The sequence below is a fragment of the Akkermansiaceae bacterium genome, from assembly GCA_019634595.1.
GTDB lineage: Bacteria > Verrucomicrobiota > Verrucomicrobiia > Verrucomicrobiales > Akkermansiaceae > Luteolibacter.
This window is the reverse complement of the sequence record JAHCBC010000001.1, coordinates 1,149,365-1,207,035: the sequence shown is the minus strand read 5'-3', so window position 1 is coordinate 1,207,035 and position 57,671 is coordinate 1,149,365. Positions and strand designations below refer to the sequence as shown.

General features: G+C 62.2%; 52 protein-coding genes and 1 tRNA gene (2 of these 53 running past the window's edge). 37 read left to right on the top strand and 16 right to left on the bottom strand.

What is annotated here, in order from left to right; translation table 11 throughout:
• Nucleotides 1-436 carry the start of a DUF1553 domain-containing protein gene (locus KF712_05195; protein MBX3740364.1) on the bottom strand. Its footprint begins 3,338 nt before the window's first position, so the window shows 436 of its 3,774 coding nt (coding positions 1-436); the start codon lies at nt 434-436; its stop codon lies off the left edge, out of view.
• Between the two features lie 219 nt (nt 437-655).
• Between KF712_05195 and KF712_05190 the strand changes: the two genes are divergently transcribed.
• Nucleotides 656-1,912, top strand: a complete 1,257-nt coding sequence (locus KF712_05190) for an acetylxylan esterase (GenBank protein MBX3740363.1) — start codon at nt 656-658, stop codon at nt 1,910-1,912.
• 185 nt (nt 1,913-2,097) lie between these two features.
• Here the strand turns inward: KF712_05190 and KF712_05185 are convergent, their stop codons facing one another.
• The 4 genes from KF712_05185 to KF712_05170 form a co-directional block, all read right to left on the bottom strand.
• Nucleotides 2,098-2,730: a response regulator transcription factor gene (locus KF712_05185; protein MBX3740362.1), complete on the bottom strand. Its 633-nt coding sequence runs from the start codon at nt 2,728-2,730 to the stop codon at nt 2,098-2,100.
• A 13-nt stretch (nt 2,731-2,743) separates the two neighbouring features.
• Entirely contained in the window at nt 2,744-4,792 is a 2,049-nt protein-coding gene (locus KF712_05180; protein MBX3740361.1) for a sensor histidine kinase, read from the bottom strand.
• Between the two features lie 210 nt (nt 4,793-5,002).
• Entirely contained in the window at nt 5,003-5,686 is a 684-nt protein-coding gene (locus KF712_05175) for a hypothetical protein (GenBank protein ID MBX3740360.1), read from the bottom strand.
• Between the two features lie 95 nt (nt 5,687-5,781).
• Complete coding sequence (locus tag KF712_05170) at nt 5,782-6,639, bottom strand: carbon-nitrogen hydrolase (GenBank protein MBX3740359.1); 858 nt, start codon at nt 6,637-6,639, stop codon at nt 5,782-5,784.
• Nucleotides 6,640-6,865: 226 nt separating this feature from the next.
• On the opposite strand from KF712_05170, the gene KF712_05165 reads away from it, so the two are divergent.
• The 17 genes from KF712_05165 to recG all read left to right on the top strand — a co-directional run bounded on the left by KF712_05165 (nt 6,866) and on the right by recG (nt 24,073).
• A complete protein-coding gene (locus tag KF712_05165; GenBank protein ID MBX3740358.1) occupies nt 6,866-8,830 on the top strand; it encodes a metallophosphoesterase in 1,965 nt (654 codons plus the stop codon).
• Between the two features lie 185 nt (nt 8,831-9,015).
• On the top strand, nt 9,016-9,330 hold the full coding sequence (locus KF712_05160) for a hypothetical protein (protein MBX3740357.1): 315 nt from the start codon (nt 9,016-9,018) through the stop codon (nt 9,328-9,330).
• A 158-nt stretch (nt 9,331-9,488) separates the two neighbouring features.
• Entirely contained in the window at nt 9,489-10,367 is an 879-nt protein-coding gene (locus tag KF712_05155) for an ATP phosphoribosyltransferase (protein MBX3740356.1), read from the top strand.
• Between the two features lie 42 nt (nt 10,368-10,409).
• Nucleotides 10,410-10,514, top strand: coding sequence for an AURKAIP1/COX24 domain-containing protein (locus tag KF712_05150; protein ID MBX3740355.1), 105 nt, complete (start codon nt 10,410-10,412; stop codon nt 10,512-10,514).
• Between the two features lie 99 nt (nt 10,515-10,613).
• A complete protein-coding gene (locus KF712_05145; protein MBX3740354.1) occupies nt 10,614-11,411 on the top strand; it encodes an RNA pseudouridine synthase in 798 nt (265 codons plus the stop codon).
• 9 nt (nt 11,412-11,420) lie between these two features.
• Nucleotides 11,421-12,176: a Nif3-like dinuclear metal center hexameric protein gene (locus tag KF712_05140; protein ID MBX3740353.1), complete on the top strand. Its 756-nt coding sequence runs from the start codon at nt 11,421-11,423 to the stop codon at nt 12,174-12,176.
• Nucleotides 12,173-12,766, top strand: a complete 594-nt coding sequence (locus KF712_05135; GenBank protein ID MBX3740352.1) for a DNA-3-methyladenine glycosylase — start codon at nt 12,173-12,175, stop codon at nt 12,764-12,766. Before KF712_05140 ends, KF712_05135 begins: the two co-directional genes overlap by 4 nt.
• 215 nt (nt 12,767-12,981) lie before the next feature.
• Nucleotides 12,982-13,055 (top strand) — tRNA-Gly (locus KF712_05130).
• A 36-nt stretch (nt 13,056-13,091) separates the two neighbouring features.
• Nucleotides 13,092-13,745 (top strand): hypothetical protein, encoded by a 654-nt coding sequence (locus KF712_05125; GenBank protein ID MBX3740351.1) that lies wholly within the window; start codon nt 13,092-13,094, stop codon nt 13,743-13,745.
• 51 nt (nt 13,746-13,796) lie between these two features.
• Complete coding sequence (locus KF712_05120) at nt 13,797-15,026, top strand: hypothetical protein (GenBank protein MBX3740350.1); 1,230 nt, start codon at nt 13,797-13,799, stop codon at nt 15,024-15,026.
• Between the two features lie 119 nt (nt 15,027-15,145).
• Nucleotides 15,146-17,311, top strand: coding sequence for a polysaccharide biosynthesis tyrosine autokinase (locus tag KF712_05115; protein ID MBX3740349.1), 2,166 nt, complete (start codon nt 15,146-15,148; stop codon nt 17,309-17,311).
• Between the two features lie 21 nt (nt 17,312-17,332).
• Nucleotides 17,333-17,905, top strand: coding sequence for an SLBB domain-containing protein (locus tag KF712_05110; protein MBX3740348.1), 573 nt, complete (start codon nt 17,333-17,335; stop codon nt 17,903-17,905).
• A gap of 149 nt (nt 17,906-18,054) precedes the next feature.
• Nucleotides 18,055-18,639, top strand: coding sequence for a PDZ domain-containing protein (locus tag KF712_05105; protein MBX3740347.1), 585 nt, complete (start codon nt 18,055-18,057; stop codon nt 18,637-18,639).
• 79 nt (nt 18,640-18,718) lie between these two features.
• Nucleotides 18,719-20,965, top strand: a complete 2,247-nt coding sequence (locus KF712_05100) for a carboxy terminal-processing peptidase (protein ID MBX3740346.1) — start codon at nt 18,719-18,721, stop codon at nt 20,963-20,965.
• Nucleotides 20,966-20,974: 9 nt separating this feature from the next.
• The gene (locus KF712_05095) at nt 20,975-21,682 is read left to right on the top strand and encodes a YggS family pyridoxal phosphate-dependent enzyme (protein MBX3740345.1); all 708 of its coding nucleotides are present in this window, start codon (nt 20,975-20,977) and stop codon (nt 21,680-21,682) included.
• Entirely contained in the window at nt 21,679-22,008 is a 330-nt protein-coding gene (locus tag KF712_05090) for a DUF971 domain-containing protein (protein ID MBX3740344.1), read from the top strand. The genes KF712_05095 and KF712_05090 overlap by 4 nt, the downstream gene beginning before the upstream one ends.
• Nucleotides 22,009-22,021: 13 nt before the next feature.
• The gene (recG, locus tag KF712_05085) at nt 22,022-24,073 is read left to right on the top strand and encodes an ATP-dependent DNA helicase RecG (protein MBX3740343.1); all 2,052 of its coding nucleotides are present in this window, start codon (nt 22,022-22,024) and stop codon (nt 24,071-24,073) included.
• Nucleotides 24,074-24,225: 152 nt separating this feature from the next.
• Here recG and KF712_05080 read toward each other — a convergent pair whose 3' ends face one another.
• Entirely contained in the window at nt 24,226-24,702 is a 477-nt protein-coding gene (locus KF712_05080; protein ID MBX3740342.1) for a hypothetical protein, read from the bottom strand.
• 108 nt (nt 24,703-24,810) lie between these two features.
• Nucleotides 24,811-25,968 (bottom strand): PQQ-dependent sugar dehydrogenase, encoded by a 1,158-nt coding sequence (locus tag KF712_05075; protein ID MBX3740341.1) that lies wholly within the window; start codon nt 25,966-25,968, stop codon nt 24,811-24,813.
• 235 nt (nt 25,969-26,203) lie between these two features.
• On the opposite strand from KF712_05075, the gene rpsA reads away from it, so the two are divergent.
• The gene (gene rpsA, locus KF712_05070) at nt 26,204-27,910 is read left to right on the top strand and encodes a 30S ribosomal protein S1 (GenBank protein MBX3740340.1); all 1,707 of its coding nucleotides are present in this window, start codon (nt 26,204-26,206) and stop codon (nt 27,908-27,910) included.
• Nucleotides 27,911-28,435: 525 nt separating this feature from the next.
• Here rpsA and raiA read toward each other — a convergent pair.
• From raiA to KF712_05035, 7 genes are all read right to left on the bottom strand, one after another.
• Nucleotides 28,436-29,026 carry a ribosome-associated translation inhibitor RaiA gene (gene raiA, locus KF712_05065; protein ID MBX3740339.1) on the bottom strand — a complete coding sequence of 197 codons (591 nt, stop codon included), beginning with the start codon at nt 29,024-29,026 and terminating at the stop codon, nt 28,436-28,438.
• 251 nt (nt 29,027-29,277) lie between these two features.
• Nucleotides 29,278-30,807, bottom strand: coding sequence for a hypothetical protein (locus tag KF712_05060; protein ID MBX3740338.1), 1,530 nt, complete (start codon nt 30,805-30,807; stop codon nt 29,278-29,280).
• A gap of 41 nt (nt 30,808-30,848) precedes the next feature.
• The gene (locus KF712_05055; protein ID MBX3740337.1) at nt 30,849-33,251 is read right to left on the bottom strand and encodes a type II and III secretion system protein; all 2,403 of its coding nucleotides are present in this window, start codon (nt 33,249-33,251) and stop codon (nt 30,849-30,851) included.
• 248 nt (nt 33,252-33,499) lie between these two features.
• Nucleotides 33,500-34,429 carry a bifunctional riboflavin kinase/FAD synthetase gene (locus KF712_05050; GenBank protein ID MBX3740336.1) on the bottom strand — a complete coding sequence of 310 codons (930 nt, stop codon included), beginning with the start codon at nt 34,427-34,429 and terminating at the stop codon, nt 33,500-33,502.
• A gap of 7 nt (nt 34,430-34,436) precedes the next feature.
• Nucleotides 34,437-35,171, bottom strand: coding sequence for a tRNA pseudouridine(55) synthase TruB (gene truB, locus KF712_05045; GenBank protein MBX3740335.1), 735 nt, complete (start codon nt 35,169-35,171; stop codon nt 34,437-34,439).
• Nucleotides 35,172-35,206: 35 nt separating this feature from the next.
• Nucleotides 35,207-36,190: a bifunctional oligoribonuclease/PAP phosphatase NrnA gene (locus tag KF712_05040; GenBank protein ID MBX3740334.1), complete on the bottom strand. Its 984-nt coding sequence runs from the start codon at nt 36,188-36,190 to the stop codon at nt 35,207-35,209.
• 119 nt (nt 36,191-36,309) lie between these two features.
• The gene (locus tag KF712_05035; protein ID MBX3740333.1) at nt 36,310-36,675 is read right to left on the bottom strand and encodes a Dabb family protein; all 366 of its coding nucleotides are present in this window, start codon (nt 36,673-36,675) and stop codon (nt 36,310-36,312) included.
• Nucleotides 36,676-36,746: 71 nt separating this feature from the next.
• Here KF712_05035 and KF712_05030 point away from each other — a divergent pair, with 71 nt between their 5' ends.
• The 6 genes from KF712_05030 (at nt 36,747) to KF712_05005 (ending at nt 43,131) form a co-directional block, all read left to right on the top strand.
• Nucleotides 36,747-37,151 carry a DUF393 domain-containing protein gene (locus KF712_05030; protein MBX3740332.1) on the top strand — a complete coding sequence of 135 codons (405 nt, stop codon included), beginning with the start codon at nt 36,747-36,749 and terminating at the stop codon, nt 37,149-37,151.
• A gap of 141 nt (nt 37,152-37,292) precedes the next feature.
• Nucleotides 37,293-38,591 (top strand): histidine--tRNA ligase, encoded by a 1,299-nt coding sequence (gene hisS / locus KF712_05025; GenBank protein MBX3740331.1) that lies wholly within the window; start codon nt 37,293-37,295, stop codon nt 38,589-38,591.
• A gap of 25 nt (nt 38,592-38,616) precedes the next feature.
• Nucleotides 38,617-39,030, top strand: a complete 414-nt coding sequence (locus KF712_05020; protein MBX3740330.1) for a GxxExxY protein — start codon at nt 38,617-38,619, stop codon at nt 39,028-39,030.
• A gap of 65 nt (nt 39,031-39,095) precedes the next feature.
• Nucleotides 39,096-40,916 (top strand): aspartate--tRNA ligase, encoded by a 1,821-nt coding sequence (gene aspS / locus KF712_05015; GenBank protein MBX3740329.1) that lies wholly within the window; start codon nt 39,096-39,098, stop codon nt 40,914-40,916.
• Between the two features lie 403 nt (nt 40,917-41,319).
• Nucleotides 41,320-42,732, top strand: coding sequence for a hypothetical protein (locus KF712_05010; GenBank protein MBX3740328.1), 1,413 nt, complete (start codon nt 41,320-41,322; stop codon nt 42,730-42,732).
• Nucleotides 42,733-42,786: 54 nt separating this feature from the next.
• Nucleotides 42,787-43,131, top strand: coding sequence for a hypothetical protein (locus KF712_05005; protein ID MBX3740327.1), 345 nt, complete (start codon nt 42,787-42,789; stop codon nt 43,129-43,131).
• Between the two features lie 130 nt (nt 43,132-43,261).
• Here the strand turns inward: KF712_05005 and purN are convergent, their stop codons facing one another.
• Nucleotides 43,262-43,852, bottom strand: coding sequence for a phosphoribosylglycinamide formyltransferase (gene purN, locus KF712_05000; protein ID MBX3740326.1), 591 nt, complete (start codon nt 43,850-43,852; stop codon nt 43,262-43,264).
• 623 nt (nt 43,853-44,475) lie between these two features.
• On the opposite strand from purN, the gene KF712_04995 reads away from it, so the two are divergent.
• From KF712_04995 to KF712_04960, 8 genes are all read left to right on the top strand, one after another.
• Nucleotides 44,476-45,228 (top strand): succinate dehydrogenase/fumarate reductase iron-sulfur subunit, encoded by a 753-nt coding sequence (locus KF712_04995; GenBank protein ID MBX3740325.1) that lies wholly within the window; start codon nt 44,476-44,478, stop codon nt 45,226-45,228.
• A gap of 75 nt (nt 45,229-45,303) precedes the next feature.
• Nucleotides 45,304-45,855 (top strand): peptide-methionine (R)-S-oxide reductase MsrB, encoded by a 552-nt coding sequence (gene msrB, locus KF712_04990; GenBank protein ID MBX3740324.1) that lies wholly within the window; start codon nt 45,304-45,306, stop codon nt 45,853-45,855.
• Nucleotides 45,856-46,260: 405 nt separating this feature from the next.
• Nucleotides 46,261-48,120 (top strand): ABC transporter ATP-binding protein, encoded by a 1,860-nt coding sequence (locus KF712_04985; protein MBX3740323.1) that lies wholly within the window; start codon nt 46,261-46,263, stop codon nt 48,118-48,120.
• On the top strand, nt 48,117-49,982 hold the full coding sequence (locus tag KF712_04980) for an ABC transporter ATP-binding protein (GenBank protein ID MBX3740322.1): 1,866 nt from the start codon (nt 48,117-48,119) through the stop codon (nt 49,980-49,982). The genes KF712_04985 and KF712_04980 overlap by 4 nt, the downstream gene beginning before the upstream one ends.
• A 16-nt stretch (nt 49,983-49,998) precedes the next feature.
• Complete coding sequence (locus tag KF712_04975) at nt 49,999-50,562, top strand: hypothetical protein (GenBank protein MBX3740321.1); 564 nt, start codon at nt 49,999-50,001, stop codon at nt 50,560-50,562.
• A gap of 61 nt (nt 50,563-50,623) precedes the next feature.
• Nucleotides 50,624-51,304, top strand: a complete 681-nt coding sequence (locus KF712_04970; GenBank protein MBX3740320.1) for a hypothetical protein — start codon at nt 50,624-50,626, stop codon at nt 51,302-51,304.
• A gap of 222 nt (nt 51,305-51,526) precedes the next feature.
• Nucleotides 51,527-52,129 carry an NUDIX hydrolase gene (locus KF712_04965; GenBank protein MBX3740319.1) on the top strand — a complete coding sequence of 201 codons (603 nt, stop codon included), beginning with the start codon at nt 51,527-51,529 and terminating at the stop codon, nt 52,127-52,129.
• A 12-nt stretch (nt 52,130-52,141) separates the two neighbouring features.
• Complete coding sequence (locus KF712_04960) at nt 52,142-52,681, top strand: hypothetical protein (protein MBX3740318.1); 540 nt, start codon at nt 52,142-52,144, stop codon at nt 52,679-52,681.
• Nucleotides 52,682-52,771: 90 nt separating this feature from the next.
• On the opposite strand, the gene KF712_04955 is transcribed toward KF712_04960, so the two are convergent.
• Nucleotides 52,772-53,746, bottom strand: a complete 975-nt coding sequence (locus KF712_04955; GenBank protein MBX3740317.1) for an ABC transporter ATP-binding protein — start codon at nt 53,744-53,746, stop codon at nt 52,772-52,774.
• A gap of 310 nt (nt 53,747-54,056) precedes the next feature.
• Between KF712_04955 and KF712_04950 the strand changes: the two genes are divergently transcribed.
• The 4 genes from KF712_04950 to KF712_04935 all read left to right on the top strand — a co-directional run.
• Nucleotides 54,057-55,088: a galactitol-1-phosphate 5-dehydrogenase gene (locus KF712_04950; protein MBX3740316.1), complete on the top strand. Its 1,032-nt coding sequence runs from the start codon at nt 54,057-54,059 to the stop codon at nt 55,086-55,088.
• Between the two features lie 44 nt (nt 55,089-55,132).
• Complete coding sequence (locus KF712_04945) at nt 55,133-55,915, top strand: SDR family oxidoreductase (protein MBX3740315.1); 783 nt, start codon at nt 55,133-55,135, stop codon at nt 55,913-55,915.
• A 205-nt stretch (nt 55,916-56,120) separates the two neighbouring features.
• Nucleotides 56,121-57,227 (top strand): nucleoid-associated protein, encoded by a 1,107-nt coding sequence (locus KF712_04940; protein MBX3740314.1) that lies wholly within the window; start codon nt 56,121-56,123, stop codon nt 57,225-57,227.
• Nucleotides 57,228-57,406: 179 nt separating this feature from the next.
• Nucleotides 57,407-57,671: the start of an NYN domain-containing protein gene (locus tag KF712_04935; protein MBX3740313.1), read on the top strand. The gene runs 494 nt beyond the window's last position; the window shows 265 of its 759 coding nt (coding positions 1-265); the start codon lies at nt 57,407-57,409; the stop codon falls past the right edge of the window.

The following is a 57,671-nucleotide window of genomic DNA, read 5'->3' as shown; positions in this document are numbered from 1 at the left end:
TGAGGTAGATGTAGGAGCCGTTCTTCAGGTCCTCGATCCTGACCCATGACTCGATGGTGATGGTCTCACCCTGGGTGAAACGCAGGTTCACGCCGGGGACATCCGTCTCCTTCACCAGGATGGAGCCGTCCCCGCCTTCCAGCTCGAGCGCCTTGTTGCCTGCGGCGAACGAAGGATACATCGGCGCCTGCGGGCCATTGCCGGCGATCCTGGCGTTGCCGCCGAGCTTGCCGGGGAACGAGGTGTCGAAGGTCCATTTGACGAGCGGCGGGATGACCGGGATCTTCACCGAGTCGTTCTGCGCGGTTTCCTGCGGCGGAGCGTCATTGGCGGAATCCGGAGAATCCGCCTGGTCCGCGTCATTGGCTGCGAAGGCGATCGCCACCACGGAAGCCGCGGCGAGGGTGAGGTAGGTGCTGGTACGGAGCGGAGACATGGGTTGGAACTACCTACATCAAACGCGGGATCACCGTTTGATGCAATTCGGTAAAAGGGGGAGAGGCGACTCCCACTTTCGGGTGATGCCTCGGGGCCGGACGCCGGGGCCGGTGGAGGCAGGGACGCCATTGCGGCATAGCCGTTATGTCCGCTGCGCTCCCATTCCATGGCGTCAGGCGGGGGGATGGCTGCATGCCCGGGGATTCCATTTTCGGTATTGGCCTTCCTTGCCCCATTGCGAGGAAGGTGCGGGCATGTTTTTCGTATCGTGTGGCGTCCGCCTGAACTGTTTGGGTGGGATAGTTTCCCGCAGGAAACGACGTATGGGTGCGTTCCGACAATGAAACAGCTCTCGATCTTGCCTTTCTTTTTCTTTTTTTCCGCCACCCCCATCCAGGCGGAAGACGCCCACACCCCTAAGCTGCGTGTTGGAGAAGCCCAGTCGCAGGAAGCTGCCGCCGAAGAGCTTGCGAAAATGAGAAAGCATTTCATGGACAGGGAAACATGGGAGCAACGCAGGGAGACGGTCCGCAGGTCGATCCTCAGAGGCGCGGAGCTCGATCCTATTCCGGAGCGGAAATCACCGCCGCCGGCGCTGCGCCATTCGCTACGGAAGTGCGATGGCTATACGGTGGAAAACATCTCCCTCGAGGTGACCAAGGGAGTTTTCCACACAGGAAACCTCTATCTGCCTGCCGTAGCTGCAGGGAAGATGCCGGTGGTGCTTTGTTCGCACGGGCACTTCCGGGACAATACGTATGTCGAGGAGGGGCGCTACAGCCCGAGTGTCCAGTTGCTGTCCGCATCGCTCGCCCGTATGGGATGCATCGTCTTTGCCGGAGACATGGTGGGCTACGGAGACGACCGGAAGCGCGGCGGGGATCACGAGCAGACACAACACGTCCTTGCCCGCCAGCTCTGGAACAATATCCGGACGCTGGATTACACGCTTTCCCTCCCCGGAGCGGACCCGGAACGGGTGGGGGTTACCGGTGCTTCCGGCGGGGGTACACAGGCATTCCTGTTGGCGGCGGTGGATCCGCGCGTTACTCTGGCGGCACCCTGCGTCATGGTTTCCGCCCACTTTTTCGGCGGCTGTGTTTGCGAAAGTGGCATGCCCATCCACAACCATGGCGGAACCGTCACCAACAACGTGGAGATCACCGCTCTGCATGCTCCGAAGCCGTTGCTTCTGATCAGCTGCGGCAAGGACTGGACACTCCGCACTCCTGAGGTGGAATTTCCACACCTTCGTTCGCTATACAAGCTGTATGGAAAGGAGCAGGACATCGAGAACGCTCATTTCTCCGAAGAAGGACACGACTACGGCGAGTCGAAACGCAAAGCACTTTATCCATTCATCGCGAAACACTTCAAACTTGATGCGGGCAGAGCAGACGAGAGCAGGCTGACGATCTTCCCTCATGAAGAGTTGACCGTTTTCAATGAGGCACACCCCGTGCCGTCGCGGTAGAAATCACCAAGGGTCAGCCTTCCATGCTGACGGGGGGGATCTCCCTGTGAACGATGCCAACGAACCAGGGAAGCCGTCGCGGTTACTGGGTATGGAGCCACAGGGTATCCATATAAATCCCCGGTTCTGCGGTTGGAGACGCCGTTTTTCTCCAACACGCATGGCGAATCCTTGGAGGCATCGGCTCAGACCTCGATCAAACCCCGCCTCAACGCCTCCGTCACGGCTTGGGTGCGGTCCTGCGCCCCCAGCTTCGCCATCAGGTTGCTCACGTGGCGTTTCACGGTGTCCTCGCTGAGACCCAGGTCGGATGCGACCTCCTTGTTGCTGCGGCCTTTGGCGATGAGGGCCAGGACCTCCCGCTCGCGCGGACTCGGCTCCGGACGGCTGAGACGGTCCGCCAGACGCTGGGCGATCTCCCGCGGCAGGTAGCGGTTGCCCTTGGAAACCTGGCGCACCGCCTCCAGCAGATCCTCCCGTGGTGCGGCCTTCTGCAGGTAGCCCAGTGCTCCGGCGCGGATGGCGCGGTAAATATCCTCGTCACGCGCGAATGATGAAAAGACCAGGATCCTCGCCGCCGGATGGTCCTGTGAGATGCGGGAAACGGCGTCCACGCCGCTGGTTTCGCCCATCTGCAGGTCCATCAGCACGACGTCCGGATGATGGGTCTCGTAGGCGGTGACGGCTTCGTTCGCGTCAGCGGCTTCCGCGATCACGCTCATGTCATCCTCCAGGGCGAGGGATGCGGCCAGCCCGCTGCGGACCACGAAATGGTCGTCCACCAGGAGGAGACGCAACGGTTGGGAGGCATCCTGCATGGGGGGACTGTTCCTATGCCGCGGATGGGATGGCAAGCACGACTTCGATGCAGGTGCCTTCACCGGGCTTGCTGCGGATGTCCAGCTCCGCACCCAGCTTGCGCACGCGTTCCTTCATCCCCTGCAGGCCGAAGTGTCCGGATGAGTTCGATTTCCCGCTGACGTCGAAGCCCGCGCCGTCGTCCTCCACCCTCAGGTGGATGGTGCCGGGTGCGTGGGAGAGGGAAATCCGCACGCGCTTCGCGGAGGAGTATTTGATGGCGTTGTTGACGGCCTCCCGCGCGATGCGCAGCAGGTGGTGCTGCGCCAGCGCGGGCACGGGCGGCAGGTCCGGCATCGGGGAATATTCCAAAGGGATGACGGTGGTGGTCTGCAGATGGTCGATGAGGATGTCCAGCGAGGTCTCCAGCGGCTCGGAGTGCTGGGATTCGTCGCGGAGATCCCAGACGAAATCGCGGGTCTCCGTCTGCAGCCGGAACAGCAGCTTCCGCAACTGGTCGAGCAGGCCCTTCGCCTTTTCGTCGGACACGCGTGGCACGGCGGCATCCAGCCGCAGGGAAAGTCCGGCCAGCTCCTGCTCCAGTGTATCATGGAATTCCCGGGCGATGCGCTGCCGTTCCTCGATCATCGCCTCGCGCTGCGCCTTCACCTCGATGATCTTCACCTGCCGGGCGACCTGGCGTTGCAGCAACGCCGCCCAGATGAGGACCAGCAGGCCGGCCCCGGCGACGATGCCGAGCATGACCGACAGCTTGGTCGAGTTCCACCAACTGGGAGCGGAAAGGAGGGTGACGTCCTCCGCGGACCGCAGCCAGAGTTCGTGGGAGGCCGGTGCCGCACGGTAGCTGCGGCTGGTGCTGCGCACCTCCTTCACCAGCCAGATGCCGGTGAAGCGCGCCTCGCTCCCCGTTGCGACCGGGGGCAGCTTCCAGCCGTGGGAAAGCACGCGCAGGGTTTCCGTGGGCGTGCGGACGATGAGGGTGTTGTCGTTTTCAAGATGCTGGATGACGGTCCCCTCGATGGTCACCAGGTCCGCGTCGAGCGCGCCGCTGTTGATCTGCTTCAGGTCCGGCTTGATGGCGGAGGGAGGTTCCGAACCGTGCGAGGTGACGCGCAGGGCCGCGTCCGCCAACATCGCGCTGAATCCCCCCATCTCCGGAAATCCGAGCGCCTCCACCTGGTCCCCCGCCCGCAGCCCGGGCAGCGGCGTGGCCATGATGACGCGGACGCTCCGGTTGTCCTGGCGGATGAACACGCTGCCATGGATCAGCGGGCCGAGCGCGGTTCCGGAAATCTTCACCCGGTGGCTGGCGGAACCTGTGCGCGCGAAGTCGAAAAGCGATGAGAGGGGCGTGTCCTTCGTCGCGAAGGGGTCCGCCGGTGGCGGCTGGATGACCGTGACCGCGCTGCCGTCGATGGCGCGGAGATAGGGATAGACGAGCTGCCGGTGGTCGTTGATCGCTCCGGCGGCCAGTCCCCGGATGCGCACCTCCGCATCGACCAGCGAGGGTCCGTCTTCGGGGGCCTGGTCGAACTGCACCTCCAGGATGCCACCCTCCACATTCAGGCGGAGCTTGCCGGTGGTTTCGCCGGTGAGCTCGAATGAGCGGCCAACCCCAGCGACCTCCACGAATTCATAGTGGTGGTGGCCGGTTTCCAGATCCCGGAGGGTGAGGGTCCGTGGCTGTGGCGGAGGTCCGGCGGACAGGACATCCACCTTGGAAGGGGCGATGCCGCCGATGTAGAGTCCCGGAAATCTCACCCCCCGGATGGCAACGGTCTGCCCGGGCTGGTAGGTGTTTGAGCGGTTGCTCCGGAAAAACGTCGCCCCCGTTTCGTCCCGGATGAAGGTGGTGCCGTTCGGGTCGATGAACGTGATGGTGGCGGACCGCAGATCGACGGCAGGTTGCAGCAATGAAGTGTTCGGCAGGCGGGCGATCCCGCTGGCCGTTGTCAGGACCGGTGCCTTCGGGTCGATCTTCGGGGTCTGTGCGGAGAGACTCCCCGGAAAGCAGGCGGAGAGGAGGAAAAGGAGCGCGGCTTTTTTCAGGGATCGCGGCACGGTCCGTTCATGCTCCTCCGGGGTTTTCCATCCGGCGAGGATTTTCCGCAGGAGGGGCTGGGAGCGCCGGTCTTCAGACCGGCATCTTTGTGGTGGCGGGAGCCGCGGGACTTCCGGTTGGGGGGGACGTCCATGAATGACCGGAGCCGGTTTGTTCGCAGACGCCCACCCCGCCGAAGGTCTCACGACCTTCGCTGCCTCGCCTGGCGTTCAGCGCACCCGGCGGCGCAGCAGGGGGATGATCCCGGCCGCCGCGAGCAGGGCCAGCGATGGCTCCGGGATGTCGAGGAGGGCGACGTTGTCCACCCGGAAGCTGGAGCCGGAGCCAACCGGCGAGAACTGGAAGGTGATGCTCTGGCCGTTGTTCAGGGAGAGGGAGCTGACATCCACGGACTGGTCGCGGTAGTTGGCGGCTGCGGCGGCTCCGCTGCCTGTGACCGCGGTGTCGGAGACCAGGCCGGACTCGAGGACGGTGTAGGCTCCGGTGCCATCGAAGCGGTAGGCGAGTTCGATGGTGCCCGCGGTGCCGGTGTAGGTGGTGTCGAACAACAGGGTGCCGAGTTGGACGGCGGCTCCGGATGAGTTCGTGACGGTGATGGTGAGGATGCTGCCGGCGTTCACCCGGATGTAGCCGTTGCCGCCGCTCTCCCCGGTGGAAAGGCTGGGACCATAGGTGCCGTCGTTGCTGCCGCCGCTGGTCCGGAAATCAAAGCCCGGTTGGACGACCCGGCCGCTGAAGCCCGCCGCCGCCACCTGGGCGGTGATCGTCTCCGTGCTGGCGGTGGTGGCGGTTTCTTCGTCCGGGAAAGAGGTGTAGGCGATGAGGATCGCGGCCTGCGCCGGGGCCGCCATTCCGAGAATGCCGGCAATGGAGAGGATGAGGGGCTTTTTCATCTGGGTTTGTAAAGATGAGGGCATTACCAGAATCCCCGGCCGGGGGAAAGAACTCCCGGGCGCACGAAAGTGTTATGTCGGGCGTTGCCGCCCCATCAGGCGCGCCAACGCTTGGTCAGGTCACCGTATGCGTCGATGCGGCGGTCGCGGAAGAACGGCCAGATGCGGCGGAAATCCTCCACCTTCTTGTAGTCCACGTCGTGGTAGAGGATCTCTTCGTTCTCCGTGGAGGCCTTTGCGACCAGTTCGCCATACGGGTTCGCCACGAAGGACCGTCCCCAGAACTCCGTGCCATCATGGGTGCCGCTGCGGTTGATGGCCGCGAGGTAGCAGCCGTTCGCCACGGCGTGGCCGCGCTGCACCGTTTCCCATGCGCAATGCTGGGCCGCGCCGAGCTCCTCTTTCTCGGCGGGCAGCCAGCCGATGGCGGTGGGGTAGATGAGCAGCTCCGCCCCGCCCAGCGCCATCAGGCGGGCGGCCTCCGGATACCACTGGTCCCAGCAGATGAGCACGCCGATCTTGCCGAACCGCGTGTCCCACACCGGCCAGCCGGTGTCCCCGGGGGTGAAGTAGAATTTCTCCTCGAAGCCGGGATCCTGCGGGATGTGGGACTTCCGGTAGAGGCCCAGCAGGCTGCCGTCCGCATCATGGATGGCGGCGGTGTTGTGGTAGAGGCCGGGGCCGCGGTGTTCGAAGAGGGAGGAAATCAGGACGATGCCAAGTTCGCCCGCCAGCTTGCCCAGCCGGTCCGTGACTGGTCCCGGGAGCTTGTCCGCCAGGTCGAACCGCTCCGTGTCCTCCACGGTGCAGAAGTATGGGGTCAGGAAAAGCTCCTGGGTCGCCACGATCTGTGCGCCGCCCGCCGCCGCCCTGCGGATGAGTTTTTCATGGTGGTCGAACGCTTCTTCTTTGCTGGAGAAGGTGGCGGACTGGAGCAGGGCGAGGCGTGGCATGGCGGGGAATCTAGAACGGAATGTTGGAGAGACAAGGCGCAAGAGGGAGGGGGCGATGCACGGGGCGGGGCGAAGGATGGGCTTGCGAAGCTATCGTCACCTCACGGGGGTTCTCCACCCGCTCCGGGCGGAAACAATCACGGTATGTAACACCCGTGGTGTCCGGCTCCGTATGTCTCCGCTGCGGCGGCTTCCGCCATGAAACCGAAATCCTTGCTAGTTCCCCATGAGATCCTTCATCCCGGCCTTCACCTGTCTGCTCCTGCTCTCCGCCACCGATCACGCCTCCGCCCAGGTCCACACGGACCGTCCCGCCCCGCTGGCCCTGCGGCTGCCGGACAAGACGGAGTCGTTCGATTTCGTCGTCTTCGGGGACAGGACCGGTGGCACGCCGGCGGGCGTGAGGGTGCTGGAGCAGGCCGTGGTGGACACGAACCTGCTGGGGCCGGACCTGGTCATGACCATCGGCGACCTGGTGCAGGGCTACAACACGACGGACGAATGGATGGTCCAGATGCGGGAGTACCGCGGCGTCATGGAGCGGCTCCGCATGCCCTGGTACCCCGTGGCGGGAAACCATGACATCTACTGGCGTGGCGATGGCAGGCCCGTGGGTGAGCATGAGGTATCCTATGAAAAGCATTTCGGCCCGCTCTGGTATTGGTTCGAACACAAGGGCAGCGGCTTTCTCGTCCTGTTCTCCGACGAGGGGGATCTCGGGAAGCCCAAACAACGCCGCTCTTACAAAGATCCCGCCCAGCAAAAGTTCAGCGCTCCGCAGCTCGCATGGATCAAAAAGTCACTGGAGGAAATGAAGGGGCTGAAGAACGTCTTCGTCTTCATGCACCAGCCACGCTGGGATGTGGGGCGCTACACAGGCAGCAACTGGGCCACGGTCCATGAGATGCTCGTCGCCCACGGCGGGGTGAAGGCGTGTTTCGCCGGGCACATCCACCGCCTGCGGCATGACGGGGTGAAGGACGGCATCCAGTATCACACGCTGGCCACCACCGGCGGCGGCAGTCCCGGCCACTATCCGGACGCGGGCTTCCTCCACCACATCCATACCGTGTCCGTGCGCGGGGACGGTGTGCGTGTCGCCGCCCTCCCCGTGGGTTCCGTCATGGATCCCTCCATCCACACCGCGGAACGGACGGCCGACATTTCCCGCGCCCGCAGGATGCGCCCGAAGGCGGCCGCGCCCTTCGAACTGGACATCTCCGGCAATGGCTCCGCCGCCTATCCGCTGGCGGTCACCAATCCCACGAAGCAACCGCTGGAGGTCACGCTGGCCGTGAATGCGGCCAAAGGATGGACGCTTTCCCCTGAGAAGCGCACCGTCACCATCGCACCGGGCGGGAAGGAGACGGTGACGTTCGATGTCGCCAGCGACGGCGCCGGATCCGGATCCGGATCCGGATCCGGAGGAAAGTTCCGCGTGCCCGGACTGACCATGGACACCTGGTACCTCGAAGGGAAAAAGCGCTCCCAGCTCCCACCCGTCACCTTCCCTCTGGAGACCCGGCTCGGCGCGCTTCCTGAAGAGGTGTTCGCCCCGGCGGAGGTTCCGACCGGTGTCCGCATGGGCGACCGTGAGTCCGGTGTGAAGGTGGAGTCCGCCGGATACAACCTGCCGGATGGCCCGTTCACCCTGGAGTGCCGTGTGAACCCGGACACGCTGGCGGAGTCCGCGGGGATCGTCTCAAAAACACAGCACTCCGAATTCGGCCTGCTGTCGTTCGGCGGCGAAGTGCAGTTCATCGTCTACCTGGGTGGGAAATACGTGCGGGTGAAATCCGGCCCGGTGCTGAAGCCCGGCGTCTGGACCGACCTCGCCGCCGTGTTCGATGGTGCCGAAGCGAGGCTTTACGTGGACGGAAAGCAGGTCGGCTCCGCCCCCGCGGCCGGCAAGCGGACGCGCAACAAGCTGCCGCTCTACATCGGTGCGGACACCAACAAGGACGGTGGCCCTGGTCGTTCCTTCCAAGGCGTGGTGGATGAGGTGAGGCTCAGCAAGGCGGCCCTCCACAAGTCTTCCTACACCCCGCAGGAACGCCTCTCCGCGGATGCGGACACCGTCCTCCTCCTCCATCTCGACCGGGTGGTGGCGGGCCGTTTCCCCGACCGCTCCGCCTCCCGCGCCCATGCCTTCCCGTCCGGCAAGGTCGCGGTGAAGGCGGTGGGCAACTGACCCTTTCCCGTCACGTCCGCTGTCAAGGTCGTGGCGGATTGCGGAATGTCATGGAGGCGGGCGCAATATCGGTTGCGCCTCCCTTTGCGGGAAAAGGGAGGAGGATCTGCAGTGGGGGAGTGGAGGGATTTCATTTCGCGGCAACCATGATTTTCCGCCCATGAGATTGTGGATTTCAGCATGACATGGGTGATATTGCCCGGATGGACCCGATTCCGAATCATCTCGATGACCCGCGTCTGCTGCCGCACTGCGAGGTGCAGAACCTCCAGGGATGCAAGGTGCTGGACGGCCACTGCCAACTCGATGTGGACCGCAGGATCGTGAGTGTCTTTCCGACCGTCCCGCCCGGCGCGGATCTGGACGGAGAGTTGTTCGTCACCATCAACGGGGACCGTTTGAGACTTCACGGCGTCACCCGCTCGGAGCATTCCGGGGAGCACCTGCGCTACGACGGAAGGATCGGTGATGAACCGCCTGCCCCGGAGGAACCTGTCTGAGGAGGGGCCGTCCGTCGCCCTGCGGGGCGGCGGTGTGACCGGGGACGGGCATCAGGGAGAGGAGGCAAGCCGGACGCGGAACCCCACGCAGGAGGGGGAAGTTTTTCAGAAACTTGGCTTGATTACCGGGGGAGGGGGGCTTAAACCCCGGCCCCTTCATGCCGGAAAACACCCTCAAGATCGCCATTCCAAAAGGCAGCCTTGAGCAGCCCACCATCGAGCTGCTCTCGAAGGCGGGCTACGAAATTTACGTTTCATCCCGCGGCCTCCGCCCCGCTTCGAACGATTCCGAGCTGGATGTGTTCCTCATCCGCGCCCAGGAGGTCGGCCGCTACATCAGCCAGGGGTTCCTGGACTGCGGCATCACCGGCTACGACTGGGCCTGCGAATATGAGGATGACCTCGTCGATCTCGCGGAACTGCCCTATTCCCGCGCCACCGTCCGCCCCACCCGCTGGGTGCTCGTCGTGCCGGAAGACTCGCCGATCCAGAAGCCGGAGGATCTGGAGGGCAAGCGCATCGCCACGGAAGGCGTGGGCATCACCCAGCGCTACCTGAAGCAGAAGGGCATCACCGCCGAAGTCGAATTTTCCTGGGGCGCCACGGAAGTGAAGGTGCCGGATCTGGTGGATGCCATCGTGGACGTGACCGAGACCGGTTCCTCCATCAAGGCGAACCGCCTGCGCATCGTTGACACGCTCCTCACCTCCTTCCCGCACTTTTACGCCAGCAAGGCGGCGACCCTCGATCCTTGGAAAAAGGAGAAGATGGAGCGCATCGCCCTGCTCATCAAGGGAGCCCTCGCCGCACGCGGGAAAGTGGGCCTCAAGATGAACCTCCCGGCGGATAAACTGCCGGAAGTGCTCGAAAAACTGCCGTCCCTCCGCCGCCCCACCGTCTCCCAGCTTGCGGAAGAAGGTTGGGTCGCCGTGGAGACGGTGATTGACGAAGTGATCGTTCGGGACATTATCCCGGCCCTCAAGCTCCTCGGAGCGGAGGGGATCATCGAGTATCCGCTCAACAAGATCGTTCCCTGATCTTCCCTATTTCATCGCAAACCAACCCCGAACGCAACAGCCATGGGCTCCATCAAGAAACGCCGTAAGACCAAGATCAACAAGCACAAGCGCAAGAAGCGCATGAAGCAGAACCGCCACAAGAAGCGTCTCCGCTACAAGTCCTAGGACTTGGTTTGACCTTTTGATCTGATATGCCAGCGGACCGGACCTATCCGGACCCGCTGGCATTTTTGTTTCCGCGATGGATAATTTCCCTCCCCAGCCATGAGCCTCCAGGTCGTCGTTGATTTCCAGGTGATCGCCGAGTCGCCGGACTGGGTCGTGGTCAACAAGCCGGCTCCGCTCATCGTCCATCCGGCGAACCGCAAGCCGGAACCGACCTTGCTGGGGGGGATCGAGATCCTCTTTTCCTACGAGATGGAGAACGGGGCCTGCCCCGCCATCGTCACGCGGCTGGACCGTGACACCAGCGGCATCGTGCTGGTGGCCATGCACACCGCCGCAGCCCGGGAACTGGGGATGGTCTTCGAGCGGCGGGAAGCGAGGAAAGAATACCTCGCCGTTGTCCACGGCTGGCCGGAGGAAGATGCCTGGGAATGCGCCATGCCCATCCTGAGGGCGGGGGATCTCGGTCCGTCGGCCATCTGGGTCCGCCAGATCGCGCATGAGGCGGGAAAGCCCTGCTCCACCGCTTTCCGTGTGGAGCGGCGCTTCGAGCGGGCGGAGGGGAAATTCTCCCTCGTCCGCTGTTTTCCGGAAACCGGCCGCATGCACCAGATCCGCGTGCATCTCGCGCATGGCGGCCACCCGATCGTCGGGGACAAGCTCTACTCCGGGGACGGCTCCGAATACATCGGGTGGATGCGCACCGGCTGGACAGCGGAGCTGAAGGCGCGCCTGCACCTGCCCCGCCATGCGCTGCATGCCGCGGTGCTGGAGGTTCCCTGGGCCGGCGGAAAGGTGGAGTGGCGGGCGGATCTGCCGCCGGATCTCACGGATTTCGTGGAAGGGGCGGAGGTGGCGGACACGCCCGGAGTTGTCATCTGGAGCCGCCACGACTAGCGTCCGGGCATGGCTTTGCTCGACGAGGTGGTGGCGTATCTGGACATGGAACTCAATACGGCCGGGATACCGGACTACCCGGGAGCCATGAACGGCCTCCAGTTGGAGAATTCCGGTGAAGTCCCGCGCATCATCGCGGCGGTGGATGCCTCGCTGCCGGTCATCCGGAAAGCGGCCGCCGGTGGTCCCGGCCTGCTGATCGTCCACCACGGCATGTTCTGGCAGGGTGCCCGGCCGCTCACCGGTGCGTTCTACCAGAAGGTCCGGACGGCCATGGAGGCGGGGCTGGCCATCTACTCCTCCCATCTGCCGCTGGATTTCCATCCACGGTGGGGGAACAACATCCGCCTCGCGCAGGCGATCGACCTGGAGGAGATCACGCCTTTCATGGAATCGAAAGGGCAGGCGATGGGCCTGCGCGGGACGTGGCGGGGGGAGCGGTCTTCCCTTGTGTCGATTGTGGAAAAGGCGGTGGGAGGTCCGGTGCACCTCTGCCCGGGTGGGCCGGTGGAGATTTCACGGGTCGGCCTGGTCACCGGTGGGGCGGGTAGTGAGATCGCGAAGGCCGCCGCGGAGGGGATCGATACCTTCATCACGGGCGAAGGTCCGCACTGGAGCTATCCGCTGGCGGAGGAACTGGGGGTGAACCTGCTGTATGCCGGCCACTACGCGACGGAGACGTTCGGCGTGAAGGCGCTTTCCGCCATGCTGGCGGAGCGTCACGGGATCCCGTGGACTTTCATTGATCATCCTACCGGGCTTTGAAATCCCAGCCTGCCAGTCCCGCGGCCGGAGCCGACCTCACTCCGGATTTCTTCCGCCGTCCGCCCGGTGTCTGCGCGCGGGATCTCATCGGCTGTGTCTTCCGCTGGCACGGTTGTGAAGGCCGTATTGTTGAGACGGAGTCCTATGAAGAGTTCGATGACCCCGCATGCCACACCTGGAGCCGTCCGGGGGCGCGGGATTTCATCGCCACGCACGATGCCGGGGTTGCCTACGTCTATCTGAACTACGGAGTACATTGGCTATTCAATATATTGACCAAATGCCCGGAGGGGAATGGATTCGTCCTGTTCAGGGCGCTGGAACCCATGGCGGGGCTGGAGGAGATGCGGAAGAGGCGTGGCGTTTCCGATGAAGTGGCGCTCTGCTCGGGTCCGGGAAAGCTTACCAAGGCGCTGGGAATCAATGGAAAACACCATGGTTTGGATTTTCTGGGGGGAGGATCGACCGGGATTCGGAAGGGGGGCGGAGTGGAGGTGGTGACGGGGGGGAGGATCGGGATCAGCCGGGCGGCCGACCGTCCATGGAGATTCGGGTCGCCCGCTTCCACCTGCCTCAGCAGGAAATTCTGAATGCCGTGCGGTTTCCGGACGACAAAGCCGTTTGGAATGGACGGTGAAGTTTCACGGACGCCGCCGGGATTTGGTTAGAAATTCGCGTTTCGGTCAGAAAAATCGCTTGAATTGCAATGAATTGCTGCTTCCGGGAGGTGCCGAAAGAAATCCGACAAAAGTGAAAAAAAGGCTTGCCCGGTGTTCGGTGTTCGGGTCTTATTTCCAACGAAATCGCGGGCATAGCTTAGTGGTAAAGCGCTATCCTTCCAAGTTAGACATGCGGGTTCGATTCCCGCTGCCCGCTCCATAAAACTCTCAAACTCGGAATAACACCCCTAAACAAATGAAGAAGACCATCTACTTCGCCGTCATGAGCTTGGCTCTTGGCTCAATGTCCGCCTCTGCGGCTGATTGCGTCAAGCTGTCGGTTTCCGTGAAGCATGCTGTGGCTGCTGACCGTGAAAAGACCCTTGAGATCGTTTCCAAGCAGGTTGGCGCGAATTCCGGCTGCGCGTGCGAAGTGGTGAAGGCTGCGATCGAAGGTTCCCAAGCGGATCCGACTCTCGTGGCTGCCATTGTTGAGGCGGCTGCAACGGCTGCTCCTGAGCAGGCACAGCTTTCCGCCCAGTGCGCGATCGCCGTGGCTCCTGACGCTCGTGCGAAGGTTCAGGCGGTGATCGCCAGACTTGGCAGCGGTCGCTCGGGTGGGCAGACTTCCAATGTCGTCGCCGATGGCAACAACCCCCTCGACTTCCCGTCGGGTGCTGATGCCGGCGGTGCTGGCGGTGCCAGCGCTGGTAACACTGGTGGTGCCGGAGATGGTGGTGGTACGGTCGGTCCTCGTCCGGGTGATGCTCCTGGTGCCGCTGGTGGCATCGGTGGTGCGGGCGGTTCCGGTGGTGCAGGTGGACCTGGTGCCGGTATCGGTGGAAGCACTCCACCTCCTGAAATCGTTGATCCCGGAGTTACCCCTCCGGTGACCCCTGTGAATCCCTGAGCGGAAACCGGCTCGGATTGATATTTGAATTCCCCGAAAAAACTTCCTCACATGAAAAAACAACTTTCCCTCGGTCTGGCCTCCCTCCTGATGGCTGGTTACGCCAGTGCCGGCAGCGGCCTCTATTACGTTGGTGCCGAACCTGAGAAGTCCCTTCCCCTGAAGTGGATGATCGGACTCGATGCCGTGTATGACACCAACGTCAATCCGGGCTCCGCAAGCAAGGATGATGCTTTCAGTTTGAATCCCTATGTCGGACTCTCCGTGGTCAGCATCACTCCCCAGACCAGTTGGGATGTCTATGCCCGCCTCGGCCTGATCTACTATCTGGATGCTCCGAACAGTGTTGATGATGTCTACGGCCAAGCTCGCGTTGGTGCGAACATCACTCATCGCTTCAACGATCGTCTCCGTTTCTCCAGCCGTAATTTCCTCTCCTACGAGCTTGAGCCGGACTACTCCTACGGCTTCGCCACCAGCCGTCAGTTGAGCGAATACTTCTACTGGCAGACCGACAACTCCATCGGTTACCGCTGGTCCGAGCGCTTCGCCACCTATTCCGGCTTTGTTCTTTCCGGCCTCGATTATGACGATGTGCCGAACAGCGACCGCTTCTCCTGGTCTCTCTACAACCAGTTCCGTTACCAGCTTTCGCCGCAAACCGTGGCGACCCTCGACTATCGCTACACCGACACTGAAGCGGATGGCATCGCCGAGGACTCCAGCGACCACTATCTGCTTCTTGGTCTGGAACATCGCTTCAGCCCGAACTCCATCATCATCGTCCGTGGTGGTGCCCAGTTCCGGGATGTGGACGGCGGTGATACCAGCACCAACCCATTCCTGGAGGTCTCCACCTCCACCCGTGTGAATGAGCAGTTCACGGTCCGTGGCTTTGCACGCTATTCGACGGAGAGCTACGACACCGCCCAGGCTCTTGGGACCGGTATCTATGACTTCAGCGAGCGCCAGACCCTCCGGGTCGGCATCTCCGCTGAATACGCGCTCTCCCCGATGTTCACGATCTTCAGTGGTGTGGACTACATCACTTCCGACTATGACAGCGGCAAGCTCCAGCAGGTCACCGGTCTGCCATTGCCAGCCAACAGTGCCGGTGGCCAGAGTGACCAGTTGATCAATGCCTACATCGGGCTGTCCGTGAAATTCACCGACTACCTGACCGGCACCGCGACTTACAACTTCACGGATTCCGATTCGGACTTCAACCAAGGTGACTACACCCGCAGCCGCTTCAGCGTGGGCGTCCGTGCGGAATTCTGATCCATCCTTGAGTCGATCATTCTGAATATTTGACTTATTCCGAACTCCCGCAATGTTTGCCATTGCGGGAGTTCTTGTTTGCAGGCCATCCTTTTTAACGACCCCCGTTTTCCAAACGTATGCAATCTCCCTCATCCCAACAGAGTGAAGCAGCGCTTCATGCCGTCGATTACTGGCAGGTGATCAAGAATCGATACGGTGTCATCCTTCTGACCCTTCTCTTGGTGTTCATGACGGCTGCCGTCATCACCTATGTGATGCCGAAGAAGTTCGAAAGCTCGGCCGTCATCGAGGTGAAGCCGCGTGGACAGATCTTGTCCCCCTTCGGAGAGCGGGGGGCTGAAGCGAGCGGAATGGCACGGATGACGCCACGGTTCTTCGAAACCGAGTTCGAAAAGATCAAGAGCAGCAAGAGTCTTTCAAAGGTTGTTGATAACCTGGATCTTGTGAGGAGGTGGGGTAGGGACCGGGATATGATCATCGCCGATCTCAAGTATCGGATCATCACCACCCAGAACATCCGGGGAACGGACCTCATCTCGATCAAGGTCCGCCACGTCAACAAGGAGGATGCGCGGGATGTGGCGACGGAGATCGCTGAAGCTTACCGCCAATACCGCCACGGCCTTGAGGCGAAGGAATCCGAAATGGCCTTGGGGGAGCTGTCCAAGGCTGTCCGTGAGCAGGAGGACAAGGTGGAGGAGCGCCGCAAGGCCCTTTCGAACATCGTCCGCGAAAAGGAGATCATTTACCGTGGTTCCGAATCGATCTTCGGGAACTCGGGGGTGGATGAGGATGATTCCGCAAGGAATGCCGCGGATGCGTTCGCCAAGCTCGAGCAGCAGAAAATCGAATTGGAGAGCCAGATCAAGAGTCTGCTGAAGTATGACAGCGAACAGTTGATGGTTTATGCGTCGGGTCTCGATCTGCCCGAGAACATCGTGAAGACCCTTTATCCGCAGTATCTTGAGATGCGCCGCGAGCTCGAAGCCGCGAAGACCCAGGGTCTCGGCGACAACCACCCCACCGTCAAAGAACTCGGCGGGCGTGTGGCGAACATGAAGAAGGATCTGGATTCCGGTGTGGTCAACCTCCGGGATGTTCTCCGGGCGCGTCTGGAGATGGCCACGGCACAGCTCGGTCAGGTCGAGATGTTGAAAGTTGAGAAGAGGGGCGAAGCGGTCCGGAAGGGAATCGACACCCAGGACTACGTGGACGCGAAGCGCGAGTTCGAGACGGACCTCGAGCTGCTGCAGACCATGAAGCTCAAATCCCTCACCGAGAATGTTTCCGGGAAAGTGCGTGGCGAATCCATCTCCGTCCATGAGGAGCCGGTGATCGCGCAGGCTCCGGTGAGTCCCAACGTTACCCTGAACCTCGTGCTTGGCGCCGTGGTCGGGCTGATCTTCGGCGTGGGCATCGCGTTCTTCCTCGAGTATCTGGATACCTCCGTGAAAAGCCTGGAGGATGTGGAGCGCTACCTGCAGGTGCCCGTCCTGGCGGTCATCCCGAAGGATGTGGGCGTCCTTCACAAGCAGAGCGGCATGAGCCCGGATGCGGAAGCCTACCGGATTCTCCGGACCAACATCGAATTCAACCGGAAGAATCCGGAAGACAACGCCATCACGGTGGTTTCCGGTGGTGCGGGTGAGGGTAAATCGACCACTCTGGTCAACCTCGCTTACATCTGTGCCCAGGGTGGTTACACCACGCTGATGATCGACGGTGACCTCCGCCGTCCGCGCCTCCATACGTTCTTCGACATCAACAATGCCGTCGGTCTGACCAACTATCTGACCACGGAACTCGCGCTTGAGGATGTGATCCTCCAGACCCCGGTGGACAACCTTTATTTCATGCCATCCGGCATCCTTCCTTCGGATGCGGCTGGTATCCTCAACTCCCGCCGGATGTCCGAGCTGATCCAGGACGTGAAGCAGCGCTTCGACCTGGTCCTGGTGGACAGCCCTCCCATCCTCGGTGTCAGCGACGCGTCCGTCCTGGCCAGCGAGGTGGACCTCACCATGATCGTGGTGCAGCACCGGAAACTTCCCCGCAACATGCTGATCCGGGTGAAGCAGGCCGTCGAGAATGTCGGCGGACATGTCATCGGCGTGGTGCTGAACAACGTGGACGTCCGCAGTGACAGCCAGTACCAGTACTACACCAGCTACTACACCTACTATGCTCCCGCCGAAGGACAGGTCGGACCTCCGGTGAATGCCGGCCCGGCCCCCCGCCAGCAGAAATCCGGCGGAAGGGAGAATGATTCCGAGCTGTACTAACTCATACCCATCCACAGAGACATGAACTTCAGGAAAATATTGGCCGTCGTGATGACGGCGGTGGCCCTCATCACACCCGCTTTCGCCCAGAGCGAGATCAAGGTCGGCAAGGCCCTCCAGATCACCATCCAGGGTGTCCCGATCGAGGAGCAGCAGAAGATCAATGGCCAGTACATGGTCACGGATTCCGGCTTGATCAACATGCCCCATCTTTCCCCGATCCGTGCGGTGGGGATGAATCCGGGCAGTCTGGCGAGCGTGATCCAGTCCCGTTACAAGGCGGAGGGCATCTACCGGAATCCCACCATCCAGGTCTTCGCCAACATGGAGGGCGCGGGGGTTGACAAGCAGAGTGTCACGGTCGGCGGTCAGGTCCGGCGTCCGGGTCCGGTGGAATATTCACGTGAACTCACCCTGTATCAGGCCATCCAGGCCGCCGGTGGTGCGACGGAGTTCGGTTCGTTGAAACGGGTCGTCCTCTTCAGGAACGGCCAGGGCCGCCGCTATGACGTCACCCAGGCCCAGTTCATGAACATCCCGCTGTCGCCTTCCGATACGATCGAGGTGCCCCAGAAGACGATGCTCGGGCAGTGATGTGATTTCCCCTCTCCGCGATGGCGATGTTTGGTCACCACCGGCATGGACGATCACTTGAGAGGGGATTCCGGGGCGTCATCGCAGCTTGTTCCATCACGGCGGGATCCGGCCAGGAGGCGGGTATCCCGCCTCTCATTTTGGATGGCTTGGCTGCGGAGAGGTTCGCGGAACGGGAGATGGCGCAGGAGGACTTGCGGCAGTGGGCGGCCAGGACGCCGGGAAAGGCGATCGATGCCCTGTTGAAGAAGGTGAGGGAGGCGGAAGATCCGGAGATCCGTTCACGGTGTCTGGATACGCTCAAGGAGATCGTGCTGGAGCGGGAGTACCATGCGGACGGTTTCCTGGGAATCAGCATGCAGGAAGTGGAGGTGAAGCTGCCCGGTGGCGGTCCGGCGAAAGCGATCCGGGTGACGAGGGTTATTGAGAACTCGTCGGCCGGTCAGGCGGGAATCACCGAGGGAACCCTCATTGTGGGACTGGGGGAGCGGATGTGGAAGGAAGGGGAGATGACCATGGAGTTCAGGGAGCAGGTGAAGGGAACCCGTCCCGGGACCATGCTCACGCTGCAGTTGCTGGAGAACGGTGCGATCATCCGGAAAGTGTTGAAACTCGGGGGGCGCCCACCTCAGGTGGGAGGGGTCGAAGAAGAGGATCCAGTCAGAGCCAATGAGGTGGCGAGGGAGGAGTTTTTCCGCAAATGGCTAGACAAACGCACAAGGCAACCACGCTAGTTTTAGGATTTTATCCATCGACATCTGCCTGAGTGATGGCAATTTCTTGAAATTTCCGAAACGCCCACCTGTTTTCATCATGATTTTCACCCGGTTTCGAAAAGCGGCACTTTCAGCGGTATTTGTGGCAACCTCCTGCACCGCCTGCGCGCAGCAGGCGGATTTCAACGAGGTCGGCAAGCAGATGGCGATCATGCTGCAGAACAGCCACTTCGCGCGCATCCAGTATGATGCGAAACTGAGCCAGCTTTTCCTCGACGACTACATCGGGGATCTGGACTCCGGGCGCCTTTATTTCACGAAGGTGGATATCGATGCCTTCCAGGCGAAGTATGGTGATCGGCTGCACGACCTGCTCCTCCAGGGCAAGAGCGTCGAGGCGGCCACCGAAATCTACCGGGTCTTCGAGAAGCGGGTGGAAGCCCGCGTCGCGCTCACCGAGAAGCTCCTCAAGGAGGAGACATTCGATTTCACCGGCCAGGATTCCGTGATGCGCAGCCGCAAGAACGCACCGTGGGCGAAGGATGAGCGGGAGGCGGTGGAAACCTGGAAACTCCAGATCAAGGAGGCGGTCCTGGGTGAGACACTGCGCCGGGAACTGATGACCAAGCTGGCCGCGGAAAAGGGCAAGCCGGACCCCAGCAAGACGGACCGCGACCCGAAGGAAAAGATCTCCCTCCGTTACAAGCGGTTCCTGAACAGCGTGAAGGATGTGGACGATGAGGACATCACCAGCATCTTCTTCAGCTCCATCTCCAGGGCCTATGATCCGCACACGGACTACATGAGCGCGCGGGACATCAGCAAGTTCAAGGACGACATGAAGAACGAGCTGGTCGGCATCGGCGCCCTGCTTTCCGCGGAGGAGGACGGTGCCACCAAGATCATGGGCATCGTTGTCGGGGGGCCTGCCGACAGCGAGGGGACCCTGAAGCTCAACGACCGCGTCGTGGCCGTGAACACTCTCAACAGCCCGCGGCCGGAGGACTTCACGGACATCATGTTCATGAAGATCGACAAGGTGGTCGATCTGATCCGTGGGCAGGAAAGCACTTCCGTGGCTCTCAAGATCGAACCGGCGGGGGCCCCTCCGGGTGAGACCAAGGTCGTCGTCATCAAGCGTGGCAAGGTCGCCCTCAAGGCCGACCAAGCGAGTGGTGAGATCATCGACATGAAGAAGAGCGATGGCTCCGCCGAGCGCATCGGCGTCATCACCCTCCCCGCTTTCTATGCGGACTTCGATGACGGGAATGTCCGCTGCTCCGTGGATGTGGAGCGCATCCTCCAGCGCATGATCGATGAGAAGATCGAGGGTCTGGTCCTCGACCTCCGCAACAACGGCGGCGGGTCGCTTGAGGAAGTCCGCCGCATGACCGGCTTCTTCATCAACCGCGGCCCCGTGGTCCAGGTGAAAAACACCCTGGGCCAGGTCCAGGTGAAGGAGGCCGACAACGGCCGCCCGATGTATGATGGCCCGATGGTGGTGATGACCGACAAGAGCAGCGCCTCCGCCAGTGAGATCCTGGCCGGTGCCCTCCAGGACTACAACCGTGCGGTCATTGTCGGGGATTCCTCCACATTCGGCAAAGGCACCGTGCAGCAGATGATGGACATCGGGCGGATGCTGCCGCTGTTCGCCGCCAGGAACCGTGCGGGATCGCTCAAGATGACCATCCAGAAGTTCTACCGGCCGTCCGGTTCATCCACCCAGATGGATGGAGTGGTCCCACAGATTGTCTTCCCCAGCCTCACGGACGCGCTGGAGATCGGTGAGCGGTATCTCGACAACCCTCTGGCGCACGACCGCATCCGTCCCGCCGCGGATTTCAATGCCGCGGATGCGCAGGTGCTCTTCGTTCCGCGCCTGAAGGAGCTGAGCCAGGAGCGGCTGAAGGAAAGCAAGGATTTCTCCTACATCATCGACGACATCGTGAAGGCGAAGGAACGCATCCGCCTCAACAAGGTTTCGCTCAACAAGGAAGCGCGCCAGAAGGAGCTGGATACGGAGGATGTCGCCCAGAAGGCCCGGAACGCGGAGCGCCGTGAACGGTTCGCCAAAATCGCGGAGAAGGACAAGGCCTCGATGAAGTTCATGAAGCTGACGCTTGATGACGTGGCGAAGCCCGGCCTGCGCGAGTATGATCCATCCGCTGAGAACGCTGAATACATGCGCAAGGCGAAGGACGAGAACGCCGATCTGGATGACACCCCGAAATGGCCGAGCGGCATGGACCCCGTGAAGCGGGAATCCATCAACGTGCTGCGTGACCTCGTTCAGATGACCGAGAACGCGAAGACCGCCGGGCTGCTGAGGAAGGCAAACTGAAGCGCCTGCATGTCTGACATCGGGAGGAATCTCCGGGAGATTCACGCGCGCATGGAGGCGGCCTGCTCGAGGGCGGGCCGTGACTCTTTATCGGTGCAGCTCGTCGCCGTGTCGAAGACGTTTCCCTCCGCCCTCATCAAAGAAGCGGCGGATGCCGGGCAGAAGGTTTTCGGCGAGAGCCGCCAGCAGGAAGCCGAGCCGAAAATCGCAGTTCTGCCAGCCTCCCTCGATTGGCATTTCATCGGCCGCGTCCAGTCGAACAAGGTGAGGAAAATCCTGCCGTTGTTCGGCACCATCCATGCCATCGATTCGCTGAAACTCGCCCGCTACACCGCAGGTGTCGCCGCGGATCTCGGGCTTTTTCCGAAGGTGTTCCTCCAGGTGAATGTTGGCGGCGAGGCATCGAAGGGTGGTTTTGAGCCTGACGAACTCGAGCGGGAAATTGACGATCTCCTCGCTGTGGAGCGGGTGGAGATCCAGGGGCTGATGACCATCCCGCCTCCGGGAGAGGATGCGGAGGCATCGCGAAAGTGGTTTGTCCGGTTGCGGGAATTGCGGGACGCCATGGAGCGGAAAACCGGCGTCCGCCTGCCGTCCCTCAGCATGGGCATGAGCGGGGACTATGAGGTGGCCATCGAAGAAGGGGCCACCCATGTGCGGGTAGGCTCGGCGATTTTCGGGGGCCGCGCCTATCGGGTGGACGGCGAGCTTGGATGAGCCATCATCCCGCCATGGCATTGGTGCTCGAACAGGCCGCCGTGATCGGCAATGAACTCGCCCTCTCCTTTTCGGATGACACGGAGGCATACATCGCGCTCCCGCTCATGCGGCGGGCCTGCCCGTGTGCGGCTTGCCAGGGCGAGCCGGACGCGCTGGGCCGGGTGATGAAGCCGGTGGTGGAATACGGCCCGAAGGCGTTCGATCTCGTGAAATTCCAGGGCGTGGGTGGCTATGCCTTGCAGGTGTTTTGGGCGGATGGCCACTCGACGGGGATTTACAGCTATCCCTACCTTCTGCGCCTTGCCGGGTTGAGCGGCAACTGATCCACTTCCAGCCGTGTTTTCCGCGCGTGAGGAACTGGTGAATCTGCCGCTGCTACCTGGCAAGGAGTCCGCCGCTCTGGCGGCCGCGGGCCATGCCACCGCGTGGCAACTGCTGGAACACATCCCGAAGCGGTACGAGGACCGCCGCCGCTTCGACCGCTTCCCCACCCAGGCCACCGCGCAGCCCGTCTGCCTGCGCGGCACCGTGATCGATGCCGGCATGCGTTTCTCCGGCCCCGGGCGTAGGTTTTATGAAGCGGTGGTGCTGGATGGCACCGGCGGCGTGTTCGGCTCAGGCAAGATCACCTGCCGTTGGTTCAACATGCCGTTCATCCAGAAGGTCATCGCCACCGGGCATGATGTCATCGTCTATGGAAAGGTGAAGGACAGCAACGGGCGGTTGATCATCGACCATCCCGAGTTCGAGGTGGTGAAGGATGATGACTCCTCCTCCTCCATCCACATCGAGCGCATCGTGCCCATCTACCGGAACATCCCCGGGATTTCCCAGCGGCGTTTGCGGGAGATCATCCACCTGCTGCTCCTGCAGATCGATCCCGCCTCCCTGTCACCGGTTCATGAACTGGATGCCGGCTTTCCGCGCGCGGCAGCGCTGCGGCAGGTGCATTTTCCGGAGTCGATGGAACAGGCCGCGGCGGCGCGCAGGCGGCTCGCCCTCGATGAGTTCTTCGCCCTCCAGTTGAATGTCGTGTGGCGGCGCGCCCGCTATCAGGAAAAGCGCGGCCGCGTGTTGGGAAAGAAGACCACCTCGCTCACGAAGTTCTACGAGAACCTGCCATTCGACCTGACCGGCGCGCAGAAGCGCTCCATCCGGGAAATCCTCGCGGACATGCGCAGCCCGCTGCCGATGAACCGCCTGCTCCAGGGGGACGTAGGTTCCGGGAAAACCTTCGTCGCCATGGCGGCCATGCTGCTGGCCATTGATTCCGGCTGCCAGGCCGCCCTCATGGCCCCCACCCAGATCCTCGCGGAGCAGCACTACCTCACCTTCCGCCGCTGGCTGGATCCGCTGGGCATCCGCATCTCGCTGCGCACCGGAAACCGGGGGGAGGACACCCACCTGCAGCTGGAGGGAGATCCACAGATCATCATCGGCACCCATGCCCTGTTCTTTGATTCCGTCGCCTTCCGGGATCTCGGCCTGGTGGTGATCGATGAACAGCACAAATTCGGCGTCGCGCAGCGTGCCGCGCTCATCCGCCAGGGAGTCATGCCGGATGTGCTGGTCATGACCGCCACCCCCATCCCGCGCACCCTGACCATGACCATCTATGGGGACCTGGATGTCTCTCTGCTGGATGAAAAGCCGCCGGGCCGCTCGAAGATCATCACCGCCGTGCGGGTGAAAGCCTCCCAGACGGATGTGACGAAGTTCGTGAAGGAACAACTCAAGGAAGGCAGGCAGGCCTACCTCGTCTATCCCTTGGTGGATGAAAGCGAATCACTCAAAATTGAGTCCGCCACCGAGGCGCTCGAGAAGTGGAGGAAGCGCCTTTCCGGATATGAGGTCGGCATGGTGCATGGCAAGCTGAAGCCGGAGGAGAAGGAAGAAGTCATGAGACGTTTCCGGGACGGTGAGATCGCGGCATTGGTCGCCACCACCGTCATCGAGGTCGGGGTCGATGTTCCGAATGCCAGCGTCATGATCCTGCACCATGCCGACCGCTTCGGACTCGCGCAGCTCCACCAGTTGCGCGGCAGGATCGGCCGGGGAGGGCACAAGGGGTATTGCGTCCTCCTCACGGACGGCAAATCCCCGGAAGCCATGGAAAAGCTCAAAGTGTTGGAGCAGACCGCGGACGGATTCGAGATCGCGGAAGCGGACCTCCGCCTGCGTGGTCCGGGTGACGTTCTCGGCACCATGCAGAGCGGTGTTTCCGACCTGAAGTTCGTGGAGTTCCTGGCGGACACACCGCTGCTGCGGGAAGCGCGTGCGCTCGCGGAGAAAATCCTGGCGGATGATCCCCGGCTCGATGGCGCGTATGAGGTTCTGCGGGGATTGATTACGGAAAACGGGGAAATCTCCCAGCCCTCCACCGCCTGATCGGCTCCTTGGCATGCTCTGAATCGGAGCGTGGACTTTAGTTCGCTTGGCTTCATCAGCCACTGGGACCGCGGAATTCATTCCGCCCCGGAGAATCGGGTTTGGGCAGTCAAGCGGAATGAATTCCGCGGTCCAATTTCATCAGATCCGCTTTATTCCTCGCCTGGCGGAATCCCTTGCCCGGTCAATACCGCGTCGAACTCCGCCTTGCCATGTCCTGTTAGAAGAAAGTTTTCGACAGATGATCCGTACACATCAGCTGATCGGCACTCGAAACATATCACCATGTCCACCTGTTTGCCATCGGCCTCGAAGCGCAGGCCGTGCCGGGGATTGAAACAGGCAGCAACCTCTCCTTCGTTCCGCCGTATGCTTTCCGCCAGCTTCCGGAGCAGGTCTTCCTTCTGGCCGGCATTTGTCACCACGGTACGGCCCAGAACCCGGTATCGATGAAACGCATCTGGAACTTCTTCATCAGGTAAATTCGGATCGAGTGAAAAAATTGTCAGCACTCCCTCGCGATGGGTGAATGACTCGACCTCCTTGGCGGATTTTCTCTGATTCTGATCAAAGGACGAACAACCCGTCAGCAAGGCGAACATCAGAAGAATGGGGGGAATCAATTTCATGAAACGATCCTGTCAGGAGGATTTGGGAACGGAGCGCGGATTCAGTCCGCTTGTTTTTGCTGGCCCCAGTAACAGGCAAGCCGCACTCCGTAGAACGAACTTTTCCCGTTACTTCTCCACGATCTGGTAGACCACACCGCTGTGGTCGAGCAGGAAGATCTCGCCCTTGTTGTCCTCCGCGAAGGAGGAAATGAGATTGATGCGGCCGCCTTCCGGTTGGAGCGCCTTCGTGTGGTCCTTGAAGTCGGTCGCCTTGCCGTTTTTCTCGACGAAGGACCAGATCCGCGGGTTCTGGTAGTCCGCGAAAATGTAGCGGCCCTTCAGTTCAGGGACGGCGGAGCCGCGATAGACATAACCGCCGGTGATGGAAAGCCCCTGGTCCTCGCCCATGCCGTGTTTATAGACGTAGATCGGTTCCACGGCACCGGGGGCCTCACCGCCGACTCCCTTGGTCGGCGTGGCGATCAGGCCTTCACGCAGCCTCCAGCCGAAGTTCGCGCCCTTGCCTTCGCCTTTCGGGACAAAGTTGACTTCCTCCCACAGGCCCTGGCCCACATCGGCGATCCAGAAGTCGCCGGTCTCGCGGTCGAATGAGTTCCGCCACGGATTCCGCACGCCATAGGCCCAGATCTCCGGTTTCGCCTCCGCATTCCCGACGAAGGGATTGTCCGCCGGAACCTTGTAGCCCTTTTCCGGGGAAACATCGATGCGCAGGATCTTCCCGAGCAGGGAGCCGAGATCCTGGGCGCGCTGCTTCGGGTCATTGCCGGAGCCACCGTCGCCGTTGCCGATGTAGAGGTAGCCGTCCGGCCCGAAGTCGATCCAGCCGCCGTTGTGGTTCTCGAACTCGCTGGGATAAACCAGGATCTCCTCCGCCGTCGCGGGGTCGGTCGTCTGCTTGTCCGCGGAAACGTAGCGGACGATCTTCGTCTGCTTTTCCTTGTCCGTATAGTTCACGTAATAGCGCCCGGTGGTCTGGAAGTCCTTGGCGAAGGCGAGGCCCAGCAGGCCTTCCTCGTTTCCTTTCCGGCTCACCAGTTCCCGGACGTCCAGAAACGGCTTGTCGCTCCACTTCCCGCTGGCGATGTCCACGATCCACACGCGTCCGGCCTGCTCCATCACCCAGATCTTGCCTTCCACGCCCTGCGGCACACCCGCCCACACCGGGCGTTCGAAGCCTTTGGCGATGGGTTTGCCGGCGATTTCCGCATGGAGCGGCAGGGAGGAAAGGACGAGGGCGGAGAGGGTGAGAGCTTTCAGATCCATGGTGCCGGAATCTACCGGGATTTCCCGGACGCTCAACCGGATTCCTATCCACGGTGAAAACCCTGATTTTATGCGGGTTTCGGCTTGTCAAAGCAGGGCGAAATCGTAGTTTCGCCGTCCGCTTTTCTTCGGGCGGGCAGACGGTTGGAGTCCCGGTGTCTGCCCGCTTTCAACGATCGGGACAATGTCGGAAGGAAAACGAACCCACAACCAAACCATAAACCAAACAAACAAAATGGCTTACGCACCAGCGGAACCCAGAAACCAAGAACTCAGCGACCTGATCGATTCCAAGTTCCGCGAATTCCGCGAAGGATCGATCGTCAAGGGCACCATCCTCGAGATCCGCCCGCAGGTCGTCCTCGTCGACATCGGCTACAAGTCCGAAGGCGCGATCCCGTCCAACGAATTCGAGGACGAAGAGATCGAAGTCGGCGATGAAATCGAAGTCCTCCTCGAGAAGCTCGAGAACGACGAAGGCATGGTCGTCCTCTCCAAGGAGAAGGCCGCCCACAAGCAGAACTGGGAAAAGATCGTCAAGGTGTTCCAGGACGGCGGCCTCGTTCGCGGCAAGGTCAAGTCCGTCGTCAAAGGCGGCCTCACCGTCAATGTCGGCGTCGAAGCATTCCTTCCAGGTTCCCAGGTGGACATCATCCCGCCGAAGGATCTCAACGAATACGTCGGCAACGTCTACGAATTCAAGATCGTCAAGGTCAACGACGAGCGGAAGAACATCGTTCTCTCCCGCCGCGAAGTCATCGAAGCCGAGCGCTCCGAGCTCCGCCAGCGCTTCCTCCAGACCGTCAAGGTCGGGGACAAGGTGGTCGGCGCGATCAAGAACATCACCGACTTCGGTGCGTTCGTCGATCTCCAGGGCATGGACGGCCTGCTCCACATCACCGACATGTCGTGGGGCCGGATCAACCATCCTTCCGAACTCCTCCACATCGGCCAGTCCGTCGAGGTCATCATCCTCGACGTGGACCGCGAGAAAGAGCGCGTGTCGCTCGGCCTCAAGCAAATGTCCGACAACCCATGGGAAGACATCGAGCGCAAGTACCCCATCGGCCAACAGGTCAAGGGCAAGGTCACCAAGCTCCTTCCCTACGGTGCGTTCGTCGAAATCGAGCGCGGTGTCGAAGGTCTCGTCCACGTTTCCGAACTCAGCTGGGTCAAGCGCATCACCCGTCCTTCGGACGTGCTTGAGATCGGCCAGGAAATCGAAGCCGTCGTTCTCGGCATCTCCATCGAGGAGCAGAAAATCTCCCTCGGCGTCCGCCAGCTCGACTCGAACCCATGGGACGAGATCGAACTCCGCTACCCGGTCGGCGCGACCATCAAGGGACCGGTCCGCAACCTCACCGCCTACGGTGCGTTCGTGGAACTGGAAGAAGGCATCGACGGCATGATCCACGTGTCCGACATGTCCTGGACCCGCAAGATCAACCACCCGTCCGAAGTTCTCAAGAAGAGCGACGAAGTGGAAGCCATCGTGCTTGCGATCGACAAGGCCAACCAGCGCGTCTCCCTCGGCATCAAGCAGACCGAAGACGATCCATGGAGCCTCATCGACAGCCGCTTCAAGGTGGGCGACCTGGTCAAGGGCACTGTGGCGAAGATCGCTTCCTTCGGCGCGTTCGTCAGCCTCGACGGCGACATCGACGGTCTCATCCACATCTCGCAACTCAGCGAAGACCACGTGGAGAAGGTCAAGGACATCATCAAGGTCGGTGACACCATCGAAGCCCGCGTCATCAAGGTGGACAAGGTGGAGCGCCGCATCGGCCTCTCCATCAAGGCCGTCAACTACTCCGAAGAGCAGCTCAAGAAAGAGTCCGCCAGCTTCGAAAGCCTCCGTCCGTCTTCCGAGATGGTGGGCCTCGAGCAAGCGTTCAACCTTGCGGCAGCCGCCTCCGAAGAGTGGCGTCCGGGCGAGGAATAATCCTCCTCCGTCTGAAATTCAAAAAGCCGGCCGGGTTTTTCCCGGCCGGCTTTCTTCATTTTGTGGCGGCGATCACCGGTCGCCGTCCTTGCGACGGGTGCAATCCCCCGGTCCCCATTCCACCATCAGAGCGGCGATCTCTCCCGTAGCGTAATGGCTGCGCCATTACGGCTGGGTGGATGAGTGCGACCTTCCGATCCCAACGAAGCATCGATGCCATCTTTTCATCACGGGAAGCCCGCTACCGCACCGCACAGCCAGTGGTATGGAAACGACGGCGACCGGTGATCGCCGCCACGTGCAAATCATGGCTGCGCCATTGCGTCTGGGCGGATAAGTGCGGCCTTCCGATCCCAACGAAACATCGATGCCACCTTTTCATCACGGGAAGCCCGCTACCGCACCGCAGATCCGGTGGCATTGAACCTACGGCGACCGGTGATCGCCGCCACATGCGAAAAAAGCCGGACGGGATCACTCCCGCCCGGCTTCTTTTTGTGGATCGAACGCGACGTTACCGCGGGATCATCCTTCCTTGATGTCCATCGCGGCGTATTCGCCGTCCTTGCGGCGATAGACGATGGTCAGGCAGCCGCGGCGGGCGCTCTTGTAGAGCACGAACGGCCGGTCGGACAGCTCGAGCTGCATGATGGCATCCTCCTTGTACATCGTCTTGATGGCGTAGTTCTCCGGATGGATGATGAATGGTTCCGGATCGTGCTCCGCCTCTTCCGGGTGGTCGAGGGCGTCCTCGGTGAAGAAGCGCTCCTCCAGGTGCCGGATGGATTCGTTCCGGTGAGGGCGGTTTTTCTTGAGCAGGCGGGTTTTGTGCTTCCGCATCCGGCGGGCGATCTTGTCCACCGTCTCATCGATCGCGGCGTACATGTCCTTGCCCTCCGTGTGGGCCTCGATGTGGATGTGGTTCGCACAGTGGAGGATGACTTCGGCGATAAATCGGTTTTTCTGAACGTCGAGAATGGCTTTGGCTTCGATGATGCGCGGGTAGTCCAGATGGAGTCCTTCGATCTTCTTGTGGACGTGATCGCGCAGGGCATCAGTCACTTGCTCGTGGCGCACCGTGACGGTGATCGGCAGATTGACGTTGGCAGTTTGCATGGTTCTATATGTGTTTCAGGTGAAATGGATGGCGGTTTCATCCGCCTTATCCACCTGACATATTGGACCACCTTTCAGAAGAATGCCACGCTGATCTTCACAAAAAATCCGATTCCACGCATCTAACAGGATTTGGGCTTCCCCGTCCGCTTCCACAGCGGGAGGAGCGGGATGGATGCCCTGAAACCGGGGTCTTTTCCGCAGGGAAACCGGCGTCCATCCCGGACCCGGGCCCATGGGAAGAGGGGATCTCAGCGGCCCTTCGGGGCGGTGAGGGTATCGAACAGGTCCTTGCCTTCGGCCGGTTCACCCACGGTTTCACCGGCGGCTTGGGCCAGGTCGGCGAAGTTGTCCACGGGACGGCCGCTGGTTCCGGAAATCTTGAGCGTCACCCAGCGGAAGCCATCCTTGCTTTCCTTGAACACCTGGCCGAGGGCGGGGTTGCGGCCACCGGTGACGGTTGCTTCCGGCAGACCCACATCCAGGGTTCCGGAAAGCACTTCGTTTTTGTCGAGCGAGAGATCCCCGGTGACTTTCAACTGGGTTTTGGAGAGAAGGACGAGTTCGCTGATCCGGACCACGCCGTTTTCGCGGTGGAGGATGCCGGTGCAGCCATCATGGAACAGGGGATCAAGGAACCATGGATTGTCCGTGAGCTGGGAGAGCTTCCTGAGGAAGGAGAAGTTGTTGAGGCGGGGCAGGGAGTTCGATGAGGATGAGAAGGCGACCTGGAGCCGGCCCGCCGGGTTGGAGGATGAGAAGGAAAGCGCGTTCCCGCCGCCCGGAACGTCCCGCGAATCCACCCTTCCGGCGACAAGGTGGCCGAGGGAGGTTCCGGCGATGCCGTTCATGTTGAACGAGTTCATCCTCACTTCCAGCGATTGTTCCTTGCCGGTTCCGGAAGGATCGAAGGCTCCGGACAGTTCGATGTTGCCGAGGTTGTCGAGTTCGTGGAAGAGCCGCATGCTCACGATGTCCACGCCATTCGCTTTGAAGTCCACAAGCGCGCGGTCCATCCGGAAGACCGGCCATTCCGGGATGTGCATCTCACCGCGGAAAAGACGCAGGGAGGGCGCCTTTTCATTGCTGCCCGGGTAGAAAGATCCTTCGGTCTTCTGGAGGCGGAGGGAAGGGGCGCTGGCATCACCGAGAAGAATCTCGAGGTTGCCGACGGCCAGGCGTTCGACCGAGATGGGGGATGCTCCGGCATCCGGAAAGTAGCGGAGAGGCTGCCCTCCCTGCCGGGGGCCGATCACGAGTTTCCCGCCGGTGGCGGAAATCTCATTGACGCTCCAACGGCTTCCGATGACGCCGCCCATGAGGGACTGCGCGCGGATATCGTGGAGTGAGAGTGATTTCAGCAGATTGCCCCCCGGCCATTCCAGATCGGCCGCACGGGCGGTCATGCCCGTAGGGCTGGTCTGGAGTTGCTGGAAACGGATGTTCGCACCGGTCCCGGTGTTGAACTTCGAGATGATCTTCTTCCGGTAAGGGGCGCTGTTCGCGTAGATGATGAGTCCTCCGAACAGGATTCCCGCCAGGATCATCAGGACGACGACCGAGGAAACCTGGAAGGCGCGCAGGCGGGAGGCTTTCTTCGCGGCCTCCTTGTGGGGCTGGGTGCTCCGGCGCTTGCGCTTCCTGACCTTGATGGCCTGGGTGCCATCGGCGCGGGTCACCAGTTCGCCCGAATCTTCGGGGGTCGGGGAAGGCTTGCCCTGCAGGCGTTCCAGCATTTCATCGAGCGAATATTTCTCCGGCTCGGCGGGTTGTGAAGACATCGGCGATTGTGATGATGGGAAAGGAAGTCAGCGGATCATTGCTACTGCCGGAACGGACGTCCGGTGGGATCCACGAGCTGGACGTTCACCATGAAGATGATGGCGGTGGAGACCGGCTGGTGGGCCTTTGACTGGAACAGGCGTCCCAACACGGGCAGGTTCCCCAGAACGGGACTCTTGTCCTCCACGCTCTGCAGGTTCTGCCGGAGCAGTCCGCCGACGATGATGGTGGATCCGTCCGCGACGTTGAGAGTGGGGATGTCCACCCTCTGGGTGCTGAACACCGGCATCAGGATCGAGTTGTCGGTCACGCGGATGGTGCCGGTGCCTGAGGGCATGTTGATCGGCGTGCCATAGTTCACGAATCCATCGAAGTCGGTGACGGAGGGCTTCATCACCACTTCGATGAAGTTCTTGTTGGCGTCGGCGGTGGGCAGGACTTCCAGGATCACGCCCACTTCCCGCATTTCGAATGCGGTGGGGGTGGCCGGGGTCACCGGGAAGGAGTTGTTGCCCTCGGAGCCGATGTACACGCCGTTGAGGTAGATCTCCGTCGCGCTGATGGTCTGCGGGATTTCCGGGGGCTCATACTCCGTCGGGTAGATGAACTCGCGGACGACGCGCACGGAGGATGCCTGGCCGCTCCGCGTGACGGTGGACGGACTCGTCATGAGATCGACGCCCGTCTTCTGGCTCAGGCCGCGCATGAGCATGTTTGCCTGGTTGCCGCCGAAGACCCCGGAGATCCGGAAGATGCCGGGCGCACGGTTCGCCGGCAGGCTCCGTTCACTGCCCATGTTGATGAGATCGTCGATGGCGTTGCTGTCAACGGCGGTGTCGCCGCTGCGGTTGCCTGCGGTCATCGGGCGGAGGCTGTTGCCGGGAGGGGTGGTGACGGGGACGTCGAAGAGATTCCCGCCATTCCCCTGGCTGCCGCCGCTGAGGGTGTAGCGGTCTCCGTCGAAGCCCACGCCGCCGAGAGTCCAGTCGAAGCCCAGTTCCTCGAGGTTCCGCTGGTCGGTGCGGATCATGGTGACCCGGGTGATGACGTTCACGGGTTCCGCTTCGGAGATGGATTCGACGATGCGGGCGATGGTCTCCAGGTTCGCCTCGGTGTTGATGACGCGCAGCGTGTTGTTCTGCGCGTTGAAGGAGGCGTTGGTTCCATCCGGGAAAGGGACGCCCTGCATGGCGAGGGCTTCCTGTGCCCCCAGCCGTTTCGCCAGCAGCCCTCCTCCGGCGGAAGGCGTCGTTGCGAACGGATCCGCGGAGGCGGCCGGGGTGGATGCCCCTTCGCTCAGGCTCGCCAGGAATCCCGGGGGAACCTTGAAGGTGCGGGAGGTCAGCCGGCCGGCATCGCCCCCGGATGCCTGGATGATCACGGAGTAGTCATCCGTGGTATAGTGGGTTCTCGTCAGTTCGGTGACATACTTGAGGACCTGGGAGAGAGGGGTCTGGTTGAGCTGGAGGTCGAACTTGAGCGCGTTGATCCGGGCGGCGCTTTCCGTGTCCCCGAGATTCAGGTTGAAGTTGATGGTTCCGGCGGTGGATTCGTTCGCGGAAACCTGGAGGCGGAGGAAGTCGATGGCATCCGTGATGGAGGCCTGTTCCAGGGACATCTTCGGAATGATGATCTGGTCCAGCTTCCGGGAAACCGGGACGAAGGAGGTATCCGTTGCCTGCCCGGGCTGGCCCGCGAGGGCTGGATCCACCGCGAGCGGGGAAAGCGGAAGTTCCCACGCGGCTTCCACCTGGCCGAGCATCTCCGCGCGGGCTTGGTCGGTCGCCGTGCGCTGGTAGTCCGCCTTTGCGGCGGTCAGGCGTTCCAGTCCACGGCGCGCGGCGGAATTGTAGGGATCGATCCGCAGCACGTCTTCGTAGGTGGAGCGCGCCTGGTTGTATTTGCCGAGGTTGTAGGCGCCTTCGGCGGTGTAGAGCAGCTTCCGGACCTGATCGACATTCTTGCCGTGGTCCGCGGTCATCGCCGGATTGTTGCGGATGGGATCATCCAGATCAGCGCGGAAAGCGAGGGCACCCGGGTCATTGGGGGAAACGCCCGGCTGGAGCACCTTGTCCACGGCTTGTTTCGCGCCCGCCAGATCGCCTTTTTTCACCAGGGTTCTGGCGTATTCGACGGAGGCTTGGGCGTAGCGTTCCCTGGCGGCGGCGCGGAGTTCGGCAGTGGTGGGGGCGTCCGGCAGCAGGTCGAGCGCTCCGGCGTAGGCTTCCACGGCATCCCCATGGCGGCCCGCGTTGTAGGATTCATCCCCTTTCAAAAGGAGTTCATGGGCTTCCTGGGTGCTGGCTCCGCGTTTGGCCAGTTCACGGGCGGCGAGGCCGGTGACGTCGGAAGTGCCTTGGGCGAAAAGCGGGGAAAGCAGGCATGCGGTGGCCAACAAGGCGGCTCTGCCGGTCGAGGGAATGAGAATTCTGGAGTTCTCCATACAAAGGTTTTGGAGACGTATAGAGGGCCGGGCGCGGGAGGGTAAGCGCAAAATCCGGGAAAATTCACCTTTTTAGCGCCAGGGGAACTCCATCTGGATCTCCCGGCGGCGGGTAGGGCGGCGGACCCAGCCCCGCGCCTCCAGCTTTGACAGGCACAGTGCCCGGAGTTTCCGGATGGCGGGAACGAAGGTGTTCATATGAATCTGTGTTTATATGAACACTTAAAGGTGTCAAGTATTCCGCGGACTCACCGCGGGTTGCCATGGATTTCCCGTGCCCGCGCGGCGTCCGCGCCGATCTGCCGGCGCAGGGCGGGGACATCGGCGAATTTCTTCTCCGGCCGGAGGAAACCGACGAAGGAGATCTCCAGTTCGGCGCCATAAATTTCTTCCGAAAAGTCGAAAAGGTGGACTTCCAGCGAGCGGGTGACGCCATCGACGGTGGGGCGGACCCCCAGGTTGGCGACGCCCTGGCGGACCGTTCCGTCCGGCAGGAGGGCGGTGACGGCCCACACTCCATCCGGGGGCAGTTGGGCGTCCCCGGTCGAGAGATTCGCCGTGGGGAAGCCGATCGTGCGTCCGAGCCGCCGGCCATGGACGACGGGACCGCAGACGGAGTAGGGGCGGCCGAGAAGGGTGGCCGCGGCGGATAGATTCCCGTCGCGGATGGCCTGGCGGATGCGGGTGCTGCTCACCCGCTCACCATCCACCATCACCGGTGGCACCGCCTCCAGCCGGAAACCCGAGGTTTCCGCCCGGGACTGGAGAAGCTCCACATCCCCGTGGCGTCCTTTGCCGAACCTCCAGTCCTCACCCACGGCGATGGTGCGGACCGGGGACTCCAGCAGCAGGTCGAGGAAGCGGCCTGCTTCCATGGAGGCCAGCTCCTGGTCGAAACAAAGGGGGATGAGCAGCTCCGCGCCCAGCCCACCCACGATACGGGCCTTGTGCCCGAGCGTGGCGAGAAGGGACGAAGGGGCCTTTGCCGGAGCGATGACACGGATGGGGTGCGGATCAAAGGTCAGCACGCCAGCCAGCCCCCCCTCACGGCGGGCGGCATCCACCGCCCTCCCGATCACGGCCTGGTGGCCGACGTGCACCCCGTCGAAGACGCCCAGCGCGAGATGCAGCGGGGCATCCAGCGCGGGAAGGTCTTCGAGGCGGGTGACGGTGGTCATGGCGGCTTCAGGCACCCCGCATGAGCGAGATCTCCGCGAGGGAAACCAGCGCGTTGTACAGCTCCTGACGGGGTGCGTTCTTCAGTTCGTCCACGGTGACGGCGCGCTCAAGCGTGAATTTCCCGGAGCGGGTGCGGCGCAGGGCGCTGAGGTGGCCGCCGCAGCCCAGCTTTTCACCGATGTCATGGGCGTAGGTGCGGACGTAGAACCCCTTCGAACAGTTCACCGTGAAGTCGATCTCCGGCAGCGCGGTGCGGGTGATCTGGTAGGAGGTGACATGCACCGGACGGGGCGCCCGCTCGATGACCTGGCCCTTGCGGGCGAGCTTGTAGAGCGGCACGCCGTCCTTCTTGATGGCGGAAACCATCGGCGGGATCTGTTCGAAAGGTCCGGTGAACCCGTCGAAGGCGGCTTTGATCTCCGCTTCGGAAAGATCCGGCACGGGCTTCGACTCGAGGATCTCCCCCTGGCGGTCCTGGGTGGAGGTGACGGCGCCGAGCGTCATGGTGCCCTCATACTCCTTGTCCTCGCTCATGAGCAGGTCCTGGATCTTCGTCGCGCGGCCGATGACCAGCATCAGCAGGCCGGTCGCCATGGGGTCCAGTGTGCCGCAGTGGCCGATTTTCTTCGTGTTCAGGGCACGGCGGGCGATCGCCACGACGTCGTGCGAGGTCATGTCCGGTGCCTTGTCGATCAGCAGCACGCCGCTGGGGCCATTATCATCCGATGGATTTCTTCTCATGTGTAATAAAAAATGATTCGCCGGCCGGAGGCGGCTCAGATGGCCTGCTCCACGGCCGCGAGCACCTTGGCACGCGCTTCCGCGATGGGACCCGCCATCCGGATGCCGGCGGCGAGGGAGTGGCCGCCGCCGCCGAACTGCATGGCGATCCTGCAGACATCCACGCTCTTGTCTTTCGAGCGCATGGAGACGCGGACTTTTCCATCCGGCAGTTCTTCGAAGAAAGCGGCCACGCGCACCCCGCGGATGGCGCGGATGATGTCGATGAGGCCCTCGCTGTCTTCCGGGCGCAGGCCCAGGTCCACGCGGGTTCCGTCATTCAGCTCCCAACTGGCGACACTGCCGCCGGAGGAAAGCCGGAGCGTGTTGAGCAGCGCCCGCATGAGCTCCACGCGGCGGTAGGGATGGTCGTCGTAGGTCTTCGAGTTGATGGTCCCCACATCCAGTCCGCGCCGGATCAGGTCCGCCGCCATTTCATAGGTGGCCGCGGTGGTGGAGGGGTACTGGAAGGAACCCGTGTCCGTGGAGACGGCGACGTAGATGGCGTCCCGGGATTCCGCGGGCAGCGGCAGGCCCAGCGTGGTGATGATGTTGTAGATGATCTGGCCGGTCGCCGGGCTGTGGGAGTCGATCAGGTTCACATCCCCGTAGGCGGGGTTGGAAATGTGGTGGTCGATGTTGAGCAGCAGCTTCGCCTTCGAGGCGGCGTGCAGCGCGTTGTCCCCGAGGCGCGGCTTGGTGGCGGTGTCCAGCGCGATGGCGATCTCCGCATCGATGGGTTCCGCTGGCGGGGTCTCGATTTTCTCTGAACCCGGCAGGAACGCCAGACTCTCCGGCAGGCCGTCCTCGTTGATGAGGCGAACCTTTTTCCCGGCTGCCATCAGCGCGAAGCCGAGGCCGATCTGCGAGCCGATCGCATCCCCGTCGGGACGGACATGGCTCATGATCACGAAGGAATCATGCTGCCGGAAGATCTCTCCGAGCTGCTCGATGGTCGCGTTGGGGGCTGGGTCGCTCATGGGGATGGAACCGCGAAGCGCGGGCGCGGATTCTTGCCGGGAAGAAGTGGGGCGCAAGGATAAAGGAGGCGAACGGCAGGGTCATCCCATTTTCAGGCGGCTGTGCCGCAAAATGAGCATCATTTCTCCTTCGCCTCGTAGTCGAAGACCAGCGCCTTCTCCAGCAGCGGCTTCACCTTGGCGACGAATGCCTGGTGGGCGGCGTGGGGCAGGTATTTCTCCAGGTCCGCCTTGTCCTTGAAGGTGACCAGGAACGCGTGGGTGAGGCCGTCGTTCAAGCCCACCTCCACGTTATCCATCTTCCCGCACTCGAAGTCCTTGATGACGTCGATCTGGCTGGGGAGCTTCGCGAACTCGGTCTCGATCTCCTTCACCTGCTCAGGCGTGGCGGTGGCCTTGAACTGGAACAGGACGATGTGGCGGAAATCACCGGCGGAGGAAAGGGCGGCTGTCATGGCGAGGATGGAGAGGATGAGTTTTTTCATATCCCGGATACTCGGAAATCAGCGGATTCGTGTCGAAATAATTCCATCCCAGGCGGGTCCATGCTAACGTCATGCCCATGGGCTGGGTGCTGTTTTTCGATGGCGATTGCGCGTTCTGTTCCGCCTCCGTGCGCCGGGCGGTGAAGCTGGACACCCACAAGCGGCTGAAGTTCGCCCCCCTGCAGGGGAAGCTGGCGGCGGAAAAAGGGTTCGGCGGGAACGCGGCGAAACAGGGCGGGACCATGGTCCTGATGCGGGAGTCCGACGGCAGGATCTTCCAGCGCAGCGAGGCCCTCATCGAGCTGACCCGCGTCCTGGGCGGCTGGTGGCGTCTGCTGACCCCGGTGAAAATCATCCCGCGTTTCATCCGGGACGCCGCCTACCAGTGGTTCGCGGACCACCGCTACTGGTTCTCCGAAAAGGGTGGATTCTGCGAAATGCCGGACCCGGAGGTCCAGAAGCGGCTGCTGGAGTGAGCGGACTGGGACCGCGGAATTCATTCCGCTCTTTTCCCGGAAACGGATTCTCCGGGGCGGAATGAATTCCGCGGTCCCAGTTCCCTGCTCCAGAATCCGTCTTGAAATGCCGGTTCCGGCATGCATCCTCGCCGCCCGCCCATGGCCGCACTAGCTTTCCAAGCCCTTCCAGGATTCCGCGATTTCACACCCCGTGAATGCGCGATCCGGAATTATTTGTTCGAAACCTGGCGCGGAGTCGCCCGCCGCTGCGGTTATGTGGAATATGAAACGCCGATCCTGGAGGACACCGGTCTTTATCTGAAAAAGTCCGGCGGCGAACTTTCCTCCCAGCTTTTCCGGTTCGAGGACCAGGGTGGCCGTGATGTGACGCTGCGCCCGGAGGTGACCGCCTCGCTGGCCCGCCTCATCGCGGAACATCAGCGGAATTTCCCGAAGCCCCTCAAGTGGTTCGAGATCGGCCAGTGCTTCCGCTATGAGAAGCCGCAGAAAGGCCGTGGCCGCGAGTTCCACCAGTTCAACGTGGACATTTTCGGCGAAGCCGGACCCGCGGCGGATGCGGAACTGATCTCGCTGGCGATCGAGTCGATGCTGGCCTTCGGCTTCGTGGAGGGTGACTTCGTCGTCCGTGTTTCCGACCGCCAGGCGTGGATCGACTACGCGACCGCGAAAGGCATCTCCGAAGACCGCATCCCGGACTTTCTCGGCATCATCGACAAGATCGAGCGGGAGAAGCCTGAGGTGCTGGCGCAGAAGCTGGACGCCTTTTGCCTCACCGCCGAAGAGGTGAAAGCCTTCATCGCGAATCCGGAGAACGCCTCCGCCGCCTACGCCGCCATCAAGGCGGACCTGACCTCCCGCGGCCTGGGCGACTTCGTCGAGCTGGACCTCTCCATTGTCCGCGGCCTCGCCTACTACACGGGCGTGGTGTTCGAGGTGTTCGACTCCAGGAAATCCATGCGCGCCGTCGCGGGTGGTGGTCGCTATGACACGCTGATCGCCACCATTTCCGAAGGCGCGGTGGATCTCCCCGCGACCGGCTTCGCGATGGGGGACTACGTGATCCGCAACCTCATCGAGGAAACCCCGCACGCCAACATGCAGATGGAAGTCTGGCTGCAGCGCAACGCCGCCGGGTGCGATGTCTATGTCGTCGTGGCGGATGAGACGAAGCGCGGTGAAAGCCTGAAGCTCGTCACCGACCTGCGCCGTGCCGGCATCTCCGCCGACTACGCCCTCGCCGGGAACGTCAAGGTCGGCAAGCAGTTCCAGAACGCCGAGAAAGCCGGTGCGAGGTTCGCCGTCGTCGTCGGCTCAGAATACCCCGAACTGAAAGCAAAGATCCTCTCCAGCCGCACCGAAGCCACCGGCAGCGCCGAAAACGCCGTCGGATGGATCACCAGCCTGATGCACCAGCCGGACGGTCCGTTGCTTGCTTGACGTAATCCAACCACAGATGAACGGGATGTACGCAGATGGAAGAGATGGGATTCTGGTAAAAGAGACCGAGAAAATCATCGGGTGCTCTTTCACGGTCCTGAATTCTCTCGGCCACGGCTTCCACGAAAAGCCGTATGAACAGGCGTTGACCGTCGAGTTTCTTCATCAAGGAATCCCCTTTCAGCAGCAGAGCCGGTATCCCATTCACTATCGGCAGGTCAAAGTCGGTGAGTATATACCGGATCTGGTGGTATTCGGAAAAGTCATCGTCGAAACGAAGACCATCGAGCGCATCGGCGACGTGGAAATCGGACGGATGCTGAACTATTTGCGCGCAACCGGCCTCAACGTCGGACTCATCCTCAATTTCAAATACGCCAAGCTCCAATTCAAACGGGTAACCCTGACGCCACCCGAACCACCCCTCCTCCAATCCTGAATCCCATCCATTCTTCCATCTGTGTACATCCTGTTCATCTGTGGTTGAATGATTTCTTCTCTCCCATGCGCACACATCATTGCAACGAACTCCGCGAATCCGACATCGGTAAAACCGTTACCCTGATCGGTTGGGTCAATTCGGCCCGTGACCAGGGCGGGGTGATCTTCATCGACCTCCGTGACCGGGAGGGGGTGACCCAGTGTGTCTTCCGCTCGGAAATCTCCAAGGAAGCCGCCGATGTCTCCCACACGCTCCGCGTGGAGGATGTGGTCCAGATTTCCGGCAAGGTGGAGGCCCGCCTCAAGACGGACGAAGTGGACACCACCAACTCGAAGCTCGCCACCGGCACCATCGAGATCGTCGCGGAGACACTTACGATCGTGAACAAGGCGGAGGTGCTGCCGTTCCAGCTCGACAAGGAGCTGTCCAACGAGGACCTGCGGATGAAGTACCGCTACCTCGACCTGCGCCGCCCGCGCATGAGCAAGAACATCCGCCAGCGTGCCGTCATCACTTCCGCCGCCCGCCGCTATCTGGACGAGAGCGGATTCTTCGAGGTGGAGACGCCGATCCTTTCCAACCCGACTCCGGAAGGCGCGCGGGACTTCCTCGTTCCATCCCGCCTGAACCCGGGCCGCTTCTACGCGCTGCCGCAGGCTCCCCAGCAGTACAAGCAGCTCATGATGGTCGCAGGCCTGGAGAAGTATTTCCAGATCGCCCGTTGCTTCCGTGACGAGGACCTGCGCGCGGACCGCCAGCCGGAGTTCACCCAGATCGACATCGAAGCCAGCTTCGTCAGCCAGGAAGACATCATCAAGCTGGTGGAAGGCCTGCTCGCCTCCATGTTCAAGGCGGGCCTCGGCATCGACGTGCCGACCCCGTTCCCGCGCATGACCTACCGCGACGCGGAGGACATCTACGGCTCCGACAAGCCGGACACCCGCTATGACATGAAGATCACGGATCTGGGCGATGTCTTCGCCACGACCGAGTTCAAGATCTTCCGCAGCATCATCGACGGCGGCGGCGTGGTCCGTGCCATCAACGCGAAGGGCTTCGCCGGCATCACCACCGGCCAGATGAACCGCCTCAACGAGATCGCCGTGCAGGCAGGCCTGCCGGTGAAGAACCTGGCTTTCATCAAGCTGGAGAACGGCGAATACAAGAGCCCCCTCTGGAAGATCTTCACCGACTCCGAAAAGGAAGCCGTCGTTGCCAAGCTCGGCCTCGCGGAAGGCGACATCGTCTTCTTCGCCGCGGGCAAGCGCGAGAGCGTCAGCACCATCCTCGGCCGCGTCCGCGTGGAGATCGCGGACATGATGGGACTGGTGAAGGACTCCTCCGCCTACAACTTCCTGTGGGTCGTCGATTTCCCGCTGCTCGCCCATGACGAGGAGAGCGGCCACTGGGTCGCCGTGCACCACCCGTTCACCCGCCCGAACCCTGACGACATCGCCAAGCTCGAAGCCGGTGAGTATGCGGACGTCCGCGCCGTGGCCTATGACGTCGTGCTGAACGGCTATGAGCTGGGCGGTGGTTCCATCCGGATCCATGAAAAGGACCTGCAGGCGAAGATGTTCACCGTTCTGGGCGTGGACGCGGAGGAACAGCAGATCAAGTTCGGCCACATCCTGGATGCCTTCCGCTTCGGCGCGCCTCCGCACGGTGGCCTTGCGCTCGGCCTCGACCGCATCGCCATGCTGGTCGCCGGTGAGGACAGCATCCGCGAGGTGATCGCCTTCCCGAAAAACAACAAGGGCGCGGACCTCATGGCCAACAGCCCCTGCCAGATCGACTTCAAGCTGCTGCGCGAGGTCTATGTGCAGTCCACCTACAAGGATCCGAAGGCGGCACCAGCGGCCGAGAAGGCCCCGCAGGCCTGATCCTGCCACCATTATCCAAGAGAGGCCGGGGGGATTTCCTTCCGGCCTCTTTTTTTGGGGTATCAAGTGGCAGGGATCCGGTCTTCGGCAGGGACGGTTTTCCAAACCGTCCGGCAGGGTGGATGTCCATCATCCCACGATTCCGATTTTCCTGATGATCCCTGCGATTCTTCCGAGGGAAAGACATTGGGAAACCGACTGTCGCGGGGTGAAAGACATTGCCTCCGCCTGACCGCATGGAATGGAAGCGCAGCGGACATAGCGGCTATGCCGCAATGCGGTCCCTGCCAACACTTCCAGGGACCGCACCTAAAAGTGAAACCGCACGACAATCCCGAAACTGTAGGAGCGAAACTTGATCTCGACGGGAAGGTGCGTGGTCATCCACCCTGCCTGATACCGCATGAACATGACGTCGTATTCCTTCCCCCTCCGCTGCCTCACGGCCATCCTCTGCGGAGCGGCGTATGCGGGTGCGTTTCCGCCGGTCGGCTGGAGGTGGCTCATCGTGCCTGCCGTCTTCGGGCTGATCCATTCCCTCCGCGGTCTGCATGGCAGCCGCGCCCGCGCGGTGGGCTTCCTGTTCGGGATGACGGCATTCAGCCTGAGCCTGTCGTGGTTGTGGAATCTGTTCGGACCGACGGCCATCGTCCTATGGATCGTGCTGGCGGCATTTCCCGCGTTGTTCGCCCACATGCAGGGGCTGGCCCGGCACCTCGCGGGGTGGAAGTTCACGGCCTTCACCGCATTGAACTGGGCGGGCTGGGAATTCATCCGCGCGGAGATTTTCCCGCTCAAATTTCCATGGATGACGGTGGGTCTGGCCGTAGGGCCGAACGCGCTGCTGCCATGGATCGGCGTCTATGGGGTGGGCATGCTGGTGGTGTTTTTCCTCGCGGTTCCGTGGAGGTTCCGTGCGGTGTATGGAGCCGTGATAGCAGGGGTGATCGTGTATGGAGCGGCATGGCTGGGCAGGCCAATCGACAAACTCCATGTTGATCTCCCCATCGCCGCCATCCAGTTGGAGAACACGACGCTGGACAAGTATGCCGAGGCCACGCGCGCGCTGCCGTCGGAGATCCGCTATGTGGTCTGGCCGGAATACGCGCTGCCGTATGATGTCCGCCAGAATGAACAGGAGTGGCGGCAACTGCTGGACCTTTGCAAGGAGCGGGACATCACCCTGACCCTGGGCACGCAGTCCCGGGAGAAGTATTCCGAGGTATGGCGGAACATCGCGCTCACCCTGGATGCCAGCGGCGCGCTGGGGGAGCACAACAAGATCCACACGGTCCATATGTTCGCGGATGGCACGCCGGGCACGGAGGCGAAGGCGGTCCCCACCGCCCATGGCCGGGTGGGGACGCCCATCTGCTTTGACTGCGACTATGAAGGCGTGATCCGGAAAATGACCGCCAGCGGGGCGCAGTTCATCGCCGCACCGGTGATGGATGCCATGTCGTGGGGACGTAACCAGCATGACCAACACGCGGAGCTTTTCCGCATCCGCGCCGCGGAGAACCACCGGTGGATCTTTTCCTCCGCCACCTCCGGTGTTTCCCAAGCCATCGATCCATCCGGAAGGGTCCACGCCAGACTCGGTGCGATGGAGCAGGGGACGGTGACATCGGTCATCGGGAAGTCGGACTACCTGACGCCCTACACCCGCTTCGGGTGGCTGACACCGTGGGTCGCGCTTTCGCTGGCGGCCTTGTGCTGGTTGGGGCTGGTGGTGAAGGCGGTCAGGGAGAAAATGGAAGAACTCCGGATAAAGGCTGCTGAGAAACAGAGACTGAAGGATGCGCTGCGGGCGTGAAAGACAGCTGGGTATCAGGTAAATAACTGTGCTTCTTTTCCTGCTCATCTAACCATGGATCTTTTGCCCATAACCATATTCCTGACAATCGTTGTGGTGGGTTCCTGCTTCTGGATCACCATGCTTGATCTCGCTTTCTATCGTTCTTCAGTGGTATGTCCTTTCCTGGAGAAGTGTGGACTGAAGATCGAACGCGACGAATTCCGGAAGCTTTTCAGTATGTGGGATGTCTTCGTGATGCGGAGGGAAATGGAGGTGCTCAGACAAATGGCATCTCATGATATCGATGCTGATCGCATGGCCGTGGGACTGAAGCGGCGGATGGTCATTGCTTCATCATGGTTCCTATTGGTCGTCCTGCTCATTTTGCTGGAAATGATACGCCAGGCGATGGCCTGAATCTCCTTGAAGCCGGGAGTGGTGGTGAAGGCGGTCAGGGAGCGCTGGGAGCGCCGGTCTTCAGACCGGCTTGGCAGGCAAGGCGAATGGGAAAAGATGCCGGTCTGAAGACCGGCGCTCCCAGTTTTTATCAGAGCGGGATCTCTCCCTTGGAAACCCGGACCAGCGTTTCCACCAGGAACTGGTGCTCACGCTCCAGCACCCGTGCGGCCAGTGTCTCCACGGTGTCTTCCGGGAGAACGGGCACCGGGGTCTGTGCGAGGATGCGGCCTTCGTCATAGGCACCGTCCACCAGGTGGATGGTCACGCCGGTTTCCGTCTCACCGGCTGCGAGCACCGCTTCATGGACGCGGCTGCCATACATGCCCTGGCCACCGAATTTAGGCAGCAGGGAAGGATGGATGTTCACGATGCGTCCGTCGAAATGGGAGAGGGTCGCGGGGCCGAGCTTTTTCATATACCCTGCCAGCAGCACCAGGTCCGTCCCGGATTCCAGCAGGGCCGCGAGGATGGCTTGGTCAAGATCCGCCGGTTCCGGGTGGGTGGTGCCGTTGAGCACTTGGTGGGGGATGCCGGCTGCCTCCGCGCGTTCGAGCGCGTGCGCCTTCCGGTTGTTGGAGAGGATGACGGATGGCTCCATGCCGAGCCCGCCGCATGCGATGGCGTCCAGCACGGCCTGCATGTTCGAGCCGCCGTGGGATGCCAGTATGGCGATCTTCATGCCGCAGCTTAGGAAGCCGTCCGGTCCGGGGGAATCCCGAATTGGGAGCAATGCCTTCAAGGATCGGGAACCGATGGTAGGAGGTCGCTTTTTCCAGCGCAGATTAAGAGGATTAAGAATGGATTGCGCGGATTTGGGAAGAAGCAGGAACCACCGCAGGGCCAAAGCAAATCCTACAAGGAATCAAAATCTGCGGAATCCATTCTTAATCCTCTTAATCTGCGATTCAAAAGATGCCGCTTGGTTATGATGATTACCAATCCTCAACGGCATTAGAATCAGGAGCCCGGAATGACGCCTCCGCATAAAAATGAAGCGGCCCGATCGATTATCCCCGGGAAAAACCCAAAAACCCAAAGGGATGCTCAATCGGGCCGCCTGCTAGTGTCGCGCGACGACGGGAAATAATCATGGATCCGGATTTCGGTCAAGACATTTCTAAGGTGATTTTTCAGATTTTTCCTGCCGTTGAGAACGGGTTTCAACAGGGGTGATGGATGGGTTTTTCATCCGATGAAATTGATTTTTGTCCTAGTCGCGGGGGGAAAGGTGCTTACGTTGGAACCGCAGAGCGGACCCGCCGTTTGGACGAAACCAGGGTCCGGAAACGCACAGCATTCCCCATGAATCTCACGCTCAAAGTTTGGCGCCAGCCGGGTCCGCAGGCACAGGGTAAAATTGAGACCTACGAAGCGAAAAACATCCCGTCCGAGGCGTCGTTCCTCGAGATGCTGGACATCGTCAACGAGCGGATCATCGAGGATGGCGGCGAGCCGATCCATTTCGACCACGACTGCCGGGAGGGCATCTGCGGCGCGTGTTCCCTCACCATCAACGGCATCCCCCACGGCAAGGACAAGGCGGTCACGACCTGCCAGCTCCACATGCGGAAGTTCGCGGACAATGACACGATCTGGATCGAGCCGTTCCGGGCGAATCCTTTCCCGGTCATCCGTGACCTGATCGTGGACCGCACCGCCTTCGACCGCATCATCGCGTCCGGTGGCTATGTGGATGTCCGGACCGGCGCGGCCGTGGATGCGAACTCCCTGCCGATCCCGAAGCCGGATGCGGACTCCGCTTTCGACGCCGCCGCCTGCATCGGCTGCGGGGCCTGTGTGGCCGCGTGCAAGAACGCCTCCGCCATGCTTTTCGTCTCCGCCAAGGTGTCCCACCTCGGTCACCTGCCGCAGGGCCAGCCGGAGCGCGACAAGCGCGTGCTCGCCATGGTCCGCCAGATGGACTCCGAAGGCTTCGGCAACTGCACCAACCAATACGAGTGCGAGGCCGCCTGCCCGAAGGAGATCAGCGTGGACCACATCGCGCGGATGAACCGCGACTTCACCAAGGCCGTCGCCGCGGAGCAGTTCGCGTGATTTCGCGGGAGATCCGGAAGGATTTTCTGGAAGAGAACGTAATAAGGTGTCTCTTAAGGGAAACCCGTTCCATCCATGAAATCCGCCCGCAGACTCACCGCCCTGATTTTCTCGCTTGCGATCCTTTCCTGCCACGCTGAAGAAGCAAAGATGGAAACGGCCAAGGAAGCTCCTGCGGAACCCACCGGCAAGGTCGAGAAGACCGACGAGGAGTGGAAGAAGCAACTCACTCCGGAGCAGTACCGCATCCTCCGCCAGGCCGGGACGGAACCTGCCAACGGCGCGGTGTACAAGGAGTTCAAGCACCAGGGGGAGGGTGCCTACCACTGTGCAGGGTGCGGTGCGCTGCTTTTTTCCTCGAAGGAGAAGTTCGATTCCAAGTGCGGCTGGCCGTCTTTCTATGACCCGGCCAAGGCGCAGAACGTGAAGACAAAGAAGGACCTCGCCCACGGCATGATCCGCACCGAAGTGGTGTGCGCGAAGTGCGACGGCCACCTCGGCCACGTCTTCCATGGCGAGGGTTTCAACACCCCCACCGACAAGCGTTACTGCATCAACGGCGTCGGCCTTGTGTTCGTGCCTGCCAAAAAAGACGGCGAAGAGAAGAAGGAAGAGAAGAAGCCCTGAGGATGGGTGTTCGGCGCTTCTGGAGAAGCATTGGGTAGCGGAAGTCGTGAGACTTCCGGTTGGGGGGAGTCCATGCGGGAACCGGAGCCGGTTGGCAGGTGGTGAATCCACCCTGCCGAAGCTCTCACGAGCTTCGCTACGCCATTCCGGAATTCCCTTGCCGTCCCCCGGCAGGTGATGTTAGGCGTTTCCCCCTGTCCGCGGTTGCGGACATTCCGCGTTATGAAATCCTTCCGCTATCATCTCAACCGAGGCATCTGGTTCCCAGGTGCGGGCGTTGTCTGACAGGCAGGACGTGTTTCCTCCCAGGCTCGCCGGATCGAAAGAAGCGAGCTGAGTGTCTGATGATTGTCTGGACCGGCCCGCTCTCCCCCGAGCGGGTTTTTGTTTTTCCAGATTCATCCCATGACCCCAACTCCTCCGAAACCCGACCGCCAGGAAGGCAGGCGTGCCGCCGTCCTGTTGTGGAAGCTCATGCATGGTTTCCGCGGGCGCTATGCGAAGGCGATCATCGCGTTGTTCTTCTTCACGGGCATCAACTACATGACGCCGCTGGTGGCCGGTGCGACCATCGACTTCGCGCTTTCCGGAAAGGCGGCGGATGGCGGGCTGAAAGGATGGATCATCGGGCTGCTCGGCGGAGCTGACTTCGTGTCCGGCCGGCTGTGGCTGCCCGCGCTGGTGATGGTGGCGCTGACGGTCGTCGCGGGCGGGTTCAGCTACCTGAAGGGCCGCTTCGCGGCGGAGGCTTCGGATGGCATTGCCCGGCGGCTGAAGGACCGGCTCTACGACCACCTGCAGCGGCTCCCTGTTTCCTACCATGACCGTGCGGAGACGGGCGATCTGATCCAGCGCTGCACCTCGGACGTGGAGACGCTGCGCCTCGCGCTGTCCGTGCAGGTGGTGGACATCAGCAACGCGCTGCTGCTGCTGCTCACCGCGGTGCCGGTGATGGTGATGCTGGACGGACGGATGACGCTCATTTCCTTCGCCCTGGTGGTGCCCATCATCCTCTTCGGCTATTTCTATGTGGGCCGGGTGAAGCACCTGTTCCGGGAAATGGCGGAGGCGGAGGGCGTGGTGACAAAGACGGTGCAGGAAAACCTGACCGGCCTGCGTGTGGTGCGCGCCTTCGCCCGGCAGGAGTTCGAGGTGGCGAAGTTCGCCGTGCCGAACGCGGACTACCGTGACCGCAGCCTGCGGCTGCTGAAGTTGATGGCGTGGTACTGGTCCATCTCCGATCTGGTCGTGATCATCCAGCAGGGTCTGGCGCTGTTCGCGGGTGCGTGGTTCATTTCCCGGGGCACGCTTTCGGTGGGGACGCTGTTCACGTTCATCATGTTCCTCAACATGCTGCTGTGGCCGGTGCGGCAGATGGGCCGGACGCTGACGGATCTGGGCAAGTCGGTGGTGGCGCTGAACCGCATGGGTGAAATCCTTTCCGTGCCGGAGGAGTCGAAGCCCGCAGGGGATGGTGAGCCGGAGGGGCCGGTGCTGGGCCGCATCCAGGCGACGGAAGTCGTCTTCGCCCACGGCGGGGAGTCCGCCGCGGTGAATGGTATTTCCTTCACCGTGGAACCAGGGGAGACGCTGGCGATCGTGGGGCCATCCGGTTCCGGAAAGTCCACGCTCTTCCACCTGCTGCTGCGGTTGTACGACCCGGAGTCCGGAGCCATCACCTTCGACGGGCGGGACGTCGGCGGGCTGGACCGCCAGTGGCTGCGTTCCCAGTTCGGCGTGGTGATGCAGGAGCCCTTCCTCTACTCGAAGACCATCGGTGAGAACATCCGCTTCGGCAGGAGCAGCGCGGGGGATGAGGACATCCGGCAGGCCGCCCGGCTGGCGGACATCCATGACACGATCTCCGGCTTCTCCAACGACTACTCGACGCTCGTCGGCGAGCGGGGCGTGACCCTCTCCGGCGGCCAGAGGCAGCGGGTGGCGCTGGCACGCGCGCTGGTGAGGGACGCACCCGTGCTGCTGCTGGACGACGCGCTGAGCGCCGTGGACGCGGAGACGGAGGCCACCATCCTCGACGCGCTGCGCGGCCGCCATGGGCGGAAGACCACACTGGTCATCGCCCACCGGCTTTCCACCCTCATGCACGCGGACCGCGTCATCGTCCTGACGGAGGGCCGCATCATCCAGCAGGGCACCCATGCGGCGCTGCTGGCGGAGGAGGGCCTCTACCGCAGGTTGTGGGAGATCCAGACCTCCACCGAAGAAGAAACGACGCCGGATGGCGCGACCCATTCCACACCATGAAAGAAGAACCCCAGGAAGATGTGTTCAGCGACCGGATCGACTTCCGGCTGTGGGGCAGGCTGTTCCGTCACGCCCTGCCGCACCGCAGGCTGCTGGTGCCGCTGGCGGCGTCCGCCATCCTCATCGCCATCTGCGACGCGAGCTTCGCGCTCGTCACCCGCTGGGCCGTGGACACCGTGGTGGCGGGTGGCGGCGTCGAGTCCCTGCGGCTGCCCGCAGTAGCGTATGGCGTGCTGGCCGTGGCGCTGGCCGGAGGAGTGTGGCTTTTCATCAACTCCGCCGGCGGACTGTCGAACAACATGAGCCACGACATCCGCAAGGAGGCGTTCCAGCGGTTGCAGGAACTGGAGCTGGCGTACTTCGACCACCGGCCCACCGGTTGGCTCATCTCCCGCCTGACCTCCGACTGTGACAAGCTCGCGCGGATCATTTCCTGGGGCACCCTGGACCTGCTGTGGGCGTTCTGCCTGGTTCTGCTCATCGCGGTGGTGCTGCTGGTCCTGCATCCGGTGCTGGGGCTGCTGGTGCTGTCCGTGGTGCCGCCGCTGGTGGTCATCAGCGCCGTGTTCCAGAAAAAGCTGCTGCTGAGTTCCCGCGAGACGCGGAAATACAACTCGCTCATCACCGCTTCCTTCGCGGAGTCCCTGCAGGGCCTGCGGACCAGCAAGTCGCTGGTGCGCGAGCGGGAGAACGCGGCGGAGTTCCAGATCCAGTCCACGGCCATGTATGAGGTGTCCATCCGCAACGCGCTGCAGTCCGCGGTCTATATCCCCATCGTGCTCACGCTGGGCAGTGTGGCGGCGGGCATCGCCCTGTGGCGTGGTGGCTCCCACGTGATGGCGGGCACGCTGACGCTGGGCACGCTGGTCGCGTTCATCACGTATGCCGGACAGTTCTTCAATCCCATCAACCAGATCGCGCAGACGCTGGTCAACATGCAGGGCGCGCAGGCGGCGGGGGAGCGCGTGCTCAGCCTGCTGGCCACGGTGCCCGGCATCCGCGACAGCGATGATGTGAAAGCACGGCTGGAGAAATGGAGCGATCCGCAGAGCCGTGCGGCTGGCATGGCACCGGACGGTCATCCCGCCCGCATCGGCAGGATCGCGTTCGACAAAGTCGCGTTTTCCTATGAGACCGGGGAGCAGGTGCTGGATGGCTTTGACCTGGTGGTGGAGGCCGGGCAGACCATCGCCCTGGTCGGCGCGAGCGGTGGTGGAAAGAGCACCATCGTCAACCTCGCCGCACGCTTCTATGAGCCGACGGGCGGACGCATCACCGTGGACGGCATCGACCTGCGGGAGCGCTCGCTCGCGTGGTATCACTCGAACCTCGGCATCGTCCTCCAGAGTCCGCACCTGTTCAGCGGGACGGTGCGCGAGAACATCCGCTACGGCCGTCCGTCCGCCTCCGACCGGGAGGTGGAGGAGGCGGCCGGAAAGGTAAATGCGGACGCCTTCATCCGCGCGCTGGAGAACGGCTATGACACGGACGTGGGGGAGGGCGGCAACCGTCTTTCCACCGGGCAGAAGCAGCTCATCTCCTTCGCCCGCGCGCTGCTGGCGGATCCGCAGATCTTCATCATGGATGAGGCGACTTCCTCAATCGACACGGAGACGGAGCGGCTGATCCAGCAAGGGCTGGAGACCATCTTCCACGGACGCATCAGCTTTGTCATCGCCCACCGGCTGTCCACCATCCGAGGGGCGGACCGCATCCTGGTGATCGAGAAAGGACGCATCCTGGAAAGCGGCAGCCACCGGGAGTTGATGGCGGCGAAGGGCCACTACCACGCGCTCTACACCCGGCAGTTGCTCCAGGAAAAGCGGGAAAGTGTCGTGGGGCCGGTGGCTTCCGTGATATGATGATCTTGCTGCCGGTATGATCACGCTGCTACTTCCGAAGATCCAGCCGCGCCAAGCCTTGCTGATGGCGAAGATGGCTGTCGCAGGTGCGCTGGTGAGCGGCTGCTACGGCATGCTCCATGACCAGATCACCTATTCCATCTCCCCGGAGTATTTCACCCGCTTCAAGTTCGACCAGTTCCGTGCGGCGGACTTCGGCTTGCATGAACGGGTCTTCGTCGCGGAGATCGGCTTTCTCGCCACCTGGTGGGTCGGGTTCTTCGCAGGCTGGTTCCTCGGGCGCATCGCCGTTCCGGCATGGCCGGCGGGCGTGGCGTGGAGGAAAATCGGTCAGGGCTTTTTGTTGGTTCTCGCTGCGGCCGTGTCGGCGGGAGCCTTCGGCTGGCTCCTCGGGCTGATCCAGGATGGAACGGGCGCGCGGTGGGTGGAGATGTGCGCGGAACTGGGCGTGGAGGATGTCAGGGCGTTCACCCGTGTGGGCTATATCCACAACGCGGGCTACATGGGAGGTCTGATCGGGCTGGTGGTTGCCATTCTCTGGGTGCGCGAAAAACGGGATAAGCGGATCGGGGGAAAATAGTGCCTGCCATCGGAGGGGGAGCCGTTAGAGTCCGGCCAACACGAAATTCCTCCCGTCACTGATGCTCCGTTTTCTCCTCCCTGCCGTCCTGCCCTTCCTTCTTCTCGCGTGCGCGCCGAAAGCCACCCCCGGAAAGGCGATGGAGATCGCCCTCCGCTACAAGCAGCTCGAGTGGCAGCCGGAAGCCCAACATGTACGGCATGGCAATGACTCCAAGGGCATCCGCGTGGACACGCCGGACACTTCGCTCAGCCGTCATGGTGAGCGTGGAGGATGGTGGGTGCCGGGGGAGCCGGCGCGAAGCATGCCCTACAAGTGGGGCGGGTTCGACACCCCGGAGTCCTTCTTCAAGGGGCTGGAAGCCGGAAAGAAAGCGGGGGATGTCGCCACCAAGTGGAAGATCGACAACGGCGATGCGGTGGTGAGCACGGAAAGCGTGGGCATCGACTGCTCCGGATTCGTCTCCCGCTGCTGGCTGCTGCCGCGGCCCTACTCCACCCGGGAGCTTCCTTCCATCTGCGCACCGTTGCAGTCGTGGGATGAACTGCGGACCGGTGACATCCTGCTGAAGGAAGGCCACGTGATCCTCTTCGAAAAGTGGAACGCTGACCGGACGGAGATCATCGGCTACGAAGCGGGGCCGAGGCCTTTCTGGGGCGTGCATTCCTGCGGCATCTCCAAGTCGTACTTGATCGGCAAGGGTTACCACCCGTGGAGATACCGCTACATGAAGGCGGATTGAGGGGGGGTAAGGAGGGAGGACACTCCTGTCCTCCGGCGGCATTGGCGAATAAAGAGGAAGAAGTTATCGGTTATAAGTTATCAGTGAAAAACGAAGCTGACCGCAAATCTAAAAGGGATTCATTTCTTCCCTTTGCGCCCTTGGCGTCTTGGCGGTGAATCTTTCCTGATTTGCCAATGCCGACGGTGGACAGGAGTGTCCACCCTCCTTACTTTTTTCCGCGTGAGCAATCTGTTGGAATTCGCGCGGGAGCTGGCGGCCATCGGCCAGGCGGGGATCACTTATTCGAAGGATCCGTATGACCGGGAACGCTTCGTGCGGCTGCGGGAGATGGCGGGGGAGTTGCTGGCGCTGCCGGACTACTCGCCGGATTTCAAATGGCCGGACGAGATCGGTTACGACACGCCGAAAGTGGATGTGCGGGCGGTGGTGTTCCGCGGCAGCGAGATCCTGCTCATCAAGGAGGCGGCCACCGGCCTGTGGACGCTGCCCGGCGGATGGGCGGACGTGAACATCTCCCCGGCGGAGAATGCGGAAAAGGAATGCCGGGAGGAAAGCGGCTACATCGTGAAGGCCTCGCGCGTCGTTTCCGTCATCGACAAGGAACGCGCCGGCTACGCGCCGAATGCGAATGCCATCTACAAGATCTTCTTCCTCTGCGACCTCATCGGCGGCGAACCGACGACCAGCCATGAAAGCCTCGGCGTGGGGTTCTTCGACATCGACGCGCTGCCGCCGCTGGACCTCCACCGCGGGCGGGAAGTCGATATCCGCGACGCCTACGCCCGCCACTTGGATCCCACGCTGCCGCCTGTTTTCAACTGACCGGATTTCCCCATGAAACGACAGCGCATCGCGATTGATATGGATGAGGTGATGGCGGACACGCTGGCGAAGCGGCTGGCCATCTACCGCACGGAGTTCGGTGAGGAGCTTCTCCGGGAGTCGCTCCACGGCGTGGACATTTACGACGCCATCAGCGAGGAGCGGCGGGAAGCCGTGCGTGCCCAGCTTTTCATCCCCGGCTTCTTCCGGGAGATCCCCGTGATGGAAGGGGCCGCGGATGTCATCCGCGAGCTGCTGGAACACCATGAGGTCTTCATCGCCACCGCGGCGATGGAGTATCCGCATTCCTTCACGGAGAAGTATGGGTGGATCAAGGAACACCTGCCGTTCTTCCCGGACCACAACATCGTCTTCTGCGGGGACAAGAGCATCATCCACGCGGACTTCCTCATTGATGACTCACCGCGCCACTTCGAACGCTTCGCAGGGCAGGGGATCCTTTTCGACGCGCCGCACAACGCGAAGGAGGACCGCTATCCGCGCGTGAGGAACTGGTCGGAGGTGAGGATGCGGTTTCTTGGGGAACCGTGAAGGGGAACGTGGTGATGCAGGAAGAAAGTCGCGGCGAGACGCCACGACCACAGCCTGCGGCGGGACGCCGCAGCCACGGTTCAGCCTGCCTCACCGGGCCAGGCACCCGGGGCAGTCCTGGGCGTAGTGTCCGGCGGTGATCTCGCTGAGCGGCGGGACGGTCTTCAGGCAGAGGTCCGGATTCCCGATGCGGTTGCGCGGCTGGAAGGAACAACCGGCGGGCGGGTTGCTCATGTCCGGCGGCAGGCCGGGGATGGTGTAGAGCGGTTCCCCCTTCGGCTGGGCGGCGGGGATGGATTTCAGCAGGGAGCGCGTGTAGGCGTGCAGCGGGTTGCGGAACAGCTCGGCCTTCGGCGCGCTCTCGATGATGCGCCCGGCATACATCACATTGATGTGGTCGCACATCTCCGACACCACGGCGAGGTCGTGCGTGATGAAGACCACGGCGGTGCCCAGCTTCCGCTGGCGGTCGCGGATGAGGTCCAGCACCTGCTTCTGCACGGTGACGTCCAGCGCGGTCGTCGGCTCATCGCAGATGAGGAGTTCCGGCCGGGTGATGAGGGCCATGGCGATCATCACGCGCTGGCGCATGCCGCCGGAAAATTCGTGCGGGTAGGAATGGATGCGTTCCTCCGCATTCGGGATGCCCACTTCCTCCAGCGCTTGGATCGCCCGGTGCAGCGCGGGTTTTCCCGTGAGATTTTCATGCAGGGCCAGCGGTTCGGTGAGCTGTGCGCTGATCTTCATGTAGGGATTCAGCGAGGTCATCGGGTCCTGGAAGATCATCGAGATGCGCTTGCCGCGGATCTTCCGGAGCTGGTCATCGGAGGCCTTGAGGAGGTCCGTCTTGTCAAAGATCGCCTCGCCGGAGTGGATGCGACCGGGAGGCTGCGGGATCAGGCCCAGCAGGGAGTAGCAGGTGACGCTTTTCCCCGACCCGGACTCACCGACGATGCCGAGCGTCTGCCCTTTCTCCACGGTGAAGGAAACATCCTCCACCGCATGGACGACGCCATTTCGCGTGTGGAACCGGGTGGTGAGGTGGCGTACGTCGAGGAGCGGCATGGGAGATCGTGTGGAGCCTAGCGCGGATGGGCCGGGATGGAAACGGGAAATGGCGGGGAAGGCGGACCGCTGGAGGGCAGGGACCGCACTCCGTGCGGTCAGGTGGGGTAAATTCCTGATATCCCGGAGGCCGGATTCCACGTTTGATGATCCCGCATCACATCTTCCGGCACCGACACCGGAAGCGGTTGTCCGCTGCCATCCGCCGGACCGCACGGAGTGCGGTCCCTGCCCCCGGAAGATCCGCCGGGTGGCCCTCCCGCTACCTCTTGACCTCCCGTCCCCTCCCTTCCAGACTTCCGTCACGCCCATGAAAGCTCTCCTTCTGACCGCACCATCGACTTTCGAGTTCACCGAGTTCCCGACGCCCACGCCCGGCAACGGCGAGGTGCTCATCGACATCCAGGCCTGCGGGGTCTGCGGCAGTGACATCCACGGCATGGACGGCCGCAGTGGCCGCCGCATCCCGCCGATCGTGATGGGCCATGAGGCTGCCGGTATCGTCTCCGCGCTGGGCGAGGGCGTGACCGACTGGAAGGTGGGCGACCGCATCACCTGGGATTCCACGGAGTTCTGCGGCGATTGTCCCGAGTGCGGGGCGGGGAATTTCAACCTGTGCGCGAACCGGAAGGTGCTGGGCGTTTCCTGCGGCGACTACCGCCGCCACGGCTGCTTCGCGGAAAAGGTCGTGCTGCCTACCCGCATCCTGCACCGCATCCCGGACACCCTCAGCTTTGAGAAAGCCGCCTTCGCCGAGCCGGTCGCCATCGCCCTGCATGCGGTGAACCTGGCACCGGCCATCACGGATGAGCCTGCCGTCGTGGTGGGCGCGGGCCTCATCGGCCTGCTGGTCATCCAGTCGCTGAAGGCCCGTGGATGGGCGGAGGTCATCGCTGTGGATCTGGACGACTCCCGCCTGGAACTGGCGAAGAAACTCGGAGCCAGCCATGCCTTCAACGCGAAGCAGGAAAACCTCGCCGCCACCATCAAGGAGCTCTGCGGCGGAGACGGCGCGGCCACTTCCTTCGAGGTCGTGGGTGCCGCTGCTCCCATCGATCTGGCCATCCGCTCCCTGCGCAAGGGCGGCACCGCGGTCCTTGTCGGGAACCTCCAGCCGAGCGTGCCATTCCCGCTCCAGGATGTGGTGACGCGCCAGATCTCCGTGAAGGGTTCCTGCGCGTGTGCAGGCGAGTATCCGGAGGCGATCCAACGCATCGAGGACGGCTCCATTTCCGTCGAGCCGCTGCTCAGCGCGTCCGTCCCGCTTTCCGAAGGCGGCGACTGGTTCGCCCGTCTGGCGAAGAACACCGAAGGCCTGCTCAAGGTCGTGCTGAAACCCTGATCCACACTTAATTTTCCAATACCCAATCTCCCATCTCCATTCCCATGTTCGACCTCACAGGACGCACCGCCCTTGTCACCGGAGCCAGCCGCGGGCTGGGTGAACGCTTTGCCATCACGCTGGCGAAAGCCGGAGCCGATCTCGTCGTCACCAGCCGCAGCATCGAGTCGCTGCAGAAGATCACCGCGGAGGTGGAGGCGCTGGGGCGCAAGTGCACTCCCGTCGTCCTCGATGTCGGCTCGTTCGAGAGCATCCAGGAAGCCGTCGCGAACGTGAAGGCGAAGGTGGAGAAGATCGACATCCTGGTGAACAACGCGGGCTGCAACGTGCGCAAGCCCGCCACGGAGATCACCTGGGACGACTGGAACCTGGTGCTGGACACCAACCTGCGCGGCACTTTTTTCGTCGCCCAGCAGGTGGCGAAGGAATTCATGATCCCGGCGGGCTATGGCCGCATCATCAACATCGGCTCCGTCACCTGCGTGGCCGGTTACGCGGGTCTCGGCCCGTATTGCGCCAGCCGCGGCGGCAGCAAGCAGCTCACCATGAGCCTGGCGGATGACTGGGGCGTCCACGGCATCACCGTGAACTGCCTGGCTCCGGGATGGTTCAAGACGGCGCAGAATGCCGTGATGTATGAGAACGAGGAATGGGTGGAGTACCTCAGCGACCGCATCCCCCTCAAGCGTCCCGGCGCGACCGGCGATCTCGACGGCCCCGTCGTGTTCCTTTCCTCCGAGGAGAGCCGCTACATCACCGGCCAGCTCCTGCTGGTGGACGGCGGTATTTCCGTCGGCGCCACCCGCGCACTGCCGAAGAAGAAGTGACCGTCATCACTGGGACCGCGGGATTCATCCCGCCCCGGAGAATCCAGCCAGGATGCGAAGCCAAGCGGGATGAATCCCGCGGTCCCAGTCCCGAAAGCATCGGCGCACCCGGCGGTCGAAGCCGCAAAATGAGGGAACCCCGGGCAAGCGGACGTTTCCTGTTTTCAAATGCCGGTCGCCGGTTATCGTCCCGGCCCCGCATTCCATGTCCGCAAAGATCCGCTTCACCTCCGCCTCCGCCACCGGTCTCGTCCTCGCCAAAGTCGGCCATCCGCAACGCGATGAACCGCTGGAAACCTCGAAGGACGTTTTCAAGGTCGGGGAGGAGGACCGCGAGGGATTGACCGCCATTTTCCTGAAGCCGTTCAAGAATCTCCTCGCCCACCGTTTCAGCCACCACACCTCGCTGGAACAGCACGAGATGAACGTCTGCGCCCGCACCATCTTCGCGGATGGCTCCACCCTGTATGAAAAGGGCTGCGAGATCGCCAAGCGGCTTTACGCGAAGTCGAACCATCCCAACATCAAGTCCGGCGACCTGTGCATCTCGCTGATCGAGGAAATCGATGTCGATGGCGAGCTGAGGCAGGGCATCTGCATCCTGAAGTCGGAGAGCGTGGTGCCGTTCCTGAGCATCTCGACGAAGGACGGGGACCTGCACCTGCACACGGAGCAGGGGATCAACCCGGAGAAGATCGACAAGGGCTGCCTCATCATCGACCACCTTCCGAACAAGGGCTACTACGTGCTCACTTTCGACCGTTCCGGCACGGACTCCCGCTTCTGGGTGCGGGACTTCCTCGGCGTGCTGCCGGTGACCGACCCGTCATTCCTGACGAAGAACTACACCAACATGGCCGTCGCCTTCCTGGAGAAGGAGAAAAAGGAAAAGAAAGCGTCCGCCGCCGCGCCCGCCGCGGAGCAGGATGACGACCTGCCGCCGTGGGAGACCTCCGGCGCGGAGAAGGATGCCCTGACCTACTTCGAGGAAAAGGAGTCGTTCAGCCTCCACGAGTTCGAGGACGAGGTGCTGAAGACCCCGGATGCGAAGAAGCGTTTCGCCGAGCACCGCGCCCAGGTGGAGGAGGAACAGGGCCAGCGTTTCGACGACTCGTTCTCCATTTCCAAGAAGGACGTCAGCAAGGTGAAGAAGAAGCTCCAGCAGTCCGTGATGAAACTGGACACCGGCGTGGAGATCCGCCTGAAGCCGTCCGCCGTCGCAAAGGCGGACCGCGTGCTGGAACACGGCTTCGACGAAGGGAAGAAGATGAAATTCATCAAGGTCTTCTTCAACGAGGATCTGGGGGAGTGATACATCATGGGAGTAGCGAATCTCGTGAGAGATTCGGCGGGGTGGATTCACCATCTTCCTAGTGGCTCCGGTTCCTTCATGACTTCCCCCCAACCGAAGCTCTCACGAGCTTCGCTACCCTCGGGTGCTTCCATGCTCGACCCCGGGTGCATGTCATGGCAGGGATGACCGCAACATCCATGTCTGCCATTCCGACCCCATCCGACAGCATCGCCCTTCTCATCGACGCGGATAACTCGCCCGCCGCGAAGGTGGACTTCATCTTTTCCGAACTGGCGGAGCATGGTGTGGTGAACATCCGCCGCGCCTATGGCAACTGGAAGAAGCCCGCCCTCGCCGGGTGGGAGCGCGTGCTGCACCAGAACTCCATCCAGCCGATGCAGAACTTCGACCTGGTGAAGGGAAAGAACGCGACCGACATGTCACTGGTCATCGACGCCATGG

What these genes read in the sequence shown, in the direction of transcription:
- KF712_05185 (MBX3740362.1), bottom strand. Translation starts at nt 2,730, where the DNA reads ATGCAGGATGCCTCCCAACCGTTGCGTCTCCTCCTGGTGGACGACCAT.
- KF712_05175 (MBX3740360.1), bottom strand. Translation starts at nt 5,686, where the DNA reads ATGAAAAAGCCCCTCATCCTCTCCATTGCCGGCATTCTCGGAATGGCG.
- KF712_05170 (MBX3740359.1), bottom strand. Translation starts at nt 6,639, where the DNA reads ATGCCACGCCTCGCCCTGCTCCAGTCCGCCACCTTCTCCAGCAAAGAA.
- KF712_05165 (MBX3740358.1), top strand. Translation starts at nt 6,866, where the DNA reads ATGAGATCCTTCATCCCGGCCTTCACCTGTCTGCTCCTGCTCTCCGCC.
- KF712_05160 (MBX3740357.1), top strand. Translation starts at nt 9,016, where the DNA reads ATGGGTGATATTGCCCGGATGGACCCGATTCCGAATCATCTCGATGAC.
- KF712_05155 (MBX3740356.1), top strand. Translation starts at nt 9,489, where the DNA reads ATGCCGGAAAACACCCTCAAGATCGCCATTCCAAAAGGCAGCCTTGAG.
- KF712_05150 (MBX3740355.1), top strand. Translation starts at nt 10,410, where the DNA reads ATGGGCTCCATCAAGAAACGCCGTAAGACCAAGATCAACAAGCACAAG.
- KF712_05145 (MBX3740354.1), top strand. Translation starts at nt 10,614, where the DNA reads ATGAGCCTCCAGGTCGTCGTTGATTTCCAGGTGATCGCCGAGTCGCCG.
- KF712_05140 (MBX3740353.1), top strand. Translation starts at nt 11,421, where the DNA reads ATGGCTTTGCTCGACGAGGTGGTGGCGTATCTGGACATGGAACTCAAT.
- KF712_05125 (MBX3740351.1), top strand. Translation starts at nt 13,092, where the DNA reads ATGAAGAAGACCATCTACTTCGCCGTCATGAGCTTGGCTCTTGGCTCA.
- KF712_05120 (MBX3740350.1), top strand. Translation starts at nt 13,797, where the DNA reads ATGAAAAAACAACTTTCCCTCGGTCTGGCCTCCCTCCTGATGGCTGGT.
- KF712_05115 (MBX3740349.1), top strand. Translation starts at nt 15,146, where the DNA reads ATGCAATCTCCCTCATCCCAACAGAGTGAAGCAGCGCTTCATGCCGTC.
- KF712_05110 (MBX3740348.1), top strand. Translation starts at nt 17,333, where the DNA reads ATGAACTTCAGGAAAATATTGGCCGTCGTGATGACGGCGGTGGCCCTC.
- KF712_05100 (MBX3740346.1), top strand. Translation starts at nt 18,719, where the DNA reads ATGATTTTCACCCGGTTTCGAAAAGCGGCACTTTCAGCGGTATTTGTG.
- KF712_05095 (MBX3740345.1), top strand. Translation starts at nt 20,975, where the DNA reads ATGTCTGACATCGGGAGGAATCTCCGGGAGATTCACGCGCGCATGGAG.
- KF712_05090 (MBX3740344.1), top strand. Translation starts at nt 21,679, where the DNA reads ATGAGCCATCATCCCGCCATGGCATTGGTGCTCGAACAGGCCGCCGTG.
- KF712_05080 (MBX3740342.1), bottom strand. Translation starts at nt 24,702, where the DNA reads ATGAAATTGATTCCCCCCATTCTTCTGATGTTCGCCTTGCTGACGGGT.
- KF712_05075 (MBX3740341.1), bottom strand. Translation starts at nt 25,968, where the DNA reads ATGGATCTGAAAGCTCTCACCCTCTCCGCCCTCGTCCTTTCCTCCCTG.
- rpsA (MBX3740340.1), top strand. Translation starts at nt 26,204, where the DNA reads ATGGCTTACGCACCAGCGGAACCCAGAAACCAAGAACTCAGCGACCTG.
- raiA (MBX3740339.1), bottom strand. Translation starts at nt 29,026, where the DNA reads ATGCAAACTGCCAACGTCAATCTGCCGATCACCGTCACGGTGCGCCAC.
- KF712_05060 (MBX3740338.1), bottom strand. Translation starts at nt 30,807, where the DNA reads ATGTCTTCACAACCCGCCGAGCCGGAGAAATATTCGCTCGATGAAATG.
- KF712_05055 (MBX3740337.1), bottom strand. Translation starts at nt 33,251, where the DNA reads ATGGAGAACTCCAGAATTCTCATTCCCTCGACCGGCAGAGCCGCCTTG.
- KF712_05050 (MBX3740336.1), bottom strand. Translation starts at nt 34,429, where the DNA reads ATGACCACCGTCACCCGCCTCGAAGACCTTCCCGCGCTGGATGCCCCG.
- truB (MBX3740335.1), bottom strand. Translation starts at nt 35,171, where the DNA reads ATGAGAAGAAATCCATCGGATGATAATGGCCCCAGCGGCGTGCTGCTG.
- KF712_05040 (MBX3740334.1), bottom strand. Translation starts at nt 36,190, where the DNA reads ATGAGCGACCCAGCCCCCAACGCGACCATCGAGCAGCTCGGAGAGATC.
- KF712_05035 (MBX3740333.1), bottom strand. Translation starts at nt 36,675, where the DNA reads ATGAAAAAACTCATCCTCTCCATCCTCGCCATGACAGCCGCCCTTTCC.
- KF712_05030 (MBX3740332.1), top strand. Translation starts at nt 36,747, where the DNA reads ATGCCCATGGGCTGGGTGCTGTTTTTCGATGGCGATTGCGCGTTCTGT.
- hisS (MBX3740331.1), top strand. Translation starts at nt 37,293, where the DNA reads ATGGCCGCACTAGCTTTCCAAGCCCTTCCAGGATTCCGCGATTTCACA.
- KF712_05020 (MBX3740330.1), top strand. Translation starts at nt 38,617, where the DNA reads ATGTACGCAGATGGAAGAGATGGGATTCTGGTAAAAGAGACCGAGAAA.
- aspS (MBX3740329.1), top strand. Translation starts at nt 39,096, where the DNA reads ATGCGCACACATCATTGCAACGAACTCCGCGAATCCGACATCGGTAAA.
- KF712_05010 (MBX3740328.1), top strand. Translation starts at nt 41,320, where the DNA reads ATGAACATGACGTCGTATTCCTTCCCCCTCCGCTGCCTCACGGCCATC.
- KF712_05005 (MBX3740327.1), top strand. Translation starts at nt 42,787, where the DNA reads ATGGATCTTTTGCCCATAACCATATTCCTGACAATCGTTGTGGTGGGT.
- purN (MBX3740326.1), bottom strand. Translation starts at nt 43,852, where the DNA reads ATGAAGATCGCCATACTGGCATCCCACGGCGGCTCGAACATGCAGGCC.
- KF712_04995 (MBX3740325.1), top strand. Translation starts at nt 44,476, where the DNA reads ATGAATCTCACGCTCAAAGTTTGGCGCCAGCCGGGTCCGCAGGCACAG.
- msrB (MBX3740324.1), top strand. Translation starts at nt 45,304, where the DNA reads ATGAAATCCGCCCGCAGACTCACCGCCCTGATTTTCTCGCTTGCGATC.
- KF712_04985 (MBX3740323.1), top strand. Translation starts at nt 46,261, where the DNA reads ATGACCCCAACTCCTCCGAAACCCGACCGCCAGGAAGGCAGGCGTGCC.
- KF712_04980 (MBX3740322.1), top strand. Translation starts at nt 48,117, where the DNA reads ATGAAAGAAGAACCCCAGGAAGATGTGTTCAGCGACCGGATCGACTTC.
- KF712_04975 (MBX3740321.1), top strand. Translation starts at nt 49,999, where the DNA reads ATGATCACGCTGCTACTTCCGAAGATCCAGCCGCGCCAAGCCTTGCTG.
- KF712_04970 (MBX3740320.1), top strand. Translation starts at nt 50,624, where the DNA reads ATGCTCCGTTTTCTCCTCCCTGCCGTCCTGCCCTTCCTTCTTCTCGCG.
- KF712_04960 (MBX3740318.1), top strand. Translation starts at nt 52,142, where the DNA reads ATGAAACGACAGCGCATCGCGATTGATATGGATGAGGTGATGGCGGAC.
- KF712_04955 (MBX3740317.1), bottom strand. Translation starts at nt 53,746, where the DNA reads ATGCCGCTCCTCGACGTACGCCACCTCACCACCCGGTTCCACACGCGA.
- KF712_04950 (MBX3740316.1), top strand. Translation starts at nt 54,057, where the DNA reads ATGAAAGCTCTCCTTCTGACCGCACCATCGACTTTCGAGTTCACCGAG.
- KF712_04945 (MBX3740315.1), top strand. Translation starts at nt 55,133, where the DNA reads ATGTTCGACCTCACAGGACGCACCGCCCTTGTCACCGGAGCCAGCCGC.
- KF712_04940 (MBX3740314.1), top strand. Translation starts at nt 56,121, where the DNA reads ATGTCCGCAAAGATCCGCTTCACCTCCGCCTCCGCCACCGGTCTCGTC.